Source organism: Sulfitobacter sp. HNIBRBA3233 (assembly GCF_040149665.1).
GTDB classification, from domain to species: domain Bacteria; phylum Pseudomonadota; class Alphaproteobacteria; order Rhodobacterales; family Rhodobacteraceae; genus Sulfitobacter; species Sulfitobacter marinivivus.
This window is the reverse complement of record NZ_JBEFLP010000002.1, coordinates 57672-113375: the sequence shown is the minus strand read 5'-3', so window position 1 is coordinate 113375 and position 55704 is coordinate 57672. Positions and strand designations below refer to the sequence as shown.

Sequence of the window (55704 nt, the reverse complement as noted above, 5' to 3'; positions counted from 1 at the left end):
TCTTCTCGCGGAAGCTCTCGGGAATGCCCGGGCCGAGGTTGCGCACAAAAATGATCGCTTCGGTTGCCAGCCGTTCGTAGCGCACGACAACGGGGGTATCGGGATCGGAATACTTGCACCCGTTCGAGATCAGATTCGCCAGAACCTGCCGTGTACGATTCGCGTCGATGTGCACGACCAGATCACCGTCCGGTGCCTCGACCTCGAGCGTGTTGTGATGCTGGACCGCGAAGGGATGCATCTCGCTGACAGAGGATGTGACGATCTCGCCGAGGCTGGTATTCTGGATCTCGAACACGACCTCGCCCGACGAAATCTTTTCCAGATCGAGGATATCGTTGACGATCATCGACAGGCGATCCGCGTTGACCCGCGCAATCTGGATCAGGCGCGCGGCGGCATCGCCGAGGTTGCGCGCCTCGGTCGCACTGAACAGACCCAGTGCGCCCTTGATCGATGTCAGCGGCGTGCGCAATTCGTGGCTGACCGTGGCGACGAATTCGCTCTTGATCTGTTCGACCTTCTTCTGGTCCGAGATATCTACGATCTGCGCGATGAACACGTTCTCGCCGATGTTCTTGTCAAAGGTCCAACTGACATTGATCAGCCCCCAGCGGACTTCCCCGCTGCGCGATTTCAGCATGGCCTGCGTGGAATACGCTGTTTTCTTGCGTTCCTTGAGCATGACGGCAACATCGTCGTGAATCTTTTTGAAATCAGCTTCCGAAACCAGATCGCTGATCTTCATGTCTTCGAGAAGCTGCTCTTTTCTGTAGCCGCACAGCTTTTCGAGCGCGATGTTCGCATCCTTGAAGTTACCGGCCCCGTCCAGCAATGCCATGCCGACCGGTGCGTCCGCCAGAACCAGCCGGAACCGCTCTTCGCTCAGCTCCAGCGCGTTCCGCGCGCGGTGGATTTCGGTAATGTCGCTTTGTGTGCCGACCAGACGCGTGCCATGGCCACGTTCGTCGCGCTCGATGGCGATGGCATCGGAATACATCCAGCGCCATTCCTCACCGAAGCGGATCCGATATTCGGCCATGGTGCGCGCCGTCTCACCCTCGATGCAGCGCCTGTCGGCTTCCAGAAGGGCGGGCAGGTCCTCCGGATGCACGCGGCTCATGAAATGTTCCTGGTGGTCGAAGTGCTCTTTGATCATCTCGGTGCCCATGATCTTGTGCCACGTCTCGGAAACCACCGATTTCCCCGTCGACAGATCAATTTCGAAGATACCGATTTCCGCCCCCCCGAGCGCAAGATCGTAGCGCCGCCGCACGGCATCCACTTCGTTTCGGGCCTTGATGGTTTCGGTCACGTCGCGGACAATCGCGGTGATCCTGCTTTCCCCATCGGCGGATTTCCAACTGTTCGTCTCGACATCGAGAAACAGCCGCTCTCCCTCCGGCCCGGTCCCTTCGGCGTTAAAGCCGTCCTTGCGCTGCCTGCCGGGTTTGAGCGAGACAAGGTCGCCGAAATCGCGCCCATCCAAGGTCTCGTGCGAGGCTACAAACATCTCGTTCGCCGCTTCGTTCGAAATCTTGATCCGCCCATCCCCGTCAAGGATCATCACCGCCGACAGGGTCGTTTCCAGAAGCGATCTGTTTTCCTCTTCCCGGGCCCCCAGCTGCCGCGCCCGTGTTTCGGCGATTTCCTTCAAGGCGGTGCTGCGCAGGTCCGAATACTTGAAGATAACAGCAACAAGCGCCGCGATGCTGATCCCCAGCAGCGCAAGCAGGTAGGGCACATAGCTTATGACAGAGCCATCGAAAAAGGGCGTGCTGGAATAGCTGAGAAAAAGCGGCTGGCCGTTGATCATCAGCGAGAATTTTTGCGAAAAGATGCCGTCGTGCGGCAGCGACGGGGCGTTGTCGTAGACCAACGCGTCCGAGCGCATGTCTTCTCTGTCATAGACCCTTAAATGGTAATTGGGCGCCGCGGCGGAGGAAGCTACGGTGAAGAGCTCCTTGGCCACGAAAGGCGCATTGACCCATCCAAGGAAGTCGCCTGTGTCGTCATCGGCACCGAATGCGGGCGATCCGCTCTCGTAGGCTGCCAGCACGAGGATGAAACCGATCTGCTGTTTCTCGTCCTGCACCAGCGCGATGCGCGGCGACATCATAACCTCACCCGTTGCGCGCGCCTCGTTCAGTGTGCGCCTGCGCCCTTCCTCGAAGGTGAGATCGAGACCGATTGCCGCTTCATTTCCGGCAAGAGGGCTGATCCGCGACAGGATGAAGCGTTCGCTGTTTCCGGTATTGGGGTGAACGCGGATATCGCGTTCGTATTCAGCCGACAGCCCCTTCTCCAGAAACGGAATACCCGCATCGCTGACCGCCCGGACAAAGGATATGCCGCGGATGCCTTCATAACGTTCTTCAATATTCAGGCCGCCGATGAATTCGTTGTAGTCGCGCAGCGAAACGGTTTCGGTGACGCTCAGATAGGTGGCGACGCTCGCCAAAACCGCGCTGTAATCGCCAAGCCGCATCTCGATGCTGCTTTTGTTCTCGGATGCAATCTGGCGGAACTGGTGGTTTGCGCTCGCCATTTCGGCCTTCCGCGCAAGAAAGAAGGCACCAATACTCAGCAACAGGCATGCGGCAACTGCAATCAGACCGATACGCTTGGACACTCTTGACGCCCTTTGTGGCTTGCGGGGTGCTTTTCCCCGGGCTTCACTGACTATCACAGGTTATCCTAATCGCCTATAAGTTGAGACATGATTTTGCATTTTCAGCAAGATAAACGGACGAGTGCTGGCGAACCGCGATGCGCTGCGTTCATTTCAAATCAGTCCTTTCCCCTGCGTTATCCACCCGCACCCAGCTTCGAGATCGCGAAATCGCCGAGCGGCCCATAAATCATGGAGGAAATCGCGATTGCGGGACCCAGCGGTAGTCTTTTAGCGTCATTGAATGCCCGCCACTGCAGGGCCTTTACGCTTCTTGAGCGCCGTAATATTTTTATCACACTCAGGCTGAGAATGACCGAGACCGACAGCGCGAGCGCGAATGCGGCGATGTCCTGCAAGGGCACGAAGAGCATGACAACAGATATCATCTTTACATCGCCGCCTCCCAGCATTCCCGTGTAAAATGCCGCAAAGGCGAGTGCGAAAACCGCCGCTGCCCCGACCAGACGCAGCGGTATGTCCGCAGGCGCCAGCGTCGGCAGATGGGCCAACGCCAATGCGCAAAACAGGACAAACAGTGCCCGGTTGGGAATCCTGAGATACCGCAGGTCCGTATATATAAGGTAAAGAAATACCGGCACCGGTATCCACGATAACAGGTCTGTTCCGCTCACCCGGCCGCGTCTCTTTCCGACGCAATCGCGGCCAGCAGTTCAACCTGTCCCGATGTTTCGGTCTTTGCGTAGATGTTTCGCAGATGCGTGCGCACCGTAGGAATAGAGATCCGCAGGCTTTCCGCGATGTCGCGCGCCTTTCCGCCGGCGGCGAGCATCTGGCAGACCCGCCGCTCGGAGCGGCTGAGCCCGCAGCGGTTCTGTATTCCCAGAATACCCCCCGTCTGGCCAGAGGCCGCGCTTGCGCGGGTGCGCCCGAAATTCCGGATCGCGCGGCTGATCAGGCCGGGGGCCCGCACTGTCCAGGCATCCGCAAGCGCCTGCGCAATCATCGCCGAGGGAAGATCGGGGCAGTCCTTGACCGTGTCGGCAAACACAACCTCAAGTGTATCGAGCTGCACCGAGGTGCTTTCGAGCACAATAATGCGTACTTCCGTACCCCCTGAGATGTTTCGCCAGTCGCCCGCCGTCACAAGAGGCGCGAACATCGGATCACTCTCTACCTCGGACAGGTGCAGGACATCCGCGGCGTTCGCGGAAAACCCCTTTTGAAGAAGGGCGGCGCGCAGAAAGCCGCCGCATGTGCCTGTGTCTGGATCGCCCAGCGCCCCCACCGCCGTCGCGACGGGCAGGACCTTGCCACGGCTGTAGCGCATGAGCGAGACCTGCGCGGCGCCCTCGATCCGGGCATAAAGCGCCAGCACATCCTGAAGGGAGATGTGTCCAGACAGTGCCGCATTCCAGTCCGTCACCAGCGCCAGCGCGCTGGCAATACGGGCGTGTGTATCGCTTGCGCCGGGAAACGGGACCAAATTGGACCGGTCATTGACATGGCTACGCGGCACAACTGTTTCCTCACCGGCAAAAACTACTCTCTCGATTTTTACAATCTAGCGGGATATCGCCAAGAGTTTCCACAAAACTGCACGAAAGAGCGCAATTATGTTGCGTTAATAATACTGTGACCTCTCAACTGCCGCCATCAGTCACGAAACAATCTTCTCGCAGCAGTTGAAAACCGGACCTCTTCGCCCCCGCATTGCCCCAAAATGGTCCCAAAGCATCATCCATCTGAATGATGTGTCAAATAATTATTAACGATAATTTTAATCTCATTGGCGGCGCCCTGTGGGAGCCACAACTCACAGGCGGGCCCCCTCGCCGAACACAACGTACTGGTTATGAAGGATACCAAACTATGGCACTGCAACTCAAGAACGCTCTGGCGAAACTGCGCCGCGACGAAGAAGGCGCAACACTGGTCGAGTACGGGATCGCACTCGGTCTCGCCGTGACACTCGGCGCGGGTGCGCTGCTCACCCTCAGCGGCGATGTCAGCTCCACCATGGGCAAGGCATCCGGCGCTCTGAACAGCATCGAAGGCGGCACCGAAACAGACACAACCGGCAGCACCGGCGGCACGACCTAAGCCCGCAGGACGTGATGGGCCCATGCGCCCTCCCCCACCATCGGACCCGCCGCGCCCCACCGGCGTGGCGGGTTCACTTCTTTGAAGATGTAGAGGTTGAAGATGTCGCTCACCCGCGCTTTTGGAAAATACCGTCAGAACGACGATGGCAGCATGATGGTCCTCTGGGCCGTCTCGCTTGTGGTATTCCTGGGGCTGCTGGGCATGATATTCGACATCGGGCGCCTCGGAACGACACAGGCCGAGCTTCAGTCCTATGCCGACAGCGCCGCACTTGCCGCCGCCGCCGAACTGGACGGGGCCCCCGATGCGCTGACCCGTGCGCAGGGCGCGGCCAACGCGCTGATTACCGACACCCAGACCTTTGCCTCCGGCAGCAAGACGCTCTCCGGCGCGACGGATCTGACGGTTACCTTTTATAAACCCTCCCGCGACGGCACCTTTGCCCGCGACCCTTCGCTTGTCACCACCAGCCCCTTTGACGCACGTTTCGTCGATGTGACCGTCGCGGACCGCGACGTGCCGCTGGGCCTTGACGCGGTATTCGCAAGCCTGTCGGGCCATGACACGATGACAAACAGCACCACGGCCCGTGCGGCAGCGACATTCGAACAGGAAGCCTGCAATGTCGCGCCCATCGCGATGTGCCTGCCGCTTCTGGATGTGGAGGCCGATGCTCTGGTCGGACGGTCGGTTTCGCTCGACGCGAAGCTGGGCCTCGACCAGATGATTCCCGGCAGCACCCGAATCGTCAATTCAATCTCGCATTCGGTGAACGGCCTGGGGCTCTGCGCGGGCCTTCTGGGGCGCGAGCTTGCCGTATGCCTTGGCGCATCCCGGCGGCCCGAGACGGCCTGTTTCGGGCGTGGCGGTCTGGATCTGTCGCTGGGTGTCGACATCGACGGCAGTGATCTGTCGGACGCGATCAACACCCGCTTCGGTGAGTTTTCCGGCCTCGCCTCGGACCTCGTCGGTGACGACTTCGCAGGCGCCCCGAACATTCTGCAAGGTGTCCTTGAGGGAGGCGTCTGCGAGTTCGTGCCCGGCACCGAGGATGCGGGCCTGCCGACGGACGATTGCCTTGGCTCTGGCACCTGCGGCGTGATCGGCAATGGCAACTGGGAACTGGCACGCACCGCCTATGTCGACACCTACTACGACGGCAACGATCCCTTTCCCGAGGCCGAAACGCGGCTGGAGTTCTACGAGGCGGAAATCGCGGCCTACGGCGAGGTTTCCGCCGGAGGGGATGGCGGCGGCGGTTTGATCGGCGGGCTGCTTGGAACGGTCGATGACGTGGTCGACAGCCTGATCGGCAACATGTGCGCCCCGCAGGAAACTCTGGATACCTCACGGCGCGTCATGGTCGTGGCGGCGATCGACTGCGTGAACGTGGATGTCAAAGCCGGTGTAAAGGCGCCCGTCGTCCAGTATTTCGAGGCATTCGCCCTGAACCCCATGCGCAATGGCAAGCTGGAGCTCGAGCTTTCTGCCTGTCTTGGCAGCGGATGCGACGATGGCGGCAAGGGTACGCTCGATACAGATATCCGCGATGTGGTGAGGCTGGTCGATTGATCCGCCGCCCTGTCATAGGTTTCGCACGGCGCGAAGACGGCGCAGCGCTGGTCGAATTCGCGCTGCTGTTCCCGATGTTCATGCTTGTCCTCGGCCTTGCGGTCGAGGGCGCGCGCACGTTCTGGTCCTACCAGACCGCGATCACCGGTGTGCGTGACGCAACGCGCTACCTCAGCCGGGTGGTGGACGCGGATGCCTGCGCGGCACCGGGGGGCGCATCGGCGGTCGAATCATGGGACGACAGACTGGCCGAGATCGTCCGCGAAGACCGGCAGGGCAAAAGCGTATTCCCCGTTGCGGTTCAGGTGTCGTCGGTCCGCTCCGAGCTTACATGCAGCAGCGGAGAGTACCGCGGCGGCGATGCCGCTGTGGCAACCGTGACCGCGACCTTGCTGATCGACTATCCCTTCAGCGGCCTGTTTGCGCTTGCGGGGGTGACGAACGCCTCTGTCACCACGACGATCCGCGACAGTGCAAGGATCATCGGATCATGATCCGCCTGCCCCGCCCCATAGCACGCCACCTGCGCGACGAGGATGGATCGACGCTGATCGAATTCGCCGTGGTCACCAGCCTGTTTCTGTTGATCCTCTTCGGGCTGATCGACTTTGCGCGCCTGAGCTTTTCGAATGTGATGGCCGAGAAGGCGACCGAACGCGCGGTCCGCATGGCTGTGGTGCGCCCAGCGGTCTGCCCCGATATTCCCGAAGGAAACGGCCGTGGCGCTTTGGGCGGACTGGCCTTGACGATCCCCAACGGAACGCGCTGCACAGAGTTCACCAGCCTGTGCACAAGGCCCCCGGCCAAGACGTGCACCGGCTCGCTGGACCATCCGACAGTCGCGACAATCTGGTCCGAAGTGGCTCCGTTGCTGCCATCCAACGCGACCCCCGAAAACCTGTCGTTCACCTACAGCTACGATCCCGCGCTGAACCGTGTCGGCGCCTACTACACGCCGATCGTGACCGTGGAACTGACGGACCTGCAATTCGATTTCATTTCACCTCTCGGCGCGCTGGCCACAGCCGCCGGTGCCACGGGCGCTCAAAGCCTCGGGGAAAGCTTTGTCTTTCCCTCGATGAGCGCGTCACTTCCCGCCGAAACCATCAGATAGGAGCACGTCAGATGACACTCGCCCATCACGATATCGAAGCCCGCCTGTCGGAGGTCGTGCAGGAGCCTGCCCCGCGCAGCCGCGCGCTGATCGTCGCGCGCACCGCATCGATAGGAGAGGCGCTGCGGGCTGAAATGATGCAGGACGCACAGGTGCGCGGCCGTGTCCTGCAACAGACCCTTGTGGAGACGATGGACGATTCCGAACTTGCCGACGGACGCGTGGATTTTCTGGTATTCGAAATCGACAGCGACCCGCAGTCGGATCTCGATGCGCTGCGCCGCCTTGCCCTGCGCACCGCGCGGCGGCCCGCGTGCATCGCCGTGATCGGCAGCCCCATCGACCAGAAAACCCGCCAGAGCCTGAGCGAGGCGGGCGTGATCGAATTCGTCGAATTCGGCGTGCAGGAAGAGCCGGCAGCGCCGCCCCACGCCGCGCCGTCCGTGCCGCCCGCGACCGACCCCACCGCCGAAACGCCGCTGCCGGACGCGACACCGGACTTGGCACCGGCGGACACCGGCCCTGTCGCCGCGCAGCCCGTATCGCAACCGGATGCCGTGGACGATCTGCCCGACGATGCGGAAATGAGCGTCACGGCCCGGACGACCACGCGCAAGCCGCGCGGCATCACCAAGGGAAAGCTCGTCGTGTTCCTTCGCGCGCGTGGCGGCGCGGGGGCGACGACGCTTGCGGTCAACCTTGCCGTGGCGCAGGCGCAGCGCAAAACGGGCGGCACAGTGGCGCTGGTCGATCTCGATATCCAGAACGGCGCCGTGTCGCTCGCGCTCGATCTGCCCGACAGTGCGGAGGCTTCGGCATGGCTGCGCGGTGCCAAACGGCCCAGCCGCGATTTCATCGAGACGGCAATGGCGCCGCACGGATCGGGTGTGGACGTGCTGACCGGACCGGATGTGTTCGCGCCGCTGACAGCGATCGACGCCGAGGATATCGCGCGGCTGCTGGACGCGCTGAAGGCGCGCTACGACCATATCGTTCTCGACCTTCCGCAAGCGATCACCGAATGGACCGATCCGGTCCTTGAACGGGCCGACGAGGCGCTGATCGTGACCGACACCAGCCTTCCGGCCATCAAACGCACCCGGCGCCTGATCGACCTGATCGGAGAAGAGCACATGACCCTGCCGGTCCGCGTGGTGGTCAACCAGCAGAGGAAACCGGTGGTCAGGTCGTCGGTTCTCAAGGAGTGCGAGGCACTTCTGGGCCGCACGCTGGAGCACTGGATCCCCGCGGACCCCCGTGCCGCGCGCCGTGCGACCGATCTGGGTGTTCCGATCCAGACCGGTGCCAAACGCTCCGCCGTTGCCAAGGCCATCGCGAAACTCGCGGAGGCAGTATTCGCCCAATCCGCCAAACCGGCCCGCTGAACGCCGTAGAGCAAGAGGATACCCCATGTTTCGAGCATTCAAAGAGTCGACCGCAGAGGCCCCGCGCCGCACTTTCAAGCCAGCGGCATCGCCTTCGGAGGCGGCCATCGCCCCTGCCATCCCGCGCGCCGAAGCGCCGAAGCCAGAACCTGTCGCACCTGCGCCAGAGCCGCGCCCTGCCCCGATCGCGCAAGCGCCCGCACCCGCAGCTCCGGAGCGATCTGCCAATACGGCGCTGAAATCCGCGTTGCACGAACTTGTGCTCGAAAAGCTGAACCTCACGATGCTCGACCAGGTCAGCCGCGACGATCTGCGCCGCGAAATCTCGACCCTTGCGGCGAACCACCTGAAATCGAATGGCACGCAAATGCCCTCCGCGACCTTCAAGACGCTGATCGACGAATTGCTAGACGAAGTGCTGGGTCTTGGCCCGCTCGAGCCGCTGCTGGCCGATCCGTCGATCAGCGATATTCTGGTGAACGGTACCGATCATGTGTTTATCGAACGCGGCGGCCTGCTGGAGCGGGCGGATGTGTCGTTTCGCGACGAACGTCACCTGCTGCGCATCATCGACAAGATCGTGTCGTCCATCGGGCGGCGGATCGACGAAAGCCAGCCCTGGGTCGACGCCCGTCTCGAGGACGGCAGCCGCGTGAACGCGATCATCCGGCCCTGCGCAATCGACGGGCCGTCGCTGTCGATCCGCAAATTCTCCAAGACACCGCTCCATATGGCAAAGCTGCTTGAACACGGGGCCCTGTCGAAACCCGCTGCGCTGTTTCTCGAAGCGGCCGTCAAAGGGCGGATGAATGTGCTGATCTCGGGCGGGACAGGGTCGGGCAAAACCACCATGCTCAACGCCATGTCCGCCTTCATCGACCCGCGCCAGCGGATGGTGACGATCGAGGACGCCGCGGAACTGCAGCTGCAACAGGAACACGTTGTGCGGCTGGAAACCCGCCCTGCGAATGCGGAAGGCAAGGGGATGATCAACCAGCGCGACCTGTTGATCAACGCGCTGCGCATGCGCCCAGACCGGATCATGGTCGGCGAGGTACGCGGCGCCGAGGCATTCGACATGCTGCAGGCGATGAACACCGGCCACGACGGGTCGATGACCACCATCCACGCCAACACGGCCCGCGACGCGGTCAGCCGCCTGGAACAGATGGTCACGATGATCGGCAGCGATTTCCCGATGCAGGCCGTGCGCTACCAGATTGCCGCGGGCCTGCAACTGGTCCTGCAGCTGAACCGCCTGTCAGACGGATCACGCCGGGTGATGAGCATTTCCGAGATCGTCGGGCTCGAAGGGGATACGATCATGATGCAGGACATCTTCGTCTTCAAGAAGATGGGTGTCGATGAGAACGGCAACGTCAAGGGACGGATGATGGCAACCGGCATCCGCCCGAAATGTTTCGAAGCCCTGATGGCCTCGGGTGTGCCTCTTGCCGCCGATGCCTTCGCCCCCGGCGCGGGCGCTGCGTGATGGAAGCCATGTCATTCACAACTCTCGTTTTGTGGAGCGCGGTTGGCTGCACGATCCTTGCCACGCTTGCGCTGCGGCTGATGCTGGCCCCGGAAAACGCTGAAGAGAGGAAGCGCGCCGAGCGGATCAAATCCATGCGGCCCGAACGCGCCAGCGACGCCGCTGCCGCGCTTGTGAAATCGACCGGGCGCAGCGATCCCGGCCTGAACCTGCCGCTGGTCGGCAACCTGCCGTTACTGCTGCGGCAGGCCGATATGGAGGGCAAGGCAACACTCGTGGCGCTGTGGGCCATCGCCGGTGGCGTGATCCTCGCGGCGGGTCTGTCGTTTCTGATCACGCCACTCCTTGCCGTGCCCGCGGGCTTTGTCCTGTCGGGCCTGACGGTGCTGCAAATCGTGAAGGCCCGCCGCAACAAACGCCTGGACGCGCTGACGCAGCAATTGCCGGATGCGCTGGATCTGATGATGCGCGGACTGCGCGTCGGCCACCCCATCAACGCGACGATCGCGAACGTCGGGCGCACCATGGCCGATCCCGTCGGCAGCGAATTCCGCACCCTGTCGGAGCAGGTCGCCCACGGTGATTACCTGACGGACGCCTTTCGCGACTTTGCCGAACGCACGGGCCACGAGGACGTGGAATACCTGTCCGTGTCCATCTCTATCCAGCACGGCACCGGCGGCAACCTCGCCGAGATGATCAGCACGCTCAGCAAGGTGGTGCGCGACCGGATTGTCATGCGGCGCCGGATCAAGGCGATCTCGTCCGAGGGGCGCATATCGGCCTATCTGCTGTCGGCCCTGCCGGTGGTGATCTACATCGCCACGTCGCTGACGGCCCCCGATTACTACAGTGATGTCAGCGACGATCCGATCTTCAAACCTATCGCATTCCTGATCGTCGCCCTGATCGTCGGCAATTTTCTGGCCTTGCGCAAACTCGTCAATTTCAAGGTCTGATACGATGTTCGATCTTTCCAACTTCGCCACGCCTGACGCGCTGGGCAGCCCCGAGACGCTGATTCTCTACTGTGTGGCCTTTGCCGTGTTGCTGCTTCTCTTCGGTGTGATCGGGCTTTGGACCATGCGCGACCGCACCGCCGACCGCGTGCGCGCTCTGGCCGCCTCGATGCGCGAGGCAACGCACGAAAAGGCCGTGCCGCTGACAAAGGGCGACGAAGTGGCGCCAAGCGGATGGAAAAAGGCGCTGATCCCCGAAGACCCCTCGGAGCGGATGCAGATCCGTTTCCAGCTGGGCAAGCTGGGGTTCGAGCGGCCCGATATCGTGGAAATCTTCTTCCTGATCCGGCTGTTTCTGGCGCTGGTAACGCCCGTCGCCGTCTTCGGGACAGTGGCGCTGGCGCGCGCGGGTGTGCTGCCCGAAAGCATCGTTGAAAGCCTGAACGCCACACCGCCGCTGCGCCTGTTGCAAATCGCTGCCGTAGGCACGGCTGTCGGGTTCTACGGACCCGGATATTGGCTGAAATCGCGGATAAAGGCGCGCCAGGCCAAGATCAGGGAAGCCTTTCCCAACGCGCTCGATCTAGTGCAGATCTCGGTCGAGGCCGGTTTGGGCTTTGACGCCGCGATCAACCGCGTGGGCCACGAACTGACCCGCGTGGCGCCCGAAGTGGCCTATGAATTCCTGCTCCTCCAGATCGAGGTTCAGGCCGGACGCGACCGCGAGACGGCGCTATTCGACATGGCGGACCGGATGGGGATCGACGAAGCGAAATCCTTTGCCCTTGTGATCGTCCAGTCGCTGCAATTCGGCACCAGCCTGACCTCCGCCCTGAAGACCTACGCCGCCGAAATGCGCGAGATGCGCGAACTGGCGGCACAGGAAAAGGCGAACCGCCTGCCGGTCCAGATGTCGGGCGTGATGTCGATGCTGATGTTGCCGGCGCTGTTTCTGATCACGCTGACGCCGATCATCATCCGCTATAACGCGATCTACTGAAGGGCGCGCAGAAGCAGCATCAGCGACAGCACGGTGACCAGAAGGCCGGTAGCAACCTCGACCAGCGGCATGATCCAGATCAGGCTGGCCGCCCCCCTTATCCCGCTCAGCAGCCCGCCGCGCACACCGCGCGCGGCCGCCGCGACAGCGACCGTGACCGTTGCAGTGCCAATGGCCATGGCAAAGCTCGCCGCGACGCCGACCAGCGGAATGCCCATCTGCCAGCAGATGATCAGCACGAAGAGCGCGCCGGTACAGGGCCGGATCGCGATGCCGCCGATGAGAACCAGCGCGTCGCGCAGCCCTGTGGCTTCCTGCGCCTCCTGCAGGGTCGGCCCGTGGCGGTGACCGCAGCTTGAACAGATGTCATCCGCGCCCGTATGCGCATGATCGGCAAAGCTGCTCTGGCGGCGCAGCCCGCGCAGACCGCGCACCGCCAGCCAGATACCGATGGCCGCAATCAGGGCGTAGCTGACCGGCGCGAACGCGTTTTCGGCGGCGTCGATCATCCGGTCCCGCCCGAGATCAAGGATCCACAGCCCGCCGTAGGCCAGCACGATCGCGGTGACCGCCTGCCCCAGACTGCCCAGCAGCGCGATGACCGACAGCCGGACCACCGGCACGTCCTGCGCCATGCCGTATCCACCGACCACAAGCTTGCCGTGCCCCGGCCCCACGGCATGGAAAAATCCGTAGGCGAATGCACTGCCCAGCAGCACGGCAAGAGCACCCGGCTCTCCGCCACGCAGCGCGCGCAGGGTCTTGGCCATGGCGTTCTGGAAACCGCGCTGTTCGGCCCCTGCCCAGGCTGCCAGCGCATCGACACCGCCCGCCCACCAGAACCAGAGGGTGGCGGCGGCGAGGATCAGAAGCGTCGGGATCAGGACGTGGCGCATGTCACCCGCACCTCGGTGGCGAACCTTTCACCGATATCGCCGAACCCCATCGCCTCGGCGCGTTCGGGATCTTCGGGGATCTGGGCAAGGTCGTCTTCGGTCATGGCAAGGGCCGCTTCCATGTCGGGCGGGTCGAGATCAATGTCGCAGGCGGCCTGCCCTGTTACCGTCACGGGCCTGCCGACCTCGTAGGCCGTGTAATAGGTAGCATCGAAGGGTTTCAGGACCAGCGGCGCCCGCAACTGGGGTGCGCCTTCCACCGCGCGCAGATGGGTCGTGACGATCTTGCCGTCCGTCAGTTCCGCCGTTGGCTCCATCGGGCCGGACAGCGACAGGGGCTCGCCTCCGAGGGTTGCCACCAGATCGCCGTTGTAGCCTTCGATCCAGTTTGCATCGAAACCGGTCAGCGCCTCGCGGTCCGACGGCGACAGCACCCCGTCATAGTCGTCGTCGACACCCAGATCCTCGGTGATCAGCAGGCTGTAAAGTTCATCGTACTCCCATGTCACGCGGATATGGGTGACCCGGTTGCGGTCATCGAGAATGATTTCCAGTCCGGTATCGACAAAGATATGCGGATGCGCCCCCAGCGGGGCCGCAACCGAGCATAGAGCGAGGGCAAGGGCATGTCTCATGAGCGCTATTTAAGGGCCGCGGCGGCGCTGCGCAATCGCCCCGCATTCAAGCGGCGGAAATCAGTCGTCCCAGACGGGCAATGCCCTGCGCGATGGCATCCGCATCCGTGCGGCTGAAACTCAACCGCATCGTGTTCGCACCCGATCCGTCGGCGAAAAACGCATGGCCGGGCACAAAGGCCACGCGCTCCGTCTCCAGAGAGCGGGCCAGCAATTCATCGCCGCGCATGTGCTGTGGCAGGGTCAGCCAGATGAACATGCCGCCTTCGGGGCGCGTCCATGTCACGCCTTCGGGCATATGCTCTTCCAGCGCCGCAAGCATCGCGTCCCGCCGCGTGCGATAGGCCGCGCGGATGCGCGCGACGTGGCTGTCGAACTGCGCTTCGGCCACCGCTGCGATGGCCATCTGGTTCAGTGTCGAGGAATGCAGATCGCCCGCCTGTTTCAGCAAGACCATCTGCTGGATCACATCCTGCGCGCCGCAGACCCACCCCACACGCAGGCCCGGCGCAAGCGTTTTGGAAAACGATCCGCAGTAGAGCGTCCGGCACGCATCGATGTCGCCCTTGCGGGCGATTTCGCGGGCGAGGATCGGTGCCAGCGCCTCGCCATCGTAGCGCAGCGACTGATAGGCCGCGTCCTCGATCACCGCGATGTCCAACTCCTCGGCGAGGTCGAGCAGGCGCTCGCGCATCGTGCCGGTCAGGGTGCGGCCGGTGGGATTTGCGAAATCCACCGAGGTATAGGCAAACTTGACGCGCCCCGGCGCGGCGGCCTGCGCATAGTCTTCTGCCGCCCGGTTGGTTTCCGGGTCCAGCTTGTCATAGCGCGGCTCGTAGGCGTTGAACGCGCCCAGCGCGCCAAGATAGGTGGGCCATCCCACAAGCGCCGTATCGCCCGGGCTGAGCATGAGCTTGCCCAGATAATCGAGCGCCTGCTGCGAACCGGAGGTGATCAGGATATTGTCCCGCGTGCAGGGCACGTCCAAGCGGCCCATTTCGGCTGCGATCCAATCGCGCAGCGGCCCGTAGCCTTCGGATACCGAATACTGGAGTGCTGCATCCGCATTATGGGTCAGCGCGTCGCCCAGCGCCTTCTGGAACGCCTCGGCGGGGAAAAGCGCCGGATCGGGGATGCCGCCGGCGAAGGAAATGATATCGGGCTGGTCCAGCAGCTTGAGCAATTCGCGTATCTCGCTCGCCTTCATGCGCGTGGTCCGCGTGGCGAAAATCTGCTGCCAATCCATGTCGCTCCTCCCAAAGCCTGCACGCAGAATGCACGGCGCGGGATTTAGGTCAATACTTATGTCCTATAAGTCCGATCCGGCCCTTTCACGGCGGGCGGCGGCCGGCGCATGGTCAGCGCTCTAGGTAGCCGAGCAAACGGTTTTCCGACGCGCGAAGACCCGAGCGGCCCGCGTCGAAACCGTCGACGGGATCCGCGCCGGCGAGGTCGATGACATCGGGGTGGATATAGCTGTTGCGCGCCACCGTCGCCGTGTTGGACAGACGCTCCGCTGCCGCCTCGGCCATGGACTTGATCGTGGCGGCCCCGCGCTCGGCCACCTCGAAGGCGGCCACCGATCCGGTCCAGGTGCGGAATGTCTTGGCGGTGATGCTCTCGTCCTGCGCCGCCTCCGCGATATAGGCATTGAGCGCACCCGACCCGATGGTCTGCGCCTCGCCCTCGTCATCGACCCAGACCAGCAACTCCGCACCGGGCAGATCGCCCAGCTTGTGCAGCAGGCGCCCCAGCGTGCGGTCGCGCAAGTGGCGGCGCACCCGCTTGCCGCCCTTCGCGGTATAGGCCATGCGGATGCCGTCGTCTTCCAGCGTGATTTGCTTTTGCTTCAGCGTGACGGCCCCGTAGCTGCCGTTGTCGCGGGTGTAATCGGGATTGCCCACGCGGATCGCCGTGCGGTCGATCAGGGTGGTGGCCGCCGCGAGCGCGAATGTGCGGGCGCCGGCGTCCTCCTCCAGATCGCGTTTCAGGCGGGCGCGCAGTCGCGGCAGGGCATGGGCGAAATCCGTGAGACCGTCGAATTTGGTGCGGGCCTGCGCCTCGGCCCATTGCGCGTGGTACCGGTATTGCTTGCGCTGGCGCGCGTCGCGTCCGGTGGCCTGCAAATGCCCGTTCGGAAGCGGGCACATCCACACGTTTTCATAGGCGGGCGGCACCGCCAGCGCTTCGAGCCGCGACCGTTCGGGCCCGCGTGCAATCGTTGTGCCATCCGGCGCGATATAGGTAAATCCGCGCCCGTGGCGGCGGCGCGCGATCCCCGGACGGTCATCGCCGTAATATACCAGCCCGCTCGGCGTCACGCCTTGCGCACCTCTGTGGAGGATTTCAGAACCTCGTCGCCGTCTTCCTGTTCGATCAGCAGTGCAGGTTCGTCCTCGGACGCATCGCGGGTGATCTCGGTGCCCTTGATCTTGACGGTGGTTTTGCGGGTATAGGTCTTCTGGACTGTGCCGGTCCCCGTCCCGTCGCCCCAGTCCCATTCAACCTTGTCGCCTTTGCCGTAGTTCGCCATGCCCGTGCTCTCCTGCGCTGTGTCTGCTGGGCAAACCGCAAAAGGGCCGCGCGGGTTCCCTCAGACCCGCCAGCGCAGCACGCGACGTTCCAGCGCACCGATCACGGAGGACACCGCAACGCCAAGGACAGACAGGATCACCACGCCCGCGAAAAGCCGCTCGAGATCGTAGAGCGAGCCTGCCTCGAGGATATAGGCCCCGACACCGTATTCCGCGCCCAGCATTTCTGCCGCGACCAGAAGGATGATGGCGATGGTCAGCGAGATCCGCAGCCCCGACAGGATCCCCGGCATCGCCCCCGGCAGGACGATCTTGCGCACGATCGACCACCACCCCAAGCCAAAGCTCTGGCCCATGCGGATCAATGTGCGGTCGACGTTATCGACCGCAGCATAGGTGGCAACGACCGTCGGAGTGAAGGTGCCGAAGGCAATCAGCGCGTATTTGCTCGCCTCGTCGATGCCGAACCAGATGACGAACAGCGGCAGCAGCGCGATCTTGGGGATCGGGAACAGCGCCGCGACAAGCGGGACAAGCCCCGCGCGGACGTAGGCGAAGAGCCCGATCAGCACACCCACCGAAATGCCCAGCGCCGCCCCGATGCTGGCACCTATGACCAGCCTGCTCAGCGACGGGGCGAGGTGTTTGAACAACAGCCCGCTCTGCCAGAGTTCGCCGAAGGTGGCCAGAACGTCCGACGGACGTGGCAGCGTCAAAGCCGAGATCCAGCCCGTGCGTGTGCCCCATTCCGCCAGTGCAATCAGCACCACAAAGACGATCCAGCCCATGCCGCGGATCCGCATCGGCGCAAAGCCACCACCTCTGAAAGGAACCTGTTCAGCCATCTATCCGTGCTCCGTCGTCCACGCGCTGCCCCGTTCGGAGGCAACACCAACCAACAGCCGCCGCGCGCATTTCAGACATCCATCAACTCCGCGTCCGCTGCCGCCGCTTCGTCGCGCATCAGCGACCAAAGCTGCGCCTGTTTCGCGTCAAGCTCGGCGTCGCCGTGGCCGCGATCCGCAAGGGGCTGATCGACCTCCACGATCTGCGCAATCCGTCCCGGCCTGCGCGAGAGCACGACAATCCGGTGGCCCAGCCGCACCGCCTCGGCGAGGTTATGGGTGACGTAGACTGCCGTGAAAGGCGCGCGTGTCCACAGGCCGACCAGATCGTCCATCAGCAATTCCCGGGTCTGGCTGTCGAGCGCGCTCAACGGTTCGTCCATCAGCATCACCGCCGGATTGACCGCCAGCGCCCGCGCGATGGCGACCCGCTGTTTCATACCCCCCGACAGCTGTTTCGGCAGGGCCTGCGCGAAATCGGTCAGCCGCGTGCGAGCCAGCACGTCCGCCACGATATCCTTGGCACGGGTGCCGAGCCTGTGATCTTCCAGCACCAGCTCCACGTTCCCCGAAACGGTGCGCCACGGCAGCAGCGCGAAATCCTGAAACACATAGGTCAGCGCGTTCAGGCACCCTTCGGGCGGCGCGCCGAGTTGCAGAACCTCGCCCTGGGTGGGCCGCTCAAGCCCGCCGAGCAGGCGCAGCAATGTCGACTTGCCACAGCCCGACGGGCCCACGATGCAGGTGATCCGCCCCGATGGAATGTCGAGAGATACATCGCGCAGCACTTCGGTATCCCCGTAGCGGTGCGTCACATCGTGCAATTTCAGATCCATCCGTCCTCCACATGAAAAAGCCGGGCACGCGGCCCGGCCTTCCTGCTTATGCTCGGGAAATCAAGCGCCTGATGTCTGGACGTAAGACGTATCGACCAGCGCGTCGAGCGGAATATCGGCATCTACCAGACCCTCGGACTGGAACCATTCCAGCTGGTCGCGCACCGACGCCACGTTGAGTGCCGCCCCCTCGCTCAGCCGCATGGTGCCGTTGATGATCGACGGCGCCGCCTCGTCACGGGGACGGTCGGTGTAGACGTATTTGTGCAGAAGATCGACCATCTCGTCGATGCCCGCGTCGCCGCCGTCCTTGGCGATCATGGTGGCGTTGTAATCCGCGACCCCCTTGGAGTAGGCGGCAAGATAGGCCTTTGTCATCTCGGCTTCTTCCGACGCGTTCTTGGTCGAGGTGAAGACGGTCGTGACCTGATAGTCGGGCAGATAGTCCGACACATTCCCGATCATGTGCACCGCGCCGGAGCCAGCAAGCGGCTTGGCGATATGCGGCACGATGGACCAGGCGTCGATCTGGCCGGTCTTCAGCGCACCGATGATCGCGCCCACCTTCTGCAAGGGTTTGAACGACAGCGAGATGCCTTCGGCCTGCGCCATCTTCGATCCCATGTAGTGGAACGAGGATCCCGCCGTGGTCATCCCGAAGGATTTCCCGTCGAGCATGCCCGGTGCCGTGATCCCGGCCTTGAAAGCCGCGTCGGAAACGAGGAATTTCTGGCCGTCGATGCCCTCCTCCTCCTGCAGCGCACCGCCTATCACCTTGATCGCGCCCTTGTCGGCCAGGGATACCAGCCCGCCCGAGATGGCGGTCACTGCATAGTCGACATCGCCCGAGGCGATGGCGACGGCCATGGGCTGTGCGGCCTGAAAGAATTTCATCTCCACGTCCAGCCCCGCCTCGGCGAAGTAATTGCGCTCGGCGGCGACGAATGTGCCTGCGTGGCTGGTAAAGCGCAGGGCGCCCAGCGTGATCTTGCGGTTGCTGGCGATGGCGGGGGCGGCAAGCCCGGTTGCGGCCAGCGCGGTCATGCCGGCGAGTGTCTGGCGTCGTGTCAGTCGTGTCATTTCGGTCCCTCCCGTTTATGCGCGCAAGGTTGCGCATCTGCTGCATCGAGGTCAACCGCAAGGGTGCGCCCGCGCTGCGCTTTCGTGAGGAGACCCGCGCCGCTCGCCGATTGCCTCGCGCGCGCCGCTGGGCTACACCGCGCGCATCCCATACCGAAAGGCCGCCGCCATGTCCGCTTCCCGCGCGATCAAGATCGCCCCCTCCATCCTCGCCGCCGATTTCGCCAACTTCGGGGCCGAATGTGCCGCCGCTTGCGCGCAGGGCGCGGACTGGATCCATGTCGATGTGATGGACGGCCATTTCGTACCGAACATCACCTTCGGTCCGGCGACCTGTGCCGCGATCCGCCCGCACATCAGCGGCGTCATGGACGTGCATCTGATGATCTCTCCGGTCGATGCCTATATCGAGGATTTCGTCCGTGCAGGCGCCGACATCCTCACCGCTCACGTCGAGGCAGGGCCGCATATCCATCGCACCCTGCAGGCGATCCGCGCCAGCGGCGCGAAGGCGGGTGTGGCGCTGAACCCCGGCACGCCGGCAGAGGCCGTGGCCCATGTGCTTGATCTGGCCGATCTGGTCTGCGTGATGACGGTGAACCCCGGCTTCGGCGGACAGAAATTCATCGACATGTCCGCCAAGATCCGCACCCTGCGGGAGATGATCGGCGACCGTCCGATCCATATTGAGATCGACGGCGGCGTCGATCCGACCACAGCCCCAATCGTCGCCGGTGCCGGTGCGGATGTGCTGGTCGCGGGATCAGCCGTCTTTCGCGGCGGGTCCGTCGACAATCCAGCACCCTACGGGGAAAACATCCGCGCGATCCGCGCCGCCGCGGAAGGCACCTGGGTCTGACAGGCGCCTTTCGCGTCTTGGGGGCGAGGAGCGGCTGAAAGCCAGCGAGGAGCCCAGCGTCAGGGCAGTTGGTCGGCGAATGCGTCGATCATCTTGTGCTTGAGCAACTTGCCCGTCGGGGCGGCGGGCAGCGACGACGACAGCACGTAGTGCTTGGGCCGCTTATACGCGGTCAGCCGTTCCTTGACGAATGCACGCAGGTCTTCGATGTCCGGCGCGTCATCTTCGGAGACCTGAACGAAGGCCAGCACTTCCTCGTCCCCGTCTTTCGTCCGGCCCACGACAGCCGACTGGATCACCTGTGGGTGATCGTTGATCGCGGCTTCCACCTCCGGCGGGTAGACGTTGAAGCCACCGTGGATGATCAACTCCTTGGACCGCCCGAGGATATGCAGATTGCCCTCGGCGTCGATCTTGCCCAGATCGCCGGTCCGCAGCCAGCCATCCGCGCTCAGCGTCTTCTCGGTCTCAGTCGGGTTGCGGTAATAGCCCTTCATCACATGCGGCCCGCGCACCAGCACTTCGCCCTCTCCGTTGCCATTGCCACCCGGGGCCTTATCGTCGATGGCCAGTTCGGTTCCGGGCGTTTTGGGGCCGACGGACACATCGTCGGTGCCAACGGTCTTATTTTTGGTCGCCGATGCCCCCGAAGTCGTTTCGGTCATGCCGAAACCGTTCTGGAGGGGCAGTTCGTAGAAGGCTTCGGCCTTGCGTTTCCACGCGGGATCCAGCGGCGCCCCGCCGGAGGACACATAGCGCAACTTCGGTGCGCCCAGCTTCGACAGGCCCATTTCCTTGACGTATTGCATCACCAGCGCGTGCATTTGCGGGACGGCGGGAATGATCGTCACCCCGTCCATCGCCGCATCGTAGAGCTTCTGCGCCGAGAACCGCGCCTCGGTCCGCAGATGCGCGCCCGCGACACAACACCCGGTCAGCACGGACACCAGTCCGAAAACATGGCTGATCGGCAGTGCGCCATAGATGATGTCATCCGACGTCATTTCCCGCAGTTTCGCCGAAGCCGCTCCGCCGAACCGCATCCCGGAATGGGTGAGCATGACGCCCTTCGGATCGCCGGTCGTCCCGGTCGTGTAGAGAAGAACCGCCACATCCTCCAGCACCGGATCGGGGTCGGACGCGCGCGCGACCAGCATCATGGTGCCAAAATCGCCGGAGATCTCCTTGCAGCCCAGACGCTCGGCGTGGGCATGCGCATCCGGTGACGCCGCAGAGGTCGCGACGATCGCCGCAGGCGTGGCATGGGCCACGACACGGTCGACTTCGGCGGCGTTCTGGCGGGCGTTGAAAGGGATCACGACCGCGCCGATCTTCCAGCCGCCATAGAGCGTGGCGACCGCCGCCGCGCAGTTTTCGACCAGCAACAGCACGCGGTCGGTGGGCTGAACGCCCGCACCGCGCAGTTGCTCGGCCATTGCATCACTCGCCCGGTCCAGGTCCGCGTAGGTCCAGGCGACCCCGCTGTGATCGCTCACCGCCATGTTCTGCGGGGCCTGCGCCACGCGGTCCGCCAGCAAATGCTCTACACGCTCCATGTCATCTCCTCCCCCGGTACGGTCTCAGCCGTAGTTCGGTGCTCGTTTTTCCAAAAAGGCCGCGATGCCCTCTCCCGCTTCGGGCGCGCCGGTGGCAAAGCCCATCGCGTCACGCTCGACGTCGAGTTGTTCTGCCTCGGTCCCGTCGTAGGCCTGTGCGACCATCGACCGGATCATGCCCTGCGCCACACGCGGACCCGCGGCAAAGCGGTCTGCGTAGCCTGTTGCAACATCCATCGTGCCGCCCACATCCGTCAATGCGTTGACCACGCCCAGATCGAACATGCGCTCGGCGAAAACGGTCTGGCCCAGCAGACACATCTCCATGGTCAACTGCCGCGGTATGGCGCGCGCCAGATGGGCGGTCAGACCGCCGTCGGGCACCAGCCCGGCCTTCACGTAGGCAGCGACGAATTTCGCGCCCTTGGCCGCGACGATGATGTCGCAGGCCATCGCAAAACTCAGACCGGCCCCCGCGGCGCCGCCTTCGACGGCGGCGATGATCGGGACCGGGCAGTTGCGCATGGCGCGGATCACATCGTGCAGGCCTTCGATACCCGCGCGGCGCTCTTCTTCGGGCATGCCCTGACGGGCGATCAGCACGGTCAGATCACCGCCCGCGCAGAAGAACGGCCCTTCCGACGTCAGGATGACCGACCGGATGCGCGGATCGGCGGCCTTCTCGCAGGCCTCTAGGATCGTGGCATAGAGCTCGGGCGACAGCGCGCCGCGCTTTTCGGTGTTTCCGTTCCAGACGATCAGCCGATCGCCCGCGTCTTCGAGCCGTGCACTCATGCGAGTTTCTCCTGTGGGACGCGCTTGAACACGCCCGTTGATTTGGCAACCAGTGTGCCGTCTTCGTGCCGCAGCTCGGCGTCGATAAAGACCAGACTGCGGCCGCCGCCCGTAATGCTGCCGGTGGCCGTCATCCATCCCGCGCGGCCCGATCCGACGAACTGTGTATTCATCGACACCGTCAAAAACGGCGCCTTGCCGCTTGCATCGACCGTCAGCGATCCAGTCGTGCCCGACGCATTGTCAAGCAGCGTGACCGCTATGCCACCGTGCAGTGCACCGTGGCGGTTCAGGTGGCGTTCATCCACCAGAAGGTGGCATCTTCCGTGGGCCGGATCGGACACATCGACGATGTATCCGACCAGCTTTTGCGTGCCTGTCTCATCGCGGATGAGACAGGCTTCTTCTTCAGGCAGCGGAGAGTTCAATGAAACGCTCCAGATGGTGGTCTACATCGCCGAACCGGTGGTCGGCCATCACGATGCGCTTGGCGATATGGGCAAGCTCGTATTCCTGCGTCATGGCGATGCCGCCGTGCAGCTGGATCGATTCCTCGCCCACCAGCCGGCCAACGCGGCCGATCAGGTTCTTCGTCGCCGAAATATTGCGCTCGCGGTTGCCGCGCTCGCTCTCGAGGTGCCCGGCGGCAAGGATGACCGCGGAACGCGCCTGCTCAAGCTCGATCAGCAGATCGGCCATACGGTGCGCGAGCGCCTGGAACGTGGCGATGGGCCGACCGAACTGCTTGCGCTGCAGCATGTAGTCCTTTGTCAGACGGCAAGCTGTCTCCATCGCGCCGAGCGTCTCTGCCGTTTGCGCGACATTGGCGTAGGCGGTGCGGGTTTCGATCGCCGGTGCGGCCTTGCCGGCCTCGCCCAGACGGGCAGAGGCAGGAACGGTCACATCGTCGAAGGTGACTTCCGCCGCGCGGCCACCGGCCAGCAGTGCGTAGCCCTGCAGGGTCATGCCCGCCGCGTCCTTTGGCACGAGGAAAAGCGAAATGCCGTCGGCATCGTACTCTCCGCCGCTTTCGCGCGCCGAGACGACCAGCATATCGGCGTTCTCGGCGTTGATCACCACCGACTTGCGGCCCGAGATCACGATCTCGTCGCCCTTCACGGTGGCGGATGTGTTGACGCGATTCAGATCATAGCGGCTGTTGGGTTCACCGTGCGCAAAGGCCAGTTGCAGACCGCCGCCGATGATCTCTTCGATATGGGCCTGCTGGTCGTCGTTGCCCAGATCGGCGATCAGGCCACCGGCCAGAACGGCGGTGTCGAGGAAAGGCTCGACAACGCCCGCGCGGCCCAGTTCTTCGAACACCACTGCGATGTCAAAGCCCTTGCCGCCGAAGCCGCCCTGCTCTTCGGTGAAGAGCGCGCCGATCACGCCCAGCTCGGCCAGTTCGTTCCAGATGTCGCTGGAAAAACCGCTGTCGCTTTCGAGGATCTTGTTGCGGGTGGCGGTGTCGTAGCGGTCCCGCAGGAACCGCCGGAGCGTGTCCTGCAGCATTTGCCGCTCTTCTGTAAGTTCGAAATTCATGGATCAGCCTCCCATCGTGACTTTTGCAATGATGCTGCGCTGGATCTCGTTGGATCCGCCGAAGATCGACAGCTTGCGGTTGTTGAAATATTGCGACGCCACCGGCCCGGCGGCCAGCGGATCGGGCAGTGCTTCGTTGCTGCCTTCGATCGCCTCGGACGCGAAGGGCATCGCGAAGACACCGGCAGCCCGGCGCGCCAGATCGTTGATTTCCTGACGGATGATCGTGCCCTTCACCTTCAGCATCGAGGATTCGACCCCGGGCGCCGTGCCCGCAGCCGCCTTCGAGACGATGCGCAGGTTGGTGGTTGCCATCGCCATCAGGTCGATTTCCACCTGCGCGACACGCGCGGCGAAATGCGGGTTCTGGATCAACGGCTTGCCGTTCGCCATTTCCTGGCTCGCGATGCGCTTGACCGCGCGCAGACCGGCCTGGCTGAAGCCGACACCGGCGATGTTCGTGCGCTCGTGGGTCAGCAGATACTTGGCATAGGTCCAGCCCTTGTTCTCTTCGCCGACAAGGTTCTCGACGGGCACTTCGACATCCGTGAACCAGACTTCGTTCACCTCGTGGGTGCCGTCGAGCAGGATGATGGGGCGCACTTCGACGCCCGGCGTGTCCATGTCGATCAGCAGGAACGAGATGCCTTCCTGCTGCTTCACCGTCTTGTCGGTGCGCACGAGGCAGAAGATCATGTTGGCGTGCTGGCCCAGTGTGGTCCAGGTTTTCTGACCGTTCACGATGTAATGCGTGCCCGCGTCGTTCAGCACGGCCTCGGTCTTGAGCGAGGCAAGGTCGGACCCGGCGCCGGGCTCGGAATAGCCCTGGCACCACCAGTCCTCACCGGACAGGATCCGGGGAAGCCAGTAGTCACACTGTTCCTGACTGCCGAATTTCTGCAGCACCGGCGCCAGCATCGACAGGCCGAAAGGTACGGTGCGCGGGGCGTGCGCAAGAGCGGCTTCTTCTTCGAAAATGTGCTTTTGCACGGCATTCCATTCGGCACCGCCGAACTTCTTGGGCCAGTTGGGAGCCAGCCAGCCCTTTTCGTTCAGGATCGCGTGCCAGCGTTCCATGTCGTCCTTTTGCAGATCGCCACCGGCGCGGACTTTCTCCTGAAGGTCCTTTGGCAGCTTTTCGTCAAGGAATGCGCGAACCTCGTCGCGGAAGGCCTTCTCTTCGTCGGAATAGCTCAGATCCATGGGAATATCCTCTCGTTGCTCTGTTTGTTCATCGGGTCACTTAGACCCGGCACGGTTCAAATCATCAAAGTTGCGTCCATCGGCCACAAGCTCTTTCAAAAGCGGGGCGGGTTGCCAGAACCACGCGTCCTTCTTTGCGTAATTCTCGATGTCCGCCAGTACGTTCGGCAGGCCCTGGATGTCGGCCCATTTCATCGGGCCGCCCCAGTAGCGCGGGAAGCCGTATCCGAAGAGCAGCACCATATCGACGTCCAGCGGACGCTTGGCGATGCCTTCACCGACGACCTTCGCGGCTTCGTTCACCATGGCACACATATAGCGCCTGACAATCTCTTCGTCGGTGAAATCACGTGGCGTAATTCCGCGGTCGGCGCGCTCTTCCTCGATCAGCTTGGTGACCTTGGGGTTGGGCGTTCCGCCGCGCTTGCCCTTTTCGTAGATGTAATAGCCTTCGCCGGTTTTCTGGCCGAAATGGCCCTGCTCGCACAGCCGGTCGATATAGGTCGGCACACGCTCTTCGGGGTGGCGATGGGGTGCCTTGCGCTTGCGCGTGGCCCAGCCGATGTCCAGACCGGCCAGATCGCCGACCGCGAAGGGGCCCATGGCGAAACCGAAATCCACCAGCGCCTTGTCGATCTGGTAGGGCGATGCGCCGTCCAGAACCATATGATCCGCAGCCGTCCGGTAGACCGCGAGAATCCGGTTGCCGATAAAACCGTCGCAGACGCCCGCGCGCACCGACACCTTGCCCAGCCGCTTGCCCAGAGCAAAGCCGGTGGCGACCACGTCGGGCGCCGTCTCATCGGCCACGACCACCTCGAGCAGCTTCATTACATGCGCAGGCGAGAAGAAATGCAGACCGATCACATCCGCCGGGCGCAACGTGCTTGCCGCGATCTCGTTCACGTCCAGATAGGAGGTGTTGGAGGCGAGGATGCAGCCCGGTTTGCACACCGCGTCGAGCTTGCCGAACACTTCCTTCTTGACGGACATCTCTTCGAAGACCGCCTCGATCACCAGATCGACGTCTTGCAGGCTGTCGTAGTTCTGGCTGATCTCGAGTGCGATGGTCAGCATCGCGTCGTGCTTTTCCTGCGTGATCTTCCCGCGCTTCAGCGCACCGGCAAGGTTGCCGGCGATCCTTTCGCGCGCGGCATCCGCGGCCTTGTCGGACATTTCGATCAGCACGACATTCAGGCCGGTCAGCAGCGCCGCAGTGGCGATACCCGCCCCCATGGTGCCGCCGCCGATCACGCCGATGGATTGCACCGGACGCGGGTCAACACCCTTCAGTTCGGGAAGGTTCGAAACCGCACGCTCGTTGAAGAATGCATGGATCAGGCCCTTGCGCTGGTCGGTATCCATCAGCTCCGTGAACAGCTCGCGCTCGCGTTTCATGCCCTGATCGAACGGCAACTCGGACGCGGCCTGTACCGCGCGGACCGCCGTGGCCGGGCTGATCTGGCCGCGGCCCTTTTTCAGCACCGCGTCATAGGTCGCGTCCCAGTCCATCGGGGCGGGCGCGGGCATTTCCGACACGGGACGGCGCGCGGCACCTTCGCTGACCAGATCCATGGCGTAGGCAACGCCGACTTCCTGCGGATCACCCTCTTCGATCCGGTCGATGAGGCCAAGCTCCAGCGCCTCGGCGGCGTTGATGTGGCGGCCTGTCGTGATCGCCTCGACCGCCTTCTCGGCACCAGTAAGGCGCGGCAGACGCTGGGTGCCACCCGCGCCGGGCAGGATGCCGAGGTGCACCTCGGGCAGACCCACGCGCGCATCCGGCTGGGCCACGCGGTAATGACAGCCCAGCGCGACTTCCAGCCCACCGCCAAGCGACACGCCATGCATCGAGGCCACGACAATCTTCGGCGAGGATTCGATGCGGGTGCACAGGTCCGGCAGGAACGGTTCCTGCGGCGGCTTTCCGAACTCCGAGATGTCGGCTCCGGCGATAAAGGCACGTCCGTCGCCGACGATCACAACGGCCTTCACGGCCTCGTCGGCCTCGGCGCGATCCATCGCGTCGCTCAGGCCCTGACGCACGGCCTGGCTGAGCGCATTCACCGGCGGGTTCTGGATCCGCAGGATGGCAACACCATCGCGGGTATCATAGCTGACAGGTTCGGTCATAGGTTTTCCTCCAAAGTCTATCCGCGTCGAACCAGTGCCGACGCGCGGCCGGAACGTCGTTCCAGCCCTTGTACGAGTTTATGCAGCACCGGGCCGACGTCATGCATCATCCGGTCCCGCGTCAGGTTTTCGGGCAGCGCACCGCAGGTAAAGGCGACAGCCTCGCCGAACTCCTCGGCGAAATAGGGGACGCTGACGGCATTCACGGTCGTGGCAAAGCGCGCCTCGTCGGGGACAATGGCGAAGCCGCGACCGACAAGCTGGCTGTACCCGTCGTTGCGGAAACCACGAAGTTCGTCCGAGGGTTCCAGCGCCTCGAACCGCTCGTCGTCCAGCGCGGCGAGAAACGCGAGCCCCGACGAAGAGCTGTTCATCGGGATCCGGTGGCCGGGTTCCAGCCAAATGGTCGATGCGGTTTCGGGCCGCCATGTGCGGACAAGCATCATGCGGTCGCCGTCGCGCACCGCGATCAGCGCCAGCGTGCCGGTGTCATTGGCCAGCCGCTGCATCGCCTCGTCCACCTGATCGACAAAGCGGACCGCCTGATTGGCGACAGCCCCCAGAACGATCGCGGCGGGGCCAAGACGAAACCGGTCGTTGCGCCCGCCGTGGCTGAGGTAGCCCAATTCGCACAGCGTGTAGGTCAGGCGCGAAATCGTCGGCTTTGGAAGGTCGGTCCGCTCGGAAATCTGCGCATGGGTCAGACCGTTGTCGCTGGCACGGAATGCGCGCAGGACAGCCAGCCCCCGCGCGAGGGTATTGGCGAATTTCCGGTCCGATGACTGGTCTGTCATATCCCTCCCCCGCGTTTCACGGCATCCTGCCGCGCTGCGCGTCGCGCTCCCACCCTCCCGGCAGGATTTCGCTATGTAAAACTGCGTTCCGCATTTCGTTGCCGAACCTAGAAGCTGCCCCAATCGAGTGCAAGGAAAACTTCGGACCCGCCCGAGCCGCGCTTTCAGCCGCTCCGGCTCCCTTGCCTGCGGACTGTCGCAGGGTCAGAACGCCGCGCCCGCAACATAGGCTGGACGGGGGCCTGCGGATCGGGTTCACTCCCACTGAAACGGGGGCCTCATGCCACTTCTGGAAGTTACATCGCTGAGTATCGGATTCGGCGCCGCACCCGCGGTTGTCGACGGCGTCAGCTTCTCGATGGAATGCGGGGAAACGCTGGCGCTGGTCGGCGAATCGGGGTCGGGAAAGACGCTGACCTGCCGGTCGATCCTGCGGCTTTTGCCTGCCAACGGCCAGCTGCGCGGCGGCAGCATCCGGTTTCAGCACGGCGACGAGAGCGTCGACATGCTGAACGCGTCGGAACGCACCTTGCGGGGGCTGCGCGGTGACCGCATTTCGATGATCTTTCAGGAGCCGATGCGGGCGCTGTCGCCGCTGCACAGGCTGGGCGATCAGGTGTCCGAAGTGCTCCACCTGCACGGCAGTATCACTGCGGCAGAGGCCAAGAAACGCGTGCTCGCTCAATTTGAAAGAGTAGGCTTTGCCGATCCGGAACGGGCGTGGCGCAGCTATCCTTTCGAGATGTCGGGCGGGATGCGCCAGCGCGCGATGATCGCCATGGCCATGGTCACGCGCCCCGATCTGCTGATTGCCGACGAACCGACGACTGCGCTGGATGTCACCACGCAGGCGCAGGTGCTGGGCCTTATCAAGGATCTACAGCGTGAAACCGGGATGGCCGTGATTCTCGTAACCCACGATCTGGGCGTCGTGGCCAACATGGCAGATCGCGTGGTGGTGATGAACGGCGGGCGGGTGATGGAGCGCGGCAGCGCGGCCGAGGTGCTGGGCGCGCCGGAACACGGCTACACCCGCAAGCTTTTCGCCGCAGCGCCGCTGATACCCGCGCAGACGCAACCGGTGCCGCCTGCCCCCCATACGGATCTGATTCTCGACATCCGCGATGTGTCCAAGACGTTCACGTTGAAATCGGGCGGATGGCGCAAGCCGATGCAGGTTGTCGCCTGCCGCGATGTCAGTCTGCAGGTGCCGCGCGGCAAGACCCTTGCGGTGGTCGGCGAAAGCGGCTCCGGAAAGACGACCTGCGCGCGCATCGCATTGGGCGCCATAACCCCCGATCCCGGCGGAGAGGTTCTGTTCCGCGCGCGCGGCGGCGCCGATCCGATCCATGTGCAGGATATGTCGCCACGGGTGCGACGGGCATTCCAGCGCGAGGCGCAGATGGTGTTCCAGGACCCCTATTCGTCACTCAGCCCGCGCATGCGCGTACAGGGCGCGCTGACCGAGCCGATGGAAATCCACGGGATCGGCACCGCCGCCGACCGCCGCGAAAAGGCCGCCGAGATGATCCGCATGGTCGGCCTGTCGCCGGACATGTTGCTTCGATACCCGCACGCGTTTTCCGGCGGCCAGCGGCAAAGGCTGTCGATCGCCCGCGCGCTGACGCTCGATCCGCAGCTTCTGGTCTGCGACGAGCCGACGAGCGCGCTGGACGTTTCGGTGCAGGACCAGATCCTGACGCTGCTCGAGGACATCCGCGAGCGCGCGGGGCTCAGCTATCTGTTCATCAGCCACGATCTGGCAGTCGTGGCGCGGATCGCGGACGAGGTGGCGGTGATGCGCGCCGGTGTCGTGGTCGAACAGGCCCCGCCGCAGACGTTGTTCCACAATCCGCAGCATCCCTACACCCGCGCCCTGATAGCGGCGCAGCCCGAACCCGACATCGCCCGCCCTATTGACCTCGATCTTGTCGCCAAGGGCGCGGGCGCGCCGTCGGGATGGCCCGAGCGGTTCCGCTTCGACGGGGCAACTGCACCGGCATTGCGGGAACTTGAACCGGGGCATAAGGTACGGTGCCATGCTTGACCGATCCCTCCTTCCAAGACTTCCCGGCCTGCGTCTGCTGACAGCGGCGCTGGCATCAACGCTGCTGCAGTTTTCCGGCGCAGCGGCGCAGCCGCCCGTTGCGGAAACCCCCTATTGGGCGGACGAGATCGACAAGGGCGCGATGCCACCCGCGGCAGACCGCATTCCGCAAGAGCCGCTTGTCGTCGATCTTGTGGCGAAGGGCCGGACGACAGGGGTGCAGGGCGGCAAGCTGCGCACCCTCGTGGGCCGCAGCAAGGACATCCGCCAGATGGTTGTCTACGGCTATGCCCGCCTTGTCGGCTATGCCCCCGATTATACGCTGCAACCCGATCTGCTGCGCGCGGTCGACGTGGAGGACGAGCGCAAGTTCACGCTGCATCTGCGCCGCGGCCACCGCTGGTCGGATGGCGCTCCGTTTACCTCGGCGGATTTCGAATACTGGTGGAAATACATCACCCTGAACGAAGAAATCACGCCGTCGGGACCGCCCGAGTGGATGATCGTCGACGGCAAGCTGGGCACCGTAACCTTCCCCGATGCCCACACCGTGGTTTTCGAATGGGACACTCCCAACCCCGGCTTTCTGCCGCTGCTGGCACAGGCGCGCCCGCCCTTCATTTACCGCCCCGCGCATTACCTCAGGCAATTCCACCTCGACTTTGCCGATCCCGAGGATCTCTTCACGTTGATCGAGCAGGAGCGCGTCAAAAGCTGGGCCGCGCTGCACAACAAGGTCGACAACATGTACAAGTTCGACAATCCCGATCTGCCGACACTGCAACCGTGGACGAACGTCACCGGAGAGGACCAGAACAGCCGCGCCATTTTCGTGCGTAACCCCTATTTCCACCGGATCGACAGCGAGGGCACCCAGCTGCCCTACATCGACACTGTGGAGATGGGGATCGTCGGCGGCGGTCTGATTGCGGCGAAGGCCAACGCGGGCGAAGTCGATCTTCAGGCGCGCGGACTGGATTTCCGCGATGTGGCAATCCTCAAGAAAGGCGAAGTCGACGGCGGCAACTACCGCGTCAACCTCTGGGCCAACGGGACCGCCAGCCAGATCGCGATCTATCCCAACCTCAATTTCGCCGATCCGGTCTGGCGCGAGGTCATGCGCGATGTGCGTTTCCGCCGCGCGCTCAGCCTCGGCATCGACCGGCGGATGATCAACCGCGCGCTCTATTTCGGGCTGGCCAACGAGGGCGGGATGAGCGCCCTGCCCCAAAGCCCGTTTTACGACCCGACCGATCTGGACGCGTGGAGCACGCTGGATCTGGACCGCGCGAACGCGCTTCTCGATGATATGGGGCTGACAGACCGCACGCCCGCGGGGCTGCGCCGCCTGCCCGACGGACGCCCCATGGAATTCGTGGTGGAAACCGCGGGCGAGCGTCAGGAAGAAGAGAACGCGCTGGCGATCATCACCGATACATGGCGCGAGCTGGGCATCCGGCTGATCATGCGCCCGCTCGACCGTGATATCCTGCGCAACCGGATCTACGCGGGCCTCAGCATGGCGGGCGTCTGGTACGGATGGGACAACGGCCTTCCGCGCGCGGAAACAGACCCTCAGTATGTCGCGCCGACACAACAGGAATTCTTTGCCTGGCCGATGTGGGGGCAATACTACCAGACAATGGGCGAGCTCGGCGAAAAGCCGGACTACCCCCCCGCCGAGCGGCTGTTACAGTTGAACTGGGACTGGGCGCATACCGATGATCCCGCCAAGCGCGAAGGGATCTGGAACGAGATGCTCGATATCCACGCCGACCAGCAATTCGCCATCGGCATCCTCAACGGTGCGCCACAGCCTGTCGTCGTCTCGCGGCGGCTGCGCAACGTCCCCGAAGAGGCCGTCTGGGCCTACGATCCCGGTGCGCATTTCGGTATCCACCGGATGGACGAGTTCTATTTTGCCGATGATCCGCAACAGGCCGCCGTCGAATGATGCTGCTGCGCTATGCCGTGTCGCGGATCGCGACGATGCTGCTGACCCTGTGGGTGGTATCGGTGCTGGTCTTCGTCATCATCAACCTGCCGCCCGGCGACTACCTCAGCAACCAGATCGCCGAACTGCGCGCCACCGGCCAGGCCGAGGGCGTGGCGAAGGCCGAATTCCTGCGCACGGAATACGCGCTCGACCGGCCGATCTGGGAGCAATACCTGATCTGGGTCGGCTTCGCCCCCGGCCCGCAGGGCTTTTCGGGGCTGATACAGGGCAACTTCGGCTGGTCTTTCGAATTCGACCGCCCCGTGGGTGAAATCGTTGGCGATGCCCTGTGGCTGACGGTTCTGGTCAATCTGGCCGCTGTGCTGTTTGTCTATCTGGTGGCGCTGCCGCTCGGCGTTCTGGCTGCGGCCCGGTCCGAAACATGGGTCGATTACACGGCGGGTTTCGTGGGCTATCTGGGCCTTGCCACGCCGAACTTCCTGCTGGCGCTGATGCTGTTCTACTACGGGCATAAATACTTCGATCTGCCCATCGGCGGCCTGATGGCCCCGCAGTTCGAGGGCGAGCCGATGTCATGGGCCAAGGTCAAATCCATCCTTGTGCACCTGATCGTTCCGACATTCGTGATCGGGACGTCCGGTGCAGCCGCGATGATGCAGCGCCTGCGTGCCAACATGCTGGATGAACTCAGCAAACCCTACGTCGAAACCGCCATCGCGAAGGGCATGAAACCATCGAAGATGCTGCGCAAATATCCCCTGCGCATGGCGTTCAATCCTTTCGTTGCGGATATCGGCAACCTGCTGCCGGCCATGGTTTCCGGGTCGGTGCTCGTGTCGGTGGTTCTGGGCCTGCAAACGATCGGCCCCTATCTGCTGACCGCCCTGAGAAGTCAGGACCAGTTCCTCGCGGGGTTCGTGCTGATGTTCGTGGCGTTCCTCACGCTGGTGGGCACGATGATATCTGACATGCTGCTGGTCCTGCTCGATCCGCGGATCCGCATGGGGAACACCCGCACATGAGCGTCCAGCCCGACAACCGCTTTGTCGATACCGAGCCATGGACAGACCACGGCGACCTGTCGGCGCCGGAACGTGCCGAATTCGACGCGCCAAGCTACGTGCTCATCTGGCGCAAGTTCCGCCGTCACAAGCTGGGCCTGATTTCGGGGCTGTTCCTGCTATTGTGCTACCTGACGCTGCCGGTGGCGGGGTTCATCGCACCCTATGCCCCGAACGAGCGCAGCGCCGATTACCTCTATCATCCGCCACAATCGATCCACCTGTGGCACGAGGGTGATTTTATCGGCCCCTTCGTCTATGCCACCACCGCCGAGGCGGATCTGGTCAACTACCGCTGGCGCTACACCGAAGACGCCAGCACGCCGAAGCCCCTCGAATACTTCTGCGAGGGCGAGACCTATCGCCTCTTCGGACTTATCCCCTCCGACACGCATCTCTTCTGCGCCCCCGAAGACGCGACGGTTTTCCTGTGGGGCTCCGACAGGCTTGGCCGCGATGTCTTCAGCCGCATCCTCTACGGGGCACAGCTGTCGCTGACCGTGGGGCTGATCGGCATCACAGTCAGCTTCACCCTGGGCATCTTTTTCGGCGCCCTTGCGGGCTATTTCGGCGGACGCACGGACTGGTTCATCAACCGCGTGATCGAGATCCTGCGCTCGCTGCCGGAACTGCCCCTGTGGCTGGCCCTCTCTGCCGCGGTGCCCTCGAACTGGGGGCCGGTCGCCGTCTTCTTTATCATCTCGATCATCCTTGGCATTCTCGACTGGCCTGGCCTTGCGCGCGCGGTCAGGGCAAAGTTCCTGTCCCTGCGCGAGGAGGAATACGTGCGCGCCGCCGAGATGATGGGCGCCCGCCCCGGTCGCGTCATTCGCCGTCATTTGTTGCCGAACTTCATGTCTCACCTGATCGCCAGCGCCACCCTGTCGATCCCGGCGATGATCCTCGGCGAAACAGCGCTGAGCTTTCTCGGTCTGGGGCTGCGTGCCCCCGCCGTCAGTTGGGGGGTGATGCTCAACGACGCGCAGAACCTCGCCAGCATCGAAATCTACCCCTGGACCGCGATCCCCATGCTGCCGATCATCGTGGTGGTGCTCGCGTTCAACTTCCTCGGGGATGGCCTGCGTGCGTCGCTCGACCCCTACCGCAACTGACCGCGCCAAGCGCCACACCGCGTCTCCATTTTGCCGATAAACTCCGGAGAGCGCGAGAGGCAGAGCCTCTCGCAAGGGCCCCCGGGCCCCTTTCTCCCCGTCTCTACACCCGCCCAACGAAACAGGGCGCCCCCCTTGCGGGAAGCGCCCTCTGCCGAACCGGCAATCCTCTTTAAAAACGCGGGCGCTTGCGCCCGCGCCGGTCGGATGCGCCATGGCGCATCCGAAACACCTCAGCCCAGCTCGCCGGGGGCGTACCAATCGCCCATCTTCACTTCGGTATCCGTACCGACCATCTTGGCGAAGGCCTCGGGGTCCTGCGTGCCACCGTCGCGGCCACGGTAGTGGTAGGGATAGACGTAGGTAGGCTTGAACTCGGCCACAGCCGATGCAGCGGCATTGGCATCCATGGTGAACGGAAGGTTCATGCTGATGAAGGCCAGATCGATGTTCTCCAGCGCACGCATCTCGGGGGTGTCTTCGGTATCTCCCGAGACATACATGCGGAAGCCTTCGAAGTTCAGCACATAGCCGTTGTCGCGGCCCTCGGGATGGAAATTCTTGCGCTCTTCGGTGATGTTGTAGGCGGGGATCGCCTCGATTGACAGACCCTCGAAGCTGGCCGTGCCGCCGTTGGCGACCTCGCTGGCCTGCGCCTGCATCGCCGTGGGCAGCATCGCGTAAACCGCGGGGTTGGCGATGATCTGCGTCCCTTCGGCGACAACTGCATCCAGTGTGTCCTGGTTATAGTGATCGCCATGCTCATGGGTGATCAGGACCAGATCCGCGGCGGGCATACCTTCGTATTTTTCCGCGCCACCGACCGGATCGACGTAGATCACGCCGACCGGCGTCTCGGCCACGAAAGACGCGTGCGACACCGGCGAAATCGTGATCTTGCCAGCGGGGGTATCGAATGTATCGGCGGCATGGGCTGCGGCCGTTGCGGCGTAGGGCAGGATGGTCACGGCACCTGCTGCGGCAGCGGTGCCGATCAGGAAATGGCGGCGGGACGGGCGAGCGAATTCGGTCATTGGAAACTCCCTGTTTCAGTAAGATGCGCCATGACCTAGCGGGGGCGCGCACCGCTTCAAGCCGCCCGCCTGCCCGTCGGCGCACAATGGCCTGCGCATCCTTGCAGGGTCAGCGGTCGTCGCCGGTCTCCCCGGCCCCGGGCGCCAGATCGTCTTCCTCCAGCGATGCATGGGCGGCGGCGGCCACTTCGCGTTTCTGCGTCTCGCTCAGATCGGACGCCTTGCCGTCGGCAAGGCGCACCGTCACCTCGCGGTGCGCGAACTTGATGCCTTCGCGCTCGAACAGGATGCGGATTTCCTCGTAGACGCGTTTGCGGATGACCCACTGGTCGCCGGGTTTGGTCATGAACTTGACGCGGATGATCATCGCGCTGTCCTGCATCTCGATCACGCCCTGGGATTTCAGCGGCTGGATGAAATCCGCCCCGATCACCGGATCCTCCAGCAATTCCTGCCCCAGCTTCTTGATCAGCTTGCGCACCCGCTCCACGTCGGTGTCGTAGGTCACGCGCAGGGGCAGTTTCATCATCACCCAGTCACGGCTGTAGTTGGTCATCACCTGCAACTCGCCAAAGGGGATGGTGTGCAGCGCACCCAGATGGTGACGCAGCTGGAAGGACCGGACCGAGATTTTCTCGACCGTGCCCTTCACGCCCCCCACATCGAGGTATTCGCCCTTGCGGAACGCGTCGTCGAACAGAAAGAACGCACCGGCGAAGATATCGCGCACCAGCGCCTGACTGCCAAAGCCTACGGCGATGCCGACGATCCCCGCACCGGCAAAAAGCGGGCCGACGTTGATCCCGATTTCCATCAACACGATCAGCACGATGGTCACCACCACCACGATCAGCACGATATTGCGGAAAAGCGGCAGCAGGGTCGCAAGCCGCGACGCCGAAGATCCCCCGCCCTCGTCGCCCAGTTCCGCCTCCTGCTCGTCCCCGACTTCTTCCGCGATCTTGGTGTCGATCCAGATGCGGAAGGCGTGGTAGACGATATAGCCGATGAAAATGATGACCATGATATCGAGCAGGCTGTCGGCAAGGCTTTCGACCATCTGCGCGCCATCGTTGTCCCAGATATAGAAGAAGGCATAGGCCCCCGCCACGAAGGCAAGAATGCCTGCAACGCGACGCGCCAGCGCCTCGAAACTGTTGAGCGTGCGCACCGGCGCGATCTGCTCGTCGGCCGGATCCTCTTCGGCCAGCGCGGCGTCGGGGGTCGCCGAAGGCACGGGCTGTGCGGGTTCGATCCGCGCGGCCAGAGGGCCCGCAGCCGTACCCGCGCCCAGCGCCAGATCCTCCCCGTCAGGGTCGGGGCCGTCCTCCTCTGCCCCTTGCATCCGCAAGGCTTCGGCGTGCAGGCGTTCTGCTTCGGCGGCCTCAAGCTCGGCCTGCCTGTGGCGCATCGCGCGCACAGCGCGGGCACGGGCAAAGCCACGTTCGATCAGGTAATTCACCACGCCGTAGACTACGATGATCGAGATCAGGATGCCATAGGCCCCCGCGATCAGCGGGATCGAAGACGGGTTTTCGAGGATCAGGTCGATTGTCAGTTCGACCCACGCAAACAGAACGTAGAAGATCACCACCGGCGCCCATGCGCGGCTGAGCAGACGCAAGAGGAAGCCGACCTCGGCAGGTTCCTTGCCGTTGCGCAGCGCCGTCGAAATCGCGCACCGGTTCACAAGGACCATCACGATGTTGAACACCACCACAACCGCCGAAAGCGTCGCGGCAACCAGCGCGTATACGTCATAGTTCAGGCCCAACTCGCCGATCCAGATCCCGAACAGAATGGCACAGATATCGAAACTGCCCAATATCCACAGCCACCTGTGCAGACGCAGCGCGTCGCGGTTGCTGAGGGCGGGAATGCGGTATTGCTCGAGGTAGGGAGACAGGATCATCCGCCACAGCCCCGCGACGAACCGGCAACAGAAATAGCCGAGGTTGATCAGGGTCACCGTGAACTGGACCGCGCTGTCTTCGATCGGGCCGAAGATCAGCGCGCCCAGCACATAGGCCACCGTCATCGACACCAGAATACCCAGCACCCCCATCCCGAAACGGAACACCAGAAACGGCATCTTCTGCGCATAGCCTTGCGGATCTTCCATCACGCGGTCCACGACGAAGCGCCGTGCGAGGCGTTTTCCGAATACCTCGCGCTCGACCACGACACCGACAGCAAAAAGCAGCAGGCTGTAGAGCAGCAGCCTGCCGAAGAGCATGATCGTCCCGTCGGGAGATGCGGCGCGCAGGATATAGGCGACTTCGTTGATCGCGTCCGGCATGTCGCGGATGCGCTCGACCAGCGCGTCGCGCAGGGCATCCGCCCTTTCCTGCGCTTTCATCAAATTCGCGCCCTCGCTGGCGGCGCGTTCTGCCTGCACCTCACCTGCGGCGGGCAGGCCGCCGCCTTCCGCAAGACGTCCGTCCGCATCGATGACCACGATACCGACACCCGCGCGCGCCGCTTCGCGCAGCGCGTCTGCCAGCGGGCCGCCCGGGGTTTGCGCCGACTGCGGCTCGGCATCCCCGGCGGCAGCGCTGGTGTCGGGCACGAGAGAGCCCAAACCCTGCGCTGCGCCGCCCTGCGGCAGTCCGGCGAACAGCGATAATGCGACCAGCGCCAGTATGCCGATGAATGATATCTTGGGCATGAATGCCGTCCCCCTGCGTCCGTGCCCGGCGGGCCCTGCCCCTCCGACGCTAGGGCGCGCAGGCCCACAATGCAATTCTGACAAGGCCCGCAGGCGCAAGGCAGCACTGCGAATTCGGGTTTTGCATGCGCGCGGAAGCTGTGCCATAGCGGGTTGCGGGCGCTGGCCGCCTGCCGACACCGCCCGAGGAAAGACCGCATGACCGACCCCGCCCGCGCCGACACGCGCATCGCAGTTCTGGGCCTTGGCTATGTGGGTCTGCCTCTGGCCCTTGCGCTGGCGCGCGCGGGCTTTGACACCCTAGGCTACGACATCCACCCGCCCGTGATCGATGCGTTGCGCGGTGGCCGCGATCCCAACGGTGAGATTTCGGACGAGAAAGTCGCCGCGACGCAAGCGCGATTTTCCCACGACAGCGCCGATCTGGCGGGGGCGAATGTGTTCATCATCGCGGTCCCGACCCCGATCACCGACGCCAAGGCCCCCGATCTCGGGCCCGTTCTGGGCGCCTGCGCGTCCATCGCGCCGCACCTGACCCCCGGTGCCATCGTGGTTCTGGAAAGCACCGTCTACCCCGGCGTCACCGAAGAAATCTGCGGCCCCGCCCTTGCGGCGGGCAGCGGTCTGCGCGTGGGCGACGAGATCAAGCTGGCCTACAGCCCTGAACGGGTGAACCCCGGCGACGCCGAACATTCCATGGAAAACGTCGTGAAAATCATCGCCGCGCAGGACGAAGAGACACTCGACCGCGTCGATGCGATCTATGCGCCGGTGGTGAAGGCCGGGCTGCACCGTGCGCCCTCTATCGCCACCGCCGAGGCCGCCAAGGTCATCGAGAACACGCAGCGCGATCTCAATATCGCGCTGGTCAACGAATTTGCGCTGATCTTCTCCAGGCTCGGACTGGACACGCTCGACGTGTTGGAGGCGGCGGGAACGAAGTGGAATTTCCTGCCGTTCCGCCCCGGTCTGGTGGGTGGACACTGTATCGGTGTTGACCCTTACTACCTGACCTACCGCGCCGAACAGCTGGGCTATCACCCTGAGGTCATTCTGGCGGGTCGGCGGATCAACGATCACATGGGCGCGCATGTGGCCCAGACGCTGATCAAGGAAATGCTGCGGCGCGATATTGGTGTGCGCAGCGCGCGCATCCTGATCCTTGGCTACACGTTCAAGGAAAACTGCGCAGACACCCGCAACACCCGTGTCGCCGACATCGTGACCGAACTGGCCGATTATGCCGCCACGGTCGAGGTGCACGACCCCTGGGTCGGTGTGGACCGGCTGGAAAACGAACACGGCGTCGCCGCCATCGCCGCCCCCGCGACCGGCGCCTACGATGCGGTCGTTGTCGCCGTGGGGCACCGCGAATTCGTCGAACTTGGCGCCGATGCCATCCGCGCCTTTGGCAAGCCGGGCGCAGTGGTTTATGACATCAAGGGAATATTCGGAAAATCGGGCAGCGATCTGAGGCTCTGAAAGATGCAAGACAGGTGAATATGCCCCAACAGGCCATTGCCCAAGCGAATGCCCGTGCGCCTGCGCGACGCATCATGTTCTACAGTCACGATACGTTCGGGTTGGGGCATCTGCGCCGGTCGCGGGCGCTGGCCACCGCCTTGACCGAAGGGGACGAGAGCGCATCGGCCATCATCCTGACCGGATCGCCCGTTGCGGGGCGTTTCACGTTTCCCGAACGGGTTGACCATATCCGCCTGCCCGGCGTGACCAAACTGCCCGACGGCTCCTACATCAGCTCGACGCTCGGCCTTGATATCGAGCGCACCACCAGCCTGCGGTCGGGGCTGATCCAGTCGGCGGTCGAACAATACCGTCCCGATCTTCTGATCGTGGACAAGGAACCGGCAGGGTTTCGCGGTGAACTGCTGCCGACGCTGGAATGGCTGCAAGAACAGGGCACCTGCCGTGTGGTTCTGGGTTTGCGCGATGTGCTGGACGACCCCAAGGTGCTGGCGGCGGAGTGGCTTCGCAAGGATGCCGTGCGCGCCGCCGAAGCCTATTATGACGAGTTCTGGGTCTACGGGCTGAAAGATGTCTACGACCCGACCGAGGGGCTGCCGTTTTCGGACGCGACCCGCGCGCGGCTGCACTACACCGGATATCTGCGCCGCGAGATCGTCGAAGCCGACGATGTACCCCGGACGCCCTATATCCTCATAACACCGGGCGGTGGCGGCGATGGCGCGGCGATGGTCAGTCAGGTGCTCGAAGCCTACGAAACCGACCCGACGCTCAAACCCGATGCGGTTCTGGTCTACGGCCCGTTCCTGTCGGGCGAGGTGCGCGAGGCGCTCGACAAACGCGTCGACGCGCTTGGTGGCCGGGTTGCGGCCACGGGCTTCGACAGCCGGATCGAGGCGCTTTTCGCCGGGGCGCAGGGCGTTGTCTGCATGGGCGGTTACAACACGTTTTGCGAAGTGCTGAGTTTCGATCAGCGCGCGGTCATCGTGCCGCGCACCACGCCGCGTCTGGAACAGTGGATCCGCGCCAGCCGCGCGGAGGAACTGGGCCTTGTGCGGATGCTGGACGAACGCCGTGACGGCACCGGTCCTGCCCCGATGATCGCGGCGATCCGGGGTCTGGCGGATCAACCGAAACCCTCGCAGGCCGGTGCCGACGGGCTACTGGACGGGCTCGATGAAGTGGTGCGCCGCGCCCATATCCTCATGGAAAGGGACTGACATGACGCACCCGACCTTTGCAGTCGTGGTCAAGGGCTGGCCCCGCCTGAGCGAGACTTTCATCGCGCAGGAACTCGTCGCGCTCGAAGAGGCGGGCATAGATTTCGCGCTGTGGTCCCTGCGCCACCCCACGGACACCAAGACACATCCGCTGCACGACCGTCTGCGGGCGCCGGTCTATTACCTGCCCGAATACCTGCATCAGGAACCGCGCCGCGTTCACGAGGCAATGGGCGCCGCTACGGCCCTGCCCGGGTTCGATGCCGCCGCCGATGCCTACGCCCGCGATCTGGCCCGCGACGACACGCCGAACCGCCGCCGCCGCTGGGGGCAGGCCTGCGTACTCGCACATGAGGCGGGCGACGGTCTGGCCGCGCTCTACGCGCATTTCCTGCATACGCCTTCATCGGTCGCGCGCTACGCCGCGATCCTGCGCGGGCTTCCGTGGTCGTTCTCGGCCCATGCCAAGGACATCTGGACATCACCCAACTGGGAATTGCGCGAGAAACTGGCAGACGACAGTTTTGGCGCGGCATTCGGCGCCACCTGCACGGGCTTCGGGGCCGAACACCTGAAATCACTGGCCGACCGCGAGGACCGTGTCGATCTGGTGTACCATGGTCTGGATCTGGACCGGTTCCCCGCGCCTCCCGACCGCGCGCCGCGCGCGCCGCAGGATCCGCTGCGGATGATGTCGGTGGGACGGCTGGTCGAGAAGAAGGGGTTCGACACGCTGATCGACTCGCTTGCGCTGCTGCCGACCGACATGCCGTGGACATGGACCCATATCGGCGGTGGCCCTCTGGCCGACGCGATGCGCACGCGCGCCGACGACCGCGGCGTCGCGGACCGGATCACGTGGCGCGGAGCCTGCGACCAGCCCGAAGTGATCGCCGCCATGCGCGCGGCGGACCTCTTCGTGCTGCCGTCGCGTATCGCGGCGGATGGCGACCGCGACGGGCTGCCCAACGTCCTGATGGAAGCGGCAAGCCAGCGGTTGCCGATCCTTGCCACGCCGGTTTCCGCGATCCCCGAATTCATCGACAACGAAACCCACGGACTGCTGGCCGAAGACAGCCCCGCAGCCTTTGCCGACGGGATGCAGCGGATCGGTGCAGATCCGGCGCTGGGGCCGCGCCTGGCGGATGCTGCATACGCGCGTCTTCACGCCGAATTCACCATGGCACCGGGGATCCGCCACCTTGCCGCGCGGCTCCGCGGCCTGCTGGAGCGCTGATGCGACTGGCGTTCTACGCGCCGCTGAAATCCCCGCAACACGGGGTGCCATCGGGCGACCGCGCGATGGCGCTGGGCCTCGTGACAGCTCTGGAAGAGGCGGGGCACGACGTGACGCTGGCCGCCGACCTGCGCAGCCGCGACGGCGCGGGCGATGCAGATACCCAAAGGCGCATCATGGCCGAGGCAGAAGGGCTGCTGCCCGATCTTGTCGCGCGCGGCAGGCGCGAGGGCTGGGGCGCGTGGATCACCTACCACAATTACTACAAGGCCCCCGATCTGCTGGGCCCCGCCGTGACCCGTGCGCTCAAGATCCCCTACCTGCTGGTGGAAGCGACCCGCGCGCGCAAGCGTCTGGGAGGGCCGTGGGACAGCTTTGCCCGCGCGGCCGAGGCCGCGACCGATGCGGCGGATGTGGTTTTCTACCTGACCGAAAGCGACCGTCAGGCGCTGGCCGCATATGCGCCACCGGGGCAGGTCCTTTTGCACCTGCGCCCCTTCCTGCACCGCCACGATCTGCCACCGCCCGCCAGGGGCGACACGCTTCTTGCCGTGGGCATGATGCGCGTGGCCGCCAAATCCGCTTCTTACGCGCTGATTGCCCGGACGCTTGCACTCTGCCCCGATGCGCCCCTGCTTGAGATCGTGGGCGACGGTCCGGCCCGCGACCGGGTGGAACAGATGATGGCCACGCTGGGGGCGCGCGTGCGTTTTCTGGGTGCGCTCGCCCCCGCCGCAGTTGATGAGGCCTTCGCGCGGGCACGGCTGATGATCTGGCCCGGCGTCGACGAGGCATTCGGCATGGTCTACCTCGAAGCGCAGGCGCATGGGCTGCCCGTGGTCGCACAGGACCGCGACGGCGTGCGCGACGTTCTTTTCCCGCGCGCCTACCCGTCGGTGGCGGAAGGGGCCGCAGGGCTTGCGCGGTTGCTGCAAGACACATTGAACGCCCCACCGGATCCGGAGGCCATACGAGACCATATCCGCGCGCATCACCTGCTGCATTCGGCTGTCCATACGCTGGCGCACGGTCTTGCCCTCGCAGGGGTGGTACGATGATACGGTTGGCGCTTTTGCGGCATGGCCACACCGCATGGAACCGCGAGGGGCGCGTGCAGGGCCGCAGCGATATCCCGCTCGACTCGGAGGCGCGCGACGCGCTGGCGCGGCTGGCGCTGCCCGCACCTTGGGATCGGGCCGTACTTGTCTCCAGCCCGCTGATGCGGGCGCGCGAAACCGCGCGGCTTGTCAGCGGTCGCCACCCACAGGAGGTGGCAGCGCTGACCGAAATGAACTGGGGCGACTGGGAAGGCAGGCGGGCGGTGGACCTGCGGGCCGACCCTTCCTGCGATCACCGCGATATCGAAAGCTGGGGGTGGCACTATCGCCCCCCCGGCGGCGAAAGCCCCGCCGAGGTGCGCGACCGGCTGTCGCCGTGGCTGGACGGGCTACGCACCGACACCGTTGCCGTCTGTCACATCGGCGTCATGCGCGTACTGATGGCACTGGCGACCGGATGGTATTTCGACGGGCCCGCCCCTTTCACGGTGAAGCGCAACCGCCTGTTCATCCTCGAAGGCGCAGCGGGACGATGGACGCTTGCGCCCGATCCTGTCAGGCTGGAGGTACGCCCGTGAAAGTAATGATCGTCGTCACACATCTGCTGGGCACAGGCCATCTGGCGCGCGCCCTGACGCTGGCACAGGCGTTTTTGCGCAGGGGCCACCAGCCGCAGGTGGTCAGCGGCGGTTTCCCCGCGCCGCATCTTGCGACCGGCGCGGTCGAGGTAACGCAGCTGCCGCCCCTTCGATCCGATGGCACGGATTTCACCCACCTCATCGGCAGCGACGGACCCGCAGACACCGCCTATCACAGGCAGCGCCGCGTCCGGATGATGGCCGCTTTCGACAGCTTCAAGCCCGATGTCCTGATGACCGAGCTTTTCCCCTTCGGGCGACGGGGCCTGCGCAGGGAATTCACTGATCTGCTGTCGCACGCCAGGGGCGCGGCCGACGCGCCGCTGATCTGCGCCTCGATCCGCGATATACTCGCCCCGCCGTCGAAGCCCTCCAAGGCCGAGTTTGCCGACCGGATGCTGCGCGACTTCTACGATGCTGTTCTGGTCCATGCGGATCCGGCGCTGACTCCGCTCGATCTCAGTTGGCCGATCAGCGACACGCTTGGCGCGCGGCTGCACTATACCGGTTTCGTGGCCCCTGCGCCCGCGGCTCCCGACCGGCAAGGTTTGGGGAAAGGCGAGATCATCGTCAGCACAGGTGGCGGCGATGTGGGGCATTACATCCACGATGCGGCGCTAGGCGCGGCGCGGCGTGATCCGCGCAGGCGCTGGCGGCTGCTGATCGGGGGCGCCAACGCAGCACACCTTGCACGGCTGCAGGCAGACGCCCCGCAGAATGCGACGGTCGAAGCCGCGCGGCCCGAGTTCCGCGCCATGCTGCACCATGCGACAGCGTCGGTTTCGCAATGCGGCTACAACACCGCGCTGGATATCCTTCAGGCCGGGACCCGCGCGGTGTTCGTGCCCTTCGACGAAGATGGCGAGGTGGAGCAGGGATTGCGCGCCAAGGCGCTTTCCGCACAACCCGGTATCGCCACCCTGCCCCGCAACAGGCTATCGCCCGAAAGCCTGTTGGCAGCGCTGGACGAGGTGGCCCGCGATGCGCGTATGCCCGCCCGGGCCCTGTTCGACGGCGCGGCGCGCACGGTCGAGATACTTGAACGGCTGAAGGGTGCGGCATGACCGAGTGGGGCCCGCTGAGGCAGGAAACACGGATCTGGCAAAGCGAAGGCCTGCGGCTGCCGCTGTGGTGGCGCGATGACGACGCAGTGTCCGCCAGCGCGCCATTGGAGCGGCTGGTGGGCCTGTCCGAAGAGGTCGCGTTGCCGGTGTATCTGGCGGTGATCCCCGATCTTGCCGAGCCGTCCCTCGTCGATGCGGTAGCAGCGTCTGGCGGCGCGTTGCGGCCGGTCGTTCACGGCTGGCGTCACGAAAACCACGCGCCCGCGGGCAGCAAAAAGGCAGAGTTCGGCCAACCGCGCGCCACCGCCAGGGACGAGATTTGCGAGGGCTACGCGCGTCTGTCGCACCTGTTCGGGCCGGCGCTGAACGCCATGTTCGTGCCGCCCTGGAACCGGATCGACGACAGCCATCTGCCCGGGCTGGTCGCTGCGGGCCACCGGGTCATTTCTGTTTTCGGCCCGCGCAAGCGCGGTCAGGCTGTGGACGGGTTGCGCTACGTCAATACCCACCTCGACCCCGTGGATTGGCGGGGCACCCGCAGTCTGGTGCCCGCCGAGACGCTGATCGCCGGTCTGGTCGCCGATCTGCGCGCCCGGCGCGCGGGCCATGTGGACGGGAACGAACCATACGGCCTGCTCACCCACCATCTGGTGCATGACGCGCCGGTCTGGGACTTTACCCGCGCCTGCCTGACCGAGCTTTTGTCCTCGGTCGCGGATCCCGCCGACCCGATGGCGGTGCCTTAGGCCGGGCGCAGGTCCAGCATCTTGCGCGCCTGTGCGGGGGTGGCGACGGGGCGCTCGTATTTCTCGCACAATGCGACCGCGCGGCGGATCAGGGCGGCATTCGATGGGGCCAGCGTGTCACGGTCCAGACGGACATTGTCCTCAAGCCCGGCGCGTGCATGACCACCCGCTTCGATCGCCCAGTCGTTCAGCGTGATCTGGTGCTGGCCAATGCCCGCCGCACACCAAAGCGCATCCGGCGCGAGGCGCTGGACCGTCTTGATGTAGAAATCAAACGTCTCGCGGTCCACGGGCATGGCATTCTTCACCCCCATGACGAACTGGATATAAAGCCTGCCGGGGATGCGACCGTCGCGGTTCATCTCGGCGGCCTTGTGGATGTGGCTCAGATCGAAGGCCTCGATCTCGGGTTTCACGTCGTATTTGACCATCTCCGAAGCCAGCCAGTCGACCAGTTCGGGCGGGTTTTCGTAGACCCGCGTGGGAAAATTGTTCGACCCGACAGAGAGGCTCGCCATATCGGGCTTCAGCGACAGCATCCCGCCCCGCGCCTGCCCCGCACCCGAGCGTCCCCCGGTCGAGAACTGGATGATCATATCGGGGCAATGTTTCTTCAGCCCTTCTTGCAGGGCCGCGAATTTCTCGGGATCCGAAGAGGGCGTTTCATCCGCGTTGCGCACATGCGCATGGCAGATCGCCGCACCTGCCTCATAGGCTTCGTGTGTGCTTTCGATCTGTTCGGAGATCGAAATGGGGACAGCGGGGTTGGCGGCCTTGGTAGGGACCGATCCGGTGATCGCGACGCAGAGGATGCAAGGGGTGGACATGGTAGCTCCGATATTGGTGTTTCGTGAACCTACACCGCAAAGGCAGCGCAGGTACACCATCTGATGCGCATAACGGATCGCTTATCCACGGGAACATTGTGTCTGTTCGCGGGTTAAAAACCGGAACAAAAGGAGAATATCATGGATAATCCGAAAGAAACGCCAGAGGGTAACGCGATCAAGGATACGGACGACTGGGTAACCGGAGACGAGCCCATGACCGGTGCACAGGCGAGCTATCTCAAGACGCTGTGCGAAAAGACCGGCGCGGACTACGTCGACGGGCTGACGAAAGCGGAAGCATCGGACAAGATCGAAGCATTGCAGGAACAAGCCGGGCTGGAAAACTGACCGACCCCGCCGTGGCGGGGTCGGGTCGTGCAATCGACCTCCTGGATCAATCCTTGGACGGCTTGCCCGCGTCGGCAGAGCTGCCGCGATCCATGCCGCCCTTGTCCTGGCCGTTGCCGACAGCCGCACCGAGACCCTGCGCGGATGTCGCCGTTTCGGCACCGGCATTCTTGCCCGGCTCGCCATCGGCACCGTTGCTCTGGTCATGGCCCTTTGCAAAGGCGCTGGTGGCGGCAATTGCAACAACTGCTGCGGCGGCAAATGTTTTCGCGAATTTCATTCTCGTTCCTTCCCGTTGATTTTTGTAGTACGGAAGGCACGACACCGGAGGTGGCAGAGTTTCATCCGACAGAAACTTTCTCCGGCAGTGATGATTTTCATGGAGAGATGACCATGCCGAAATTGCTCAGACTGATGACGGCCCTAGCGGCGCTCGGCCTCTTGGGCGCCTGCGAAACGGCCGAAGGATTCGGGCGTGACGTACAGCGTGCCGGTCAGGTGATCACCAGCGCCGCCAACTGACGGGAACCCCCTGCTTTGCGCGCGCGTTGGGGTGGCAAGCAACGTCAGGAGATTAAAATGTTTAGAATTGTCGCCATGATCGCCGCACTCGGTGCCCTTGCCGCATGCGAAACCGCCGAAGGTTTCGGTGAAGACGTGCAGAATGCCGGTCAGGAAATCGAAGAAGCCGCAGAGTAAAAGCGCCGCTTCAAAGAACAAAAGCCGTCGGCGCTGTCGCGTCGGCGGCTTTTTCTATTCAAGGCTGGCCATCAGCGTCGCTGCGTCAGCTGGGGCGCTGCATCTGTTTTTTGTGGGCATTCCCGCCAACAGTACCCAAGCATAGCCGCGATCCACGCCCGCCCAGCGCGCCACCGCTATCAACAGGATAGCAGTCTTAGCTGTCCATTTTCAGAGCGCTGATGAACGCTTCCTGCGGGATGTCGACCTTGCCGAACTGACGCATCTTCTTCTTGCCCGCCTTCTGCTTGTCCAGCAGCTTGCGTTTGCGCGACGCGTCGCCGCCGTAGCATTTCGCGGTCACGTCCTTGCGCATCGCCGACAGTGTTTCGCGCGCGATCACCTTGCCGCCGATTGCAGCCTGGATCGGGATCTTGAACATGTGGCGCGGGATCAGATCCTTGAGCTTTTCGACCATCGCGCGGCCCCGTCCTTCGGCCCGGTCCCGGTGCACCATTGTCGAAAGCGCATCGACAGGTTCGTCGTTCACGAGGATCTGCATCTTCACCAGCGCATCGGTGCGGTAACCGATCATCTGGTAGTCGAAGCTGGCGTAGCCTTTCGTGACCGATTTCAGACGGTCGTAAAAATCGAACACAACCTCGTTCAGCGGCAGATCATAGACGACCATGGCACGCGCGCCGGCATAGGTCAGATCCATCTGGATGCCGCGCCGGTCCTGACACAGCTTCAGCACATCGCCGAGGTATTCGTCGGGCACGAGGATCGTCGCCTTGATGCGCGGCTCCTCGAGGTGGTCGACATAGGTCAGGTCGGGCATATCCGCGGGATTGTGAAGCTCCCGCATTTCGCCGTCCTTCATGTGGACGTGGTAGATAACCGACGGCGCCGTGGTGATCAGATCGATGTCATACTCGCGCTCGATCCGGTCGCGGATGACTTCGAGGTGCAAAAGCCCCAGAAAGCCGCAGCGGAACCCAAAGCCCAGCGCGGCGGATGTTTCCATCTCGAACGAGAAGGAGGCATCGTTCAGGGCAAGTTTCTCGATGCTGTCGCGCAGGTCCTCGAAATCGGCGGCGTCCACGGGGAAAAGGCCGCAGAACACCACCGGCTGCGACGGCTTGAAGCCCGGCAGCGGGGTTTCGCAGGGGCGTTTTTCCAATGTGATGGTATCACCCACACGGGTGTCGCGGACCTGTTTGATCGACGCGTTGAGATATCCGATCTCGCCGGGACCGAGGCTTTTGACCGATGTCATGGCGGGACGGTAGACGCCCACATCGTCCACGTCATAGGTGCCGCCCGTCTTCATCATGCGGATGCGGTCGCCCTTCTTCAGCGTGCCGTCGATGATACGCACGATGACGATCACGCCAAGGTACTGATCGTATTTCGAATCCACCAGCATCGCCTTGAGGGGCGCATCCGGATCGCCCCCTTTCGGCGGGGGCAGGCGCTGCACGATCGCTTCCAGCACATCGGGGATCCCGACACCGGTCTTGGCGCTGATCTCGACCGCGTCATGCGCCTCGATCCCGATCACGTCCTCGATCTGTTCGCGCACCCGCGCGCAATCGGCGGCGGGCAGGTCGACCTTGTTCAGCACCGGCACGATCTCGTGGTCGGCGTCGATGGCCTGATAGACGTTGGCCAGTGTCTGCGCCTCGACCCCCTGGGAGGCGTCGACCACCAGCAGCGATCCTTCGACAGCCTGCATGGACCGGCTGACTTCGTAGCCGAAGTCGACGTGGCCCGGCGTGTCGATAAGATTCAGAATGTAGGTGTTGCCATCCTTCGCGGGATAGTCGATCCGCACGGTATTGGCTTTGATCGTGATCCCACGCTCGCGTTCGATGTCCATCGCATCGAGAAGCTGTTCCTTCATATCCCGTTCGGCCACCGTTCCGGTAAGCTGGATCAGCCGGTCGGCGAGGGTGGATTTCCCGTGGTCGATATGCGCCACGATCGAGAAATTGCGGATATGTGCAAGCGGTGTCATGGGCCTGATATGTAGGGGTTTGTGGCGACGGTCAATGGGCATGATGAAGCGGGGTGCGGCACGGATGCAAGGGTGCCGGGGCGCGACATTTTCCTCAATTGCTGTTTAACCGGATTTAAGGCATATTCACACTATTGAGCAGCAGGCAGCGTCGGCACGGGGGACAACCTTCGGCAAGAGCGCGCAGAGAAAAGGCAGACACATGAAACGCATTGCAGTGGCGCTTGTGGCGCTGGCAACATTGGCCGCCTGTGGTGGCGGGCACAAGACTTCCTACAGTACGCGCGGATATCTCGCGCCAACGCAGCTTTATGCGACGGGCCCGATCCAGCGCGCCTGTCTGGCACAGGACCGCCGTGGCGCGACCAGCCAGAAATGCGGCTGTATCCAAGCAGTTGCGGACAAGGAGCTTTCGGGCAGCGAACAGCGGCGCGGCGTGAAAGCGTTCAAGGATCCCCACAAGCTGCAGGTTTGGCGACAGTCCGACCGGGCGTCGGACAATGCTTTCTGGTCGACGTGGAAAGCCTTTGGCGAAAGCGCCACACGGGTCTGCAGCTGAGCGCAAGCAGCGGCGGTTTGCGCCCCTGTCGCCCAGCGGCGACACGGGGCGGCCCATTCACCTAAAGATCGCGAATCCAGAACTGTAGCGGTTTGCGCGTGGCAGCCTCCTGCCCGTGATCCTTCCAATCGAAATGGGCCACCACTCCGTCAAGAGGCGCATAGCCGCGCGCGCGCCAGAATCGGTCCAGCGGCTGGTAGTCCGCCGGCCTGTCGGGATGGTCTTCGGGGCGGATGACGGCGCAGAAACAGGATTTCGAGAATCCATTGGCGCGCGCGTGCGCCTCGCGCAGGTCGAAAAACCTGTGTCCGATCCCCTGCCCCCGATAGGCGGACAAGAGGATGCTTTCAGCGCAGTAAAAGATGTCTTCGAGATCAAGCGCGGTGCCCGCGAATGCCGCCGCGAAATCATCCGCGTGATCGGTCAGGGGCGTGCCGGTGCTGGCCCCGACAAGCCTGTCGCCGTCAAAGGCACCGACCAGCACGGCTTGGGCCGTATCGCGGTAGGTCTGGAGGTATTGCCGCTCGTAGGCCAGATCACCGTCGTAGAGATAGGGCCAGTCGGCAAAGACCGAAATCCGCAGACGCGCGACGTCGTCCAGCGCCCGCTCCAGTGCCGCGCCCGTCAGGACACGAGTCGACAGATCAGCCATTACCGCCCGTCACCTGACCGATCCAGTCCGACAGGTTGTAGCGCGTGGTGACGCGGGTGATCTTTCCGTCTTCCAGATCGAAGAAGGACCCGGCGGGCAGACGATACCGCTGGCCATGTGCCTGTGGCAGCCCGTCATCCGTTTCCAGATAGGTCCCGTCGACGATATATTCGGCCGCCGCGCGTGTGCCGCCTTCGGCCTCGAACAGGACGATATCGGTCAGAGTCTCGTCGTAGCATCTGGACATATGCGCGCAAAACTCGGCGAAAGCGGGCTTGCCGCGGCGAATGTTGCCCTCGTTGACGTGATGGGCGACGTCGTCTGACAGGCAGTCCAGCATCGCATCGGTGTCACCGGCGTTGAAGGCATCGAAATAGGCGCGGATGGTGTCGGTCAAGGAAATCTCCCCCTCATGAGGTCAAGGCACCGGCAAAGCAACACACGACATGCCGGCACGGGTCAAGAGCGCCCTGCGCGCCAGCGGTCCGCGCCTGCTGCGCCTAGACCTGCGGCTTGGTCGGCGCGCCGAAGCGTTCGGTGATGCGCGCAACGATCTGGTCCCGGGCGGCGCGGAATTGCGTCAGCTTGGCATCGCGCGTCTCGCCCAACCCCGTGGGGTCGAGGATCGGCCAGTATTCGACCTCCAGATGGAAGAACCGCGTCAGCTCCAGCGCGCGGCGCTGGGAGGCGGGCGACAACGCGATGACCAAATCGAAAGAGCTCAGATCGTCGCCCCATTCCTGCATTTCGTCGAAACTGCGCGAGCGGTGGCGCGACAGCTCCACATCCATTTCCTGACAGACGGCGATTGAGAAACCGTCGATTTCGAGATCGTTGTTCACGCCTACGGACTGGACATAGGTGTCCAGGCCATAGAACTTCTTCATTATTCCCTCCGCCATGGGGGACCGGACGGCGTTGTGGTCGCAGCAAAACAGAACCGACTGGGGCAAGCCTTGCAGCACCGTCACCCTCCGAAATGAAGAACGCAGATGAGGGTGAACAGGCGTCGCGCGGTATCTATGTCGATCTCGGCCTTGCCTTCGAGCCGCTCTTGCAGCACCCGGCTGCCCTCCATGTGGATACCACGGCGGGCCATGTCGATCGTTTCGATCTGGGCGGGCGGCAGTTTCTTGACCGCGTCGAAATAGCTTTCGCAGATCTGAAAATAGTCCTTCACCACCTGCCGGAAGGGGCCGAGCGACAGGTGGAACTCCGCCGCCTTTTCGCTGTTTTCGGTTGCCACGTCGAATACCAGACGCTTTTCGCGGATCGACAGGCCCAGATGATAGGGCCCGGGCGGCACGTCGCGCCCGTCCCGCTGGGGCAGGACAAACGAGTTGTCCTCCAGAAGATCGAACATCGCGACCCGCCGTTCCTGTTCGATTTCGGGCGTGGGCGGCGGCAGGTTGGCATCGTCGAGGACGATATGGGTGATATGGGCCATCGGTGGCCTCCGGTCAGGCAAAGGCTGGGGTTCGCCCCCGTGATACCCGCTTGGTTCCTGCGGGGCAATCCGTGCCGCTGCGTCCCGGGAGCGGCTGCGTCAGCGGTCGTTGAGCTTGCGCAGGCGTGCCGTCACCGAGAGCCCGTGCGCTTCGAGGCTTTCGGAAGCGGCGAGCCGTTCAGCGGCGGGGCCGATGGCGCGAAGCGCGTCGGGCGTCATCCGTGCCAGCGTGGTGCGCTTCATGAAATCGAGCACCGACAGTCCCGAGGAGAACCGCGCCGACCGCGCCGTTGGCAGAACGTGGTTTGGGCCGCCGACGTAGTCGCCGATGGCCTCAGGCGTCCATTGACCGAGGAAGATCGCACCGGCGTGGGTGATCCTGCTCGACAGCGCCTCGGGGTCGGCGACGCAGAGTTCAAGGTGTTCGGGCGCAATGCGGTTCGACAATGCGGCGGCGCTGGCCAGATCGGGCACGGTGATGACAGCGCCGAAATCCCGCCAGCTGGGTCCGGCGATATGCGCCCGTTGCAGGGTTTCGAGATGCCGGTCGACGGCCTGCGCCACGTCGCGTCCGAAACCGGCGTCGGTGGTGATGAGGATGGACTGGGCGCTTTCGTCATGTTCGGCCTGACTGAGAAGATCGAGGGCGATCCAGTCGGGATCGTTGTCGGCATCCGCGATGACCAGAATTTCCGAGGGGCCGGCGATCATGTCGATCCCGACCTTTCCGAACACGCGCCGCTTGGCGGCGGCGACGAAGGCGTTGCCGGGGCCGGTGATCTTGTCCACCGGCGCGATGGTTTCAGTGCCGTAGGCCAGCGCCGCTACGGCCTGCGCCCCGCCAACGCGGTAGATCTCATCCACGCCGGAAATCTGCGCGGCCAACAGCACCAGCGGGTTCAGTATCCCGTCCGGTGTCGGCACGACCATGGCAAGCCGCTCGACCCCGGCGACCTTGGCCGGGATCGCGTTCATCAGGACGGAGCTGGGATAGCTTGCCAGCCCGCCGGGCACGTAGAGGCCCGCCGCGGACACCGGCGTCCAGCGCCAGCCGAGCAGCGCGCCCGTCGCGTCCGTCCATGCCGCATCCTCGGGCAACTGGCGTTCGTGGTAGGCGCGGATGCGCTCCGCGGCCAGTTCCAGTGCCGTGCGATCCTCCGGCGGGACCTCATCGACCGCTTTCGCGATCTCTTCGGCGCGGATGCGCAGGGTATCGGGCGTCAGTGCAATGCGATCGAAACGGGTGGTGAAGTCGATCACCGCGGCGTCGCCACGGGCACGCACATCGGCGATGATTTCCGCGACGACAGCATCCACATCGGGGCTCTCCTCGCGCTTCGCGCTCAGCAGGGCGGTGAAGGCAGGCTCGAAATCGGGATCGGTGGCATCGAGAAACTGGGGCATGACGGTTCCGGTAATTAGGTCAGCGGCAGATAGGGCGGAAGCTGTGGCGCGCAACGGGATGCGTCAGAGTGCGCGGCGGCCCCCGACGGGACGGCAGGATCATCAGTCCGGATGGGTCGGCCGTTTGCGCGAGGGTGCCACATAGGGGCGCGTGACATCTTTCAGCGTCGCCTCAAGCGCCTCGACGGACAGACGTATGGCACCATCGCCCGCAAGCGTCAGCACCACATGGCCCGAGGGCGCATCCGTCGGCTCGAACGCGATGGAGAGCAGCGACAAAACCGTATCGGCATCGCCCTTCGGCACCCCCTGCGATGCGACGGCCTGCACATTCGAAAACATCAGCACGGACTGAACCCGTTCAGGAGCGTGGCGCGCCTCGCCCGCGTCCTCCCAGCGCATCCGGTTCAGCAGGAGTGCAAACCGCCCCTCGGCCCGCAACCAGCGCATTTCGGACGCCGGGAAAACGGCATCCTGTGCGAGCGATGAAATCACCTGCAAATCCTCGGCATCCATAGCGCCGAGGTTGAGCGGCGCCTCGCGACCGTCCTCGAAACGTGCGTCGTCGGTCATGTGTCTTTCACCCGTTCGATATCCGCGCCCACGCCGCGCAATTTGGCGACCACGTGTTCATACCCGCGGTCCAGATGGTAGACGCGCGAGATCTTGGTTTCGCCCTCGGCGGCGAGCCCGGCCAGAATCAGCGAAACCGAGGCGCGCAGATCGGTCGCCATCACGGGCGCCCCGCGCAGCTTGTCGACCCCCGTGACGATGGCGCGACCGCCCTGCACCTCGATGTCTGCCCCCATACGGATCAGTTCGGGCGCATGCATGAACCGGTTCTCGAAAATCCGCTCTTCGAGTGTCGCGGTGCCGGCTGCGGTACACATCAGCGCCATCATCTGCGCCTGAAGGTCCGTCGGGAAGCCGGGGAACGGCTCGGTCGTGACATCCACAGCCGACACGCGGCCGTTGCGGCGGCGGACCTTTAGCCCTTTCTCCGTCTCCGTCACGTCGATACCGGCCGCGTCCAGTTTTTCGCAAAACGCGCCCACAAGGTCGATCCGGCCGCCCAGGCACTCCACCTCCCCCCCGCAGATCGCGGGGGCCAGCATGTAGGTGCCAAGTTCGATGCGGTCGGTAACAACGGGATGCGTAGCAGCGCCGAGGCGATCCACCCCTTCGATGGTGATGGTCGATGTGCCGTCGCCGTCGATATGCGCCCCCATGGCGCGCAGGCAGGTCGCAAGATCCACGATCTCGGGCTCGCGCGCGGCGTTGTTGATCACCGTTGTGCCTTTGGCAAGCGTTGCGGCCATCATGATGTTCTCGGTGGCCCCGACGGATGCGAACGGAAAGTCGATGACCGCTCCCTTCAAACGTCCACCCGCCGCCTTGGCAAAAAGATACCCCTCGCGCAGATCGATTTCCGCGCCCATTTTCGCCAGACCGTCCGTGTGTATATCCATCGGGCGCGCGCCGATCGCGCAACCACCGGGCAAGGAAACCTCGGCATATCCTTCGCGCGCGAGCAACGGGCCGAGCACGAGGTTCGAGGCGCGCATCTTGCGCACGATATCGTATTCGGCACGGGTGTTGATCTCTCCGTGGCAGGACATGGCGATGACACGCCCTTCCTGAAGCGACGTGATCTCGGCGCCCAGTGACTGCAACAGCTGCGTCATGGTGCGGATGTCCGACAGGCGTGGCGCATTGGTCAGGGTCAGCGGCTCTTCGCTCAGCAGCGTGGCGGGCATCAGGGTCAGGCAGGCGTTCTTGGCCCCAGCGATGGGAATTTGCCCTTCAAGCGGTCCACCGCCCCGTACCAGAATGGAATCCATGACTTACTGTCCTTTGTCCGGCGCGTCGGGCGCCGTGCCTGTGTGATCGTCCTGCGCGCGTGCGCGGGCCTGTGCCTTGCGCCTTGCCATATTGGCCTTGAGCGCCTGTTTCAAGCGCGCTTCGCGATCCGCGGCGGCCTTTGACTTGCCGCTTTTGCCGCGACTGTCCGGTGGTGATTTCTGAGCCATGGTGCCTGTCTATCCCAGCCCCCCCGCAGCGTCCAGATTGTCGCCCGAATTAGGGTTGCGCGGCTGCAACTTTGCGGCTAATCAGCGCCCCACGATGCTGCTGTAGCTCAGAGGTAGAGCACTCCCTTGGTAAGGGAGAGGTCGAGAGTTCAATTCTCTCCAGCAGCACCATCTCACACTTTTTTGCCGAAAAGCCGCCTAACACTTTAAAAGGTAAAGCGGTTTTTGGTGTTCCATACACACCATCCGGCGTGAATGTCAGCGGTTCAGAAAATGCCAGTCTCAGCACCGTCTGACGAACCGCATAACTGCCATTTTTGTAAATATCCCAAGGCCTTGCGAGGAACCGTAAGGCGAGTTCAATACACTCTTCAAACCTGGCCGTGTTTGGAAGCGGTTCTTCAGCCCTTTCCAACAGTACCAATTTCTCACGTTCCAGCC

General features: G+C 63.9%; 55 protein-coding genes and 1 tRNA gene (1 of these 56 cut by a window edge). 25 read left to right on the top strand and 31 right to left on the bottom strand.

Annotated features, from left to right (window positions below):
* The 3 genes from ABMC89_RS13780 to ABMC89_RS13770 all read right to left on the bottom strand — a co-directional run.
* A protein-coding gene (locus ABMC89_RS13780; protein ID WP_349568868.1) for a CHASE domain-containing protein crosses the window boundary here: on the bottom strand, positions 1 to 2548 show its 5' portion. The gene continues 602 nt to the left of window position 1, outside the view; the window shows 2548 of its 3150 coding nt (coding positions 1-2548); its start codon is at positions 2546 to 2548; its stop codon lies off the left edge, out of view.
* 260 nt (positions 2549 to 2808) lie between these two features.
* The gene (locus ABMC89_RS13775; protein ID WP_349568866.1) at positions 2809 to 3306 is read right to left on the bottom strand and encodes an A24 family peptidase; all 498 of its coding nucleotides are present in this window, start codon (positions 3304 to 3306) and stop codon (positions 2809 to 2811) included.
* Complete coding sequence (locus tag ABMC89_RS13770; RefSeq protein ID WP_349568864.1) at positions 3303 to 4151, bottom strand: helix-turn-helix domain-containing protein; 849 nt, start codon at positions 4149 to 4151, stop codon at positions 3303 to 3305. The genes ABMC89_RS13775 and ABMC89_RS13770 overlap by 4 nt, the downstream gene beginning before the upstream one ends.
* A gap of 353 nt (positions 4152 to 4504) precedes the next feature.
* Here ABMC89_RS13770 and ABMC89_RS13765 point away from each other — a divergent pair, with 353 nt between their 5' ends.
* The 8 genes from ABMC89_RS13765 (at position 4505) to ABMC89_RS13730 (ending at position 12260) form a co-directional block, all read left to right on the top strand.
* Positions 4505 to 4735, top strand: coding sequence for a Flp family type IVb pilin (locus tag ABMC89_RS13765; protein ID WP_349568862.1), 231 nt, complete (start codon positions 4505 to 4507; stop codon positions 4733 to 4735).
* A gap of 102 nt (positions 4736 to 4837) precedes the next feature.
* Positions 4838 to 6310, top strand: a complete 1473-nt coding sequence (locus tag ABMC89_RS13760; protein ID WP_349568860.1) for a TadE/TadG family type IV pilus assembly protein — start codon at positions 4838 to 4840, stop codon at positions 6308 to 6310.
* Positions 6307 to 6804, top strand: a complete 498-nt coding sequence (locus ABMC89_RS13755; protein ID WP_349568858.1) for a TadE/TadG family type IV pilus assembly protein — start codon at positions 6307 to 6309, stop codon at positions 6802 to 6804. The genes ABMC89_RS13760 and ABMC89_RS13755 overlap by 4 nt, the downstream gene beginning before the upstream one ends.
* Complete coding sequence (locus ABMC89_RS13750) at positions 6801 to 7424, top strand: TadE/TadG family type IV pilus assembly protein (RefSeq protein WP_349568856.1); 624 nt, start codon at positions 6801 to 6803, stop codon at positions 7422 to 7424. Before ABMC89_RS13755 ends, ABMC89_RS13750 begins: the two co-directional genes overlap by 4 nt.
* Positions 7425 to 7435: 11 nt before the next feature.
* Complete coding sequence (locus ABMC89_RS13745; protein ID WP_349568854.1) at positions 7436 to 8809, top strand: CpaE/TadZ family protein; 1374 nt, start codon at positions 7436 to 7438, stop codon at positions 8807 to 8809.
* 25 nt (positions 8810 to 8834) lie between these two features.
* Complete coding sequence (locus ABMC89_RS13740) at positions 8835 to 10301, top strand: TadA family conjugal transfer-associated ATPase (RefSeq protein ID WP_349568852.1); 1467 nt, start codon at positions 8835 to 8837, stop codon at positions 10299 to 10301.
* Between the two features lie 8 nt (positions 10302 to 10309).
* On the top strand, positions 10310 to 11260 hold the full coding sequence (locus ABMC89_RS13735; protein ID WP_349568850.1) for a type II secretion system F family protein: 951 nt from the start codon (positions 10310 to 10312) through the stop codon (positions 11258 to 11260).
* A gap of 4 nt (positions 11261 to 11264) precedes the next feature.
* A complete protein-coding gene (locus ABMC89_RS13730) occupies positions 11265 to 12260 on the top strand; it encodes a type II secretion system F family protein (RefSeq protein WP_349568848.1) in 996 nt (331 codons plus the stop codon).
* Here the strand turns inward: ABMC89_RS13730 and ABMC89_RS13725 are convergent.
* The 8 genes from ABMC89_RS13725 to ABMC89_RS13690 all read right to left on the bottom strand — a co-directional run bounded on the left by ABMC89_RS13725 (position 12254) and on the right by ABMC89_RS13690 (position 19086).
* The gene (locus tag ABMC89_RS13725) at positions 12254 to 13156 is read right to left on the bottom strand and encodes a nickel/cobalt transporter (protein ID WP_349568846.1); all 903 of its coding nucleotides are present in this window, start codon (positions 13154 to 13156) and stop codon (positions 12254 to 12256) included. The genes ABMC89_RS13730 and ABMC89_RS13725 overlap by 7 nt on opposite strands.
* Entirely contained in the window at positions 13141 to 13791 is a 651-nt protein-coding gene (locus tag ABMC89_RS13720; protein WP_349568844.1) for a DUF1007 family protein, read from the bottom strand. The genes ABMC89_RS13725 and ABMC89_RS13720 overlap by 16 nt, the downstream gene beginning before the upstream one ends.
* Positions 13792 to 13837: 46 nt before the next feature.
* Positions 13838 to 15037, bottom strand: coding sequence for an aminotransferase-like domain-containing protein (locus ABMC89_RS13715; RefSeq protein WP_349568842.1), 1200 nt, complete (start codon positions 15035 to 15037; stop codon positions 13838 to 13840).
* Positions 15038 to 15149: 112 nt separating this feature from the next.
* Positions 15150 to 16112 (bottom strand): DNA topoisomerase IB, encoded by a 963-nt coding sequence (locus ABMC89_RS13710; RefSeq protein WP_349568840.1) that lies wholly within the window; start codon positions 16110 to 16112, stop codon positions 15150 to 15152.
* Complete coding sequence (locus tag ABMC89_RS13705; protein WP_349568838.1) at positions 16109 to 16324, bottom strand: hypervirulence associated TUDOR domain-containing protein; 216 nt, start codon at positions 16322 to 16324, stop codon at positions 16109 to 16111. The genes ABMC89_RS13710 and ABMC89_RS13705 overlap by 4 nt, the downstream gene beginning before the upstream one ends.
* Positions 16325 to 16384: 60 nt before the next feature.
* Complete coding sequence (locus ABMC89_RS13700; protein ID WP_349568836.1) at positions 16385 to 17170, bottom strand: ABC transporter permease; 786 nt, start codon at positions 17168 to 17170, stop codon at positions 16385 to 16387.
* Between the two features lie 71 nt (positions 17171 to 17241).
* Positions 17242 to 18006: an ABC transporter ATP-binding protein gene (locus tag ABMC89_RS13695; RefSeq protein WP_349568834.1), complete on the bottom strand. Its 765-nt coding sequence runs from the start codon at positions 18004 to 18006 to the stop codon at positions 17242 to 17244.
* Positions 18007 to 18066: 60 nt separating this feature from the next.
* On the bottom strand, positions 18067 to 19086 hold the full coding sequence (locus ABMC89_RS13690; RefSeq protein ID WP_349568832.1) for an ABC transporter substrate-binding protein: 1020 nt from the start codon (positions 19084 to 19086) through the stop codon (positions 18067 to 18069).
* A 169-nt stretch (positions 19087 to 19255) separates the two neighbouring features.
* On the opposite strand from ABMC89_RS13690, the gene rpe reads away from it, so the two are divergent.
* Positions 19256 to 19945, top strand: coding sequence for a ribulose-phosphate 3-epimerase (gene rpe, locus ABMC89_RS13685; protein ID WP_349568830.1), 690 nt, complete (start codon positions 19256 to 19258; stop codon positions 19943 to 19945).
* A gap of 59 nt (positions 19946 to 20004) precedes the next feature.
* Here the strand turns inward: rpe and ABMC89_RS13680 are convergent, their stop codons facing one another.
* The 7 genes from ABMC89_RS13680 to ABMC89_RS13650 are packed head-to-tail and all read right to left on the bottom strand — an operon-like array spanning position 20005 to position 27968.
* A complete protein-coding gene (locus tag ABMC89_RS13680) occupies positions 20005 to 21501 on the bottom strand; it encodes a class I adenylate-forming enzyme family protein (protein ID WP_349568828.1) in 1497 nt (498 codons plus the stop codon).
* A 24-nt stretch (positions 21502 to 21525) separates the two neighbouring features.
* A complete protein-coding gene (locus tag ABMC89_RS13675) occupies positions 21526 to 22296 on the bottom strand; it encodes an oxepin-CoA hydrolase, alternative type (protein ID WP_349568826.1) in 771 nt (256 codons plus the stop codon).
* Complete coding sequence (locus ABMC89_RS13670) at positions 22293 to 22724, bottom strand: PaaI family thioesterase (protein WP_349568824.1); 432 nt, start codon at positions 22722 to 22724, stop codon at positions 22293 to 22295. The genes ABMC89_RS13675 and ABMC89_RS13670 overlap by 4 nt, the downstream gene beginning before the upstream one ends.
* Positions 22705 to 23838, bottom strand: coding sequence for an acyl-CoA dehydrogenase family protein (locus ABMC89_RS13665; protein WP_349568822.1), 1134 nt, complete (start codon positions 23836 to 23838; stop codon positions 22705 to 22707). Before ABMC89_RS13665 ends, ABMC89_RS13670 begins: the two co-directional genes overlap by 20 nt.
* 3 nt (positions 23839 to 23841) lie before the next feature.
* On the bottom strand, positions 23842 to 25041 hold the full coding sequence (locus ABMC89_RS13660; protein WP_349568820.1) for an acyl-CoA dehydrogenase family protein: 1200 nt from the start codon (positions 25039 to 25041) through the stop codon (positions 23842 to 23844).
* A 36-nt stretch (positions 25042 to 25077) separates the two neighbouring features.
* Complete coding sequence (locus tag ABMC89_RS13655; RefSeq protein ID WP_349568818.1) at positions 25078 to 27174, bottom strand: 3-hydroxyacyl-CoA dehydrogenase NAD-binding domain-containing protein; 2097 nt, start codon at positions 27172 to 27174, stop codon at positions 25078 to 25080.
* A 17-nt stretch (positions 27175 to 27191) separates the two neighbouring features.
* The gene (locus ABMC89_RS13650) at positions 27192 to 27968 is read right to left on the bottom strand and encodes an IclR family transcriptional regulator (protein WP_349568816.1); all 777 of its coding nucleotides are present in this window, start codon (positions 27966 to 27968) and stop codon (positions 27192 to 27194) included.
* 280 nt (positions 27969 to 28248) lie between these two features.
* On the opposite strand from ABMC89_RS13650, the gene ABMC89_RS13645 reads away from it, so the two are divergent.
* From ABMC89_RS13645 to ABMC89_RS13630, 4 genes are read left to right on the top strand one after another with little or no spacing between them, the layout of a single operon-like run.
* Positions 28249 to 30015, top strand: a complete 1767-nt coding sequence (locus ABMC89_RS13645; protein WP_349568814.1) for an ABC transporter ATP-binding protein — start codon at positions 28249 to 28251, stop codon at positions 30013 to 30015.
* Complete coding sequence (locus ABMC89_RS13640) at positions 30008 to 31969, top strand: ABC transporter substrate-binding protein (protein WP_349568812.1); 1962 nt, start codon at positions 30008 to 30010, stop codon at positions 31967 to 31969. Before ABMC89_RS13645 ends, ABMC89_RS13640 begins: the two co-directional genes overlap by 8 nt.
* Positions 31966 to 32994: an ABC transporter permease gene (locus ABMC89_RS13635; protein ID WP_349568810.1), complete on the top strand. Its 1029-nt coding sequence runs from the start codon at positions 31966 to 31968 to the stop codon at positions 32992 to 32994. The genes ABMC89_RS13640 and ABMC89_RS13635 overlap by 4 nt, the downstream gene beginning before the upstream one ends.
* Positions 32991 to 34145: an ABC transporter permease gene (locus tag ABMC89_RS13630; protein ID WP_349568808.1), complete on the top strand. Its 1155-nt coding sequence runs from the start codon at positions 32991 to 32993 to the stop codon at positions 34143 to 34145. Before ABMC89_RS13635 ends, ABMC89_RS13630 begins: the two co-directional genes overlap by 4 nt.
* A 233-nt stretch (positions 34146 to 34378) precedes the next feature.
* On the opposite strand, the gene ABMC89_RS13625 is transcribed toward ABMC89_RS13630, so the two are convergent.
* Entirely contained in the window at positions 34379 to 35179 is an 801-nt protein-coding gene (locus ABMC89_RS13625) for an MBL fold metallo-hydrolase (RefSeq protein ID WP_349568806.1), read from the bottom strand.
* 109 nt (positions 35180 to 35288) lie between these two features.
* Positions 35289 to 37847 (bottom strand): mechanosensitive ion channel family protein, encoded by a 2559-nt coding sequence (locus ABMC89_RS13620; protein ID WP_349568804.1) that lies wholly within the window; start codon positions 37845 to 37847, stop codon positions 35289 to 35291.
* Positions 37848 to 38045: 198 nt separating this feature from the next.
* On the opposite strand from ABMC89_RS13620, the gene ABMC89_RS13615 reads away from it, so the two are divergent.
* Genes ABMC89_RS13615 through ABMC89_RS13585 form a run of 7 tightly spaced genes read left to right on the top strand, consistent with a single transcriptional unit; the run spans position 38046 to position 45295 of the window.
* Complete coding sequence (locus ABMC89_RS13615; protein WP_349568802.1) at positions 38046 to 39329, top strand: nucleotide sugar dehydrogenase; 1284 nt, start codon at positions 38046 to 38048, stop codon at positions 39327 to 39329.
* A gap of 20 nt (positions 39330 to 39349) precedes the next feature.
* Positions 39350 to 40552: a glycosyltransferase family protein gene (locus ABMC89_RS13610; RefSeq protein ID WP_349569703.1), complete on the top strand. Its 1203-nt coding sequence runs from the start codon at positions 39350 to 39352 to the stop codon at positions 40550 to 40552.
* A 1-nt stretch (position 40553) separates the two neighbouring features.
* Complete coding sequence (locus ABMC89_RS13605; RefSeq protein ID WP_349568800.1) at positions 40554 to 41789, top strand: glycosyltransferase family 4 protein; 1236 nt, start codon at positions 40554 to 40556, stop codon at positions 41787 to 41789.
* Complete coding sequence (locus ABMC89_RS13600) at positions 41789 to 42847, top strand: glycosyltransferase family 4 protein (protein WP_349568798.1); 1059 nt, start codon at positions 41789 to 41791, stop codon at positions 42845 to 42847. The genes ABMC89_RS13605 and ABMC89_RS13600 overlap by 1 nt, the downstream gene beginning before the upstream one ends.
* Complete coding sequence (locus tag ABMC89_RS13595) at positions 42844 to 43425, top strand: histidine phosphatase family protein (RefSeq protein WP_349568797.1); 582 nt, start codon at positions 42844 to 42846, stop codon at positions 43423 to 43425. Before ABMC89_RS13600 ends, ABMC89_RS13595 begins: the two co-directional genes overlap by 4 nt.
* A 5-nt stretch (positions 43426 to 43430) precedes the next feature.
* The gene (locus tag ABMC89_RS13590) at positions 43431 to 44549 is read left to right on the top strand and encodes a glycosyltransferase family protein (RefSeq protein WP_349569701.1); all 1119 of its coding nucleotides are present in this window, start codon (positions 43431 to 43433) and stop codon (positions 44547 to 44549) included.
* Positions 44546 to 45295, top strand: a complete 750-nt coding sequence (locus tag ABMC89_RS13585) for a polysaccharide deacetylase family protein (RefSeq protein ID WP_349568796.1) — start codon at positions 44546 to 44548, stop codon at positions 45293 to 45295. The genes ABMC89_RS13590 and ABMC89_RS13585 overlap by 4 nt, the downstream gene beginning before the upstream one ends.
* Here the strand turns inward: ABMC89_RS13585 and ABMC89_RS13580 are convergent.
* On the bottom strand, positions 45292 to 46122 hold the full coding sequence (locus ABMC89_RS13580) for a 3-oxoadipate:acetyl-CoA acetyltransferase (protein ID WP_349568795.1): 831 nt from the start codon (positions 46120 to 46122) through the stop codon (positions 45292 to 45294). The two genes, ABMC89_RS13585 and ABMC89_RS13580, sit on opposite strands and share 4 nt — an antisense overlap.
* A 141-nt stretch (positions 46123 to 46263) precedes the next feature.
* Between ABMC89_RS13580 and ABMC89_RS13575 the strand changes: the two genes are divergently transcribed.
* Positions 46264 to 46473, top strand: a complete 210-nt coding sequence (locus ABMC89_RS13575) for a DUF3072 domain-containing protein (protein WP_349568793.1) — start codon at positions 46264 to 46266, stop codon at positions 46471 to 46473.
* Positions 46474 to 46519: 46 nt separating this feature from the next.
* Here ABMC89_RS13575 and ABMC89_RS13570 read toward each other — a convergent pair whose 3' ends face one another.
* Complete coding sequence (locus tag ABMC89_RS13570) at positions 46520 to 46753, bottom strand: hypothetical protein (RefSeq protein ID WP_349568791.1); 234 nt, start codon at positions 46751 to 46753, stop codon at positions 46520 to 46522.
* 113 nt (positions 46754 to 46866) lie between these two features.
* Between ABMC89_RS13570 and ABMC89_RS13565 the strand changes: the two genes are divergently transcribed.
* Both ABMC89_RS13565 and ABMC89_RS13560 read left to right on the top strand, forming a co-directional pair.
* The gene (locus ABMC89_RS13565) at positions 46867 to 46995 is read left to right on the top strand and encodes an entericidin A/B family lipoprotein (RefSeq protein WP_349568789.1); all 129 of its coding nucleotides are present in this window, start codon (positions 46867 to 46869) and stop codon (positions 46993 to 46995) included.
* Between the two features lie 57 nt (positions 46996 to 47052).
* Entirely contained in the window at positions 47053 to 47172 is a 120-nt protein-coding gene (locus ABMC89_RS13560) for an entericidin A/B family lipoprotein (protein WP_349568787.1), read from the top strand.
* Positions 47173 to 47368: 196 nt separating this feature from the next.
* Here ABMC89_RS13560 and lepA read toward each other — a convergent pair whose 3' ends face one another.
* A complete protein-coding gene (gene lepA / locus ABMC89_RS13555; protein ID WP_349568785.1) occupies positions 47369 to 49171 on the bottom strand; it encodes a translation elongation factor 4 in 1803 nt (600 codons plus the stop codon).
* 202 nt (positions 49172 to 49373) lie between these two features.
* Between lepA and ABMC89_RS13550 the strand changes: the two genes are divergently transcribed.
* Complete coding sequence (locus ABMC89_RS13550) at positions 49374 to 49730, top strand: hypothetical protein (protein ID WP_349568783.1); 357 nt, start codon at positions 49374 to 49376, stop codon at positions 49728 to 49730.
* 61 nt (positions 49731 to 49791) lie between these two features.
* On the opposite strand, the gene ABMC89_RS13545 is transcribed toward ABMC89_RS13550, so the two are convergent.
* The 8 genes from ABMC89_RS13545 to ABMC89_RS13510 all read right to left on the bottom strand — a co-directional run bounded on the left by ABMC89_RS13545 (position 49792) and on the right by ABMC89_RS13510 (position 55263).
* Positions 49792 to 50382 (bottom strand): GNAT family N-acetyltransferase, encoded by a 591-nt coding sequence (locus ABMC89_RS13545; RefSeq protein WP_349568781.1) that lies wholly within the window; start codon positions 50380 to 50382, stop codon positions 49792 to 49794.
* Positions 50375 to 50779: a ketosteroid isomerase-related protein gene (locus tag ABMC89_RS13540; RefSeq protein WP_349568779.1), complete on the bottom strand. Its 405-nt coding sequence runs from the start codon at positions 50777 to 50779 to the stop codon at positions 50375 to 50377. The genes ABMC89_RS13545 and ABMC89_RS13540 overlap by 8 nt, the downstream gene beginning before the upstream one ends.
* A 103-nt stretch (positions 50780 to 50882) precedes the next feature.
* A complete protein-coding gene (locus ABMC89_RS13535) occupies positions 50883 to 51344 on the bottom strand; it encodes an arsenate-mycothiol transferase ArsC (RefSeq protein ID WP_349569699.1) in 462 nt (153 codons plus the stop codon).
* 5 nt (positions 51345 to 51349) lie between these two features.
* Positions 51350 to 51829: a UPF0262 family protein gene (locus ABMC89_RS13530; protein ID WP_349568777.1), complete on the bottom strand. Its 480-nt coding sequence runs from the start codon at positions 51827 to 51829 to the stop codon at positions 51350 to 51352.
* Positions 51830 to 51928: 99 nt separating this feature from the next.
* Complete coding sequence (hisD, locus tag ABMC89_RS13525; protein ID WP_349568775.1) at positions 51929 to 53233, bottom strand: histidinol dehydrogenase; 1305 nt, start codon at positions 53231 to 53233, stop codon at positions 51929 to 51931.
* Positions 53234 to 53335: 102 nt separating this feature from the next.
* Entirely contained in the window at positions 53336 to 53806 is a 471-nt protein-coding gene (locus ABMC89_RS13520; protein WP_349568773.1) for a DUF2948 family protein, read from the bottom strand.
* Complete coding sequence (murA, locus tag ABMC89_RS13515) at positions 53803 to 55074, bottom strand: UDP-N-acetylglucosamine 1-carboxyvinyltransferase (RefSeq protein WP_349568771.1); 1272 nt, start codon at positions 55072 to 55074, stop codon at positions 53803 to 53805. Before murA ends, ABMC89_RS13520 begins: the two co-directional genes overlap by 4 nt.
* Positions 55075 to 55077: 3 nt before the next feature.
* Complete coding sequence (locus tag ABMC89_RS13510; protein WP_349568769.1) at positions 55078 to 55263, bottom strand: hypothetical protein; 186 nt, start codon at positions 55261 to 55263, stop codon at positions 55078 to 55080.
* Positions 55264 to 55359: 96 nt separating this feature from the next.
* Between ABMC89_RS13510 and ABMC89_RS13505 the strand changes: the two genes are divergently transcribed.
* Positions 55360 to 55434 (top strand) — tRNA-Thr (locus ABMC89_RS13505).
* The last annotated feature ends 270 nt before the right edge of the window (positions 55435 to 55704 follow it).

What these genes read in the sequence shown, in the direction of transcription:
- ABMC89_RS13750 (WP_349568856.1), top strand. Translation starts at nt 6,801, where the DNA reads ATGATCCGCCTGCCCCGCCCCATAGCACGCCACCTGCGCGACGAGGAT.
- ABMC89_RS13590 (WP_349569701.1), top strand. Translation starts at nt 43,431, where the DNA reads ATGATCGTCGTCACACATCTGCTGGGCACAGGCCATCTGGCGCGCGCC.
- ABMC89_RS13530 (WP_349568777.1), bottom strand. Translation starts at nt 51,829, where the DNA reads ATGGCCCATATCACCCATATCGTCCTCGACGATGCCAACCTGCCGCCG.
- ABMC89_RS13695 (WP_349568834.1), bottom strand. Translation starts at nt 18,006, where the DNA reads ATGGATCTGAAATTGCACGATGTGACGCACCGCTACGGGGATACCGAA.
- ABMC89_RS13625 (WP_349568806.1), bottom strand. Translation starts at nt 35,179, where the DNA reads ATGACCGAATTCGCTCGCCCGTCCCGCCGCCATTTCCTGATCGGCACC.
- ABMC89_RS13765 (WP_349568862.1), top strand. Translation starts at nt 4,505, where the DNA reads ATGGCACTGCAACTCAAGAACGCTCTGGCGAAACTGCGCCGCGACGAA.
- ABMC89_RS13650 (WP_349568816.1), bottom strand. Translation starts at nt 27,968, where the DNA reads ATGACAGACCAGTCATCGGACCGGAAATTCGCCAATACCCTCGCGCGG.
- ABMC89_RS13705 (WP_349568838.1), bottom strand. Translation starts at nt 16,324, where the DNA reads ATGGCGAACTACGGCAAAGGCGACAAGGTTGAATGGGACTGGGGCGAC.
- ABMC89_RS13675 (WP_349568826.1), bottom strand. Translation starts at nt 22,296, where the DNA reads ATGAGTGCACGGCTCGAAGACGCGGGCGATCGGCTGATCGTCTGGAAC.
- ABMC89_RS13615 (WP_349568802.1), top strand. Translation starts at nt 38,046, where the DNA reads ATGACCGACCCCGCCCGCGCCGACACGCGCATCGCAGTTCTGGGCCTT.
- ABMC89_RS13720 (WP_349568844.1), bottom strand. Translation starts at nt 13,791, where the DNA reads ATGAGACATGCCCTTGCCCTCGCTCTATGCTCGGTTGCGGCCCCGCTG.
- ABMC89_RS13635 (WP_349568810.1), top strand. Translation starts at nt 31,966, where the DNA reads ATGATGCTGCTGCGCTATGCCGTGTCGCGGATCGCGACGATGCTGCTG.
- ABMC89_RS13620 (WP_349568804.1), bottom strand. Translation starts at nt 37,847, where the DNA reads ATGCCCAAGATATCATTCATCGGCATACTGGCGCTGGTCGCATTATCG.
- ABMC89_RS13660 (WP_349568820.1), bottom strand. Translation starts at nt 25,041, where the DNA reads ATGGATCTGAGCTATTCCGACGAAGAGAAGGCCTTCCGCGACGAGGTT.
- ABMC89_RS13560 (WP_349568787.1), top strand. Translation starts at nt 47,053, where the DNA reads ATGTTTAGAATTGTCGCCATGATCGCCGCACTCGGTGCCCTTGCCGCA.
- lepA (WP_349568785.1), bottom strand. Translation starts at nt 49,171, where the DNA reads ATGACACCGCTTGCACATATCCGCAATTTCTCGATCGTGGCGCATATC.
- ABMC89_RS13645 (WP_349568814.1), top strand. Translation starts at nt 28,249, where the DNA reads ATGCCACTTCTGGAAGTTACATCGCTGAGTATCGGATTCGGCGCCGCA.
- ABMC89_RS13575 (WP_349568793.1), top strand. Translation starts at nt 46,264, where the DNA reads ATGGATAATCCGAAAGAAACGCCAGAGGGTAACGCGATCAAGGATACG.
- ABMC89_RS13715 (WP_349568842.1), bottom strand. Translation starts at nt 15,037, where the DNA reads ATGGATTGGCAGCAGATTTTCGCCACGCGGACCACGCGCATGAAGGCG.
- ABMC89_RS13630 (WP_349568808.1), top strand. Translation starts at nt 32,991, where the DNA reads ATGAGCGTCCAGCCCGACAACCGCTTTGTCGATACCGAGCCATGGACA.
- ABMC89_RS13600 (WP_349568798.1), top strand. Translation starts at nt 41,789, where the DNA reads ATGCGACTGGCGTTCTACGCGCCGCTGAAATCCCCGCAACACGGGGTG.
- ABMC89_RS13605 (WP_349568800.1), top strand. Translation starts at nt 40,554, where the DNA reads ATGACGCACCCGACCTTTGCAGTCGTGGTCAAGGGCTGGCCCCGCCTG.
- rpe (WP_349568830.1), top strand. Translation starts at nt 19,256, where the DNA reads ATGTCCGCTTCCCGCGCGATCAAGATCGCCCCCTCCATCCTCGCCGCC.
- ABMC89_RS13595 (WP_349568797.1), top strand. Translation starts at nt 42,844, where the DNA reads ATGATACGGTTGGCGCTTTTGCGGCATGGCCACACCGCATGGAACCGC.
- ABMC89_RS13725 (WP_349568846.1), bottom strand. Translation starts at nt 13,156, where the DNA reads ATGCGCCACGTCCTGATCCCGACGCTTCTGATCCTCGCCGCCGCCACC.
- ABMC89_RS13520 (WP_349568773.1), bottom strand. Translation starts at nt 53,806, where the DNA reads ATGACCGACGACGCACGTTTCGAGGACGGTCGCGAGGCGCCGCTCAAC.
- ABMC89_RS13510 (WP_349568769.1), bottom strand. Translation starts at nt 55,263, where the DNA reads ATGGCTCAGAAATCACCACCGGACAGTCGCGGCAAAAGCGGCAAGTCA.
- ABMC89_RS13665 (WP_349568822.1), bottom strand. Translation starts at nt 23,838, where the DNA reads ATGAATTTCGAACTTACAGAAGAGCGGCAAATGCTGCAGGACACGCTC.
- ABMC89_RS13580 (WP_349568795.1), bottom strand. Translation starts at nt 46,122, where the DNA reads ATGTCCACCCCTTGCATCCTCTGCGTCGCGATCACCGGATCGGTCCCT.
- ABMC89_RS13640 (WP_349568812.1), top strand. Translation starts at nt 30,008, where the DNA reads ATGCTTGACCGATCCCTCCTTCCAAGACTTCCCGGCCTGCGTCTGCTG.
- ABMC89_RS13735 (WP_349568850.1), top strand. Translation starts at nt 10,310, where the DNA reads ATGTCATTCACAACTCTCGTTTTGTGGAGCGCGGTTGGCTGCACGATC.
- ABMC89_RS13570 (WP_349568791.1), bottom strand. Translation starts at nt 46,753, where the DNA reads ATGAAATTCGCGAAAACATTTGCCGCCGCAGCAGTTGTTGCAATTGCC.
- ABMC89_RS13565 (WP_349568789.1), top strand. Translation starts at nt 46,867, where the DNA reads ATGCCGAAATTGCTCAGACTGATGACGGCCCTAGCGGCGCTCGGCCTC.
- ABMC89_RS13610 (WP_349569703.1), top strand. Translation starts at nt 39,350, where the DNA reads ATGCCCCAACAGGCCATTGCCCAAGCGAATGCCCGTGCGCCTGCGCGA.
- ABMC89_RS13730 (WP_349568848.1), top strand. Translation starts at nt 11,265, where the DNA reads ATGTTCGATCTTTCCAACTTCGCCACGCCTGACGCGCTGGGCAGCCCC.
- ABMC89_RS13585 (WP_349568796.1), top strand. Translation starts at nt 44,546, where the DNA reads ATGACCGAGTGGGGCCCGCTGAGGCAGGAAACACGGATCTGGCAAAGC.
- ABMC89_RS13740 (WP_349568852.1), top strand. Translation starts at nt 8,835, where the DNA reads ATGTTTCGAGCATTCAAAGAGTCGACCGCAGAGGCCCCGCGCCGCACT.
- hisD (WP_349568775.1), bottom strand. Translation starts at nt 53,233, where the DNA reads ATGCCCCAGTTTCTCGATGCCACCGATCCCGATTTCGAGCCTGCCTTC.
- ABMC89_RS13545 (WP_349568781.1), bottom strand. Translation starts at nt 50,382, where the DNA reads ATGGCTGATCTGTCGACTCGTGTCCTGACGGGCGCGGCACTGGAGCGG.
- ABMC89_RS13550 (WP_349568783.1), top strand. Translation starts at nt 49,374, where the DNA reads ATGAAACGCATTGCAGTGGCGCTTGTGGCGCTGGCAACATTGGCCGCC.
- ABMC89_RS13700 (WP_349568836.1), bottom strand. Translation starts at nt 17,170, where the DNA reads ATGGCTGAACAGGTTCCTTTCAGAGGTGGTGGCTTTGCGCCGATGCGG.
- ABMC89_RS13745 (WP_349568854.1), top strand. Translation starts at nt 7,436, where the DNA reads ATGACACTCGCCCATCACGATATCGAAGCCCGCCTGTCGGAGGTCGTG.
- murA (WP_349568771.1), bottom strand. Translation starts at nt 55,074, where the DNA reads ATGGATTCCATTCTGGTACGGGGCGGTGGACCGCTTGAAGGGCAAATT.
- ABMC89_RS13655 (WP_349568818.1), bottom strand. Translation starts at nt 27,174, where the DNA reads ATGACCGAACCTGTCAGCTATGATACCCGCGATGGTGTTGCCATCCTG.
- ABMC89_RS13760 (WP_349568860.1), top strand. Translation starts at nt 4,838, where the DNA reads ATGTCGCTCACCCGCGCTTTTGGAAAATACCGTCAGAACGACGATGGC.
- ABMC89_RS13690 (WP_349568832.1), bottom strand. Translation starts at nt 19,086, where the DNA reads ATGACACGACTGACACGACGCCAGACACTCGCCGGCATGACCGCGCTG.
- ABMC89_RS13680 (WP_349568828.1), bottom strand. Translation starts at nt 21,501, where the DNA reads ATGGAGCGTGTAGAGCATTTGCTGGCGGACCGCGTGGCGCAGGCCCCG.